This window comes from Flavobacterium sp. (assembly GCF_044360715.1).
Lineage (GTDB): Bacteria > Bacteroidota > Bacteroidia > Flavobacteriales > Flavobacteriaceae > Flavobacterium.
On the sequence record NZ_JBIKJY010000015.1, the window covers coordinates 1 to 57,671 of the forward strand.

Sequence of the window (57,671 nt, forward strand, 5' to 3'; positions counted from 1 at the left end):
CTTTGTTTGCAATATATTTTAAACCTTTTGGTCCGTGATAGACCGCATACATTCCAGCCATAACTGCCAATAAAACTTGAGCGGTACAGATATTTGAAGTTGCTTTTTCTCGTTTAATATGTTGTTCGCGAGTTCCTAACGCCATACGTAAGGCGCGATTTCCGTTTACATCAATTGAAACACCAATAATTCTTCCTGGCATCGAGCGTTTATATTCGTCTTTTGTAGCGAAAAAAGCAGCATGAGGACCGCCGTAACCCATTGGAATTCCAAAACGTTGTGAAGTGCCAACTACAACCGCAGCTCCCATTTCACCTGGAGATTTTAATTTCACTAAAGATAAAATATCGGCCGCAACAGCTACTTTAATTTCATTTTCTGATGCTTTTGCTATAAATGAAGTATAGTCGTTTAATTGACCAAACTTCCCTGGATATTGAAGGATGGCTCCGAAAAAGTCTGATGAAAAATCAAATGTTTCATGATTTCCAACTACTAATTCAATGTCAAGTGGCGTAGAACGGGTTTGAAGAACTGATAATGTTTGTGGTAAAATTTCTTCTGAAACAAAGAATTTACAAACATTATTTTTCTTTTGATCACGGGTTCTAACATCGAACAATAAAGTCATTGCTTCAGCTGCAGCTGTTCCTTCATCTAATAAAGAAGCATTTGCAATTTCCATTCCAGTAAGTTCAATTACGGTAGTTTGGTAATTTAAAATAGCTTCCAAACGTCCTTGAGCAATTTCTGCTTGGTAAGGTGTGTAAGCAGTGTACCAACCCGGGTTTTCAAAAACGTTTCTTTGAATTACCGCAGGAACAATAGCTGGGTTGTAACCTAATCCAATATATGATTTGAATACTTTATTCTTTTTACCTAATTCTTGTATATGATTTAAATACTCATATTCGGTCATAGGTTTTTCCAGATTTAGTTCGTTTTTTAAACGAATATCTGTAGGAATAGTTTCGTAAATTAATTGATCTACTGAATCTACTCCAATAGTTTTTAACATGTGGTTTAGGTCGTTTTCACCTGTTCCAATGTGTCGTAAAGCAAAAGCATCTGTTTTCATTTATATATAAAAATAGGTTGTGTTTAAATTTGAGTACAAAAGTAATTATTAATCTGCTAAAATTAATTGCTTTTTAGTTGAATTTTTGTGATTTTTATCAACTAAAATAGCTTGTTATTAACACTTTGATTATTTTTGTTGAATGTTAGTTTTAAAACAAATTTTCGATTTATACATCAAAAGTAGTTTACATGTTGCTTTTGCCATTTTCTCCTTTGTAAAAGTAGTAGAACTTTCGTTAAACATTTCTTCTAACGTGTTTTTAGAATTAGCTATTTTTTCTGGAAGTGTTTTGGGTTATTCGGTTTTAAAATATTTCGAATTTTGGAAATCCACTAAGTTTTCAATACACAAAAATAAATCTGTTTTAGGAATTACAACAGTTGCATTTTTGACTTTTGTATTTTGTTTTTTTCAATTAAAGTTTAGTTTTCAAATCGCATTTTTACAAATCTTTTTTTTGGTTGTATTGTATCCGTTTTTACGCAAATATTGGTTTTTAAAAATAGCCGTTGTGAGTTTTTGCGTAACGTATGTGGTGAGTTATATTCCAACTTTAGAAACTAAAACGGTGTTTTTTTACGATGCGATTTTGCAAGTCAAATTATTTTTTCTGATATGCGCGTTGTTAATTCCACTTGAAATTTATGATTCGCAGCATGATGCAATAACCTTACAAACGATTCCTCAGAAATTTGGTATAAAAAAAACAAAGTATTTAGGATATGTTTTTTTAGCTGTATTTTGTATTCTGAGTTTAATATTGCGTTTTGAACGTTTCGATATAGTAATAGCAATTATAATCGGACTTTTTATTGAATTTTCTTCGACAAAAAACACAAAATATTACACCAGTTTTTGGGTGGAAAGTATTCCTATTTTGTGGTGGTTGTTAGTTTTGATTTTTAATTAAATCAACCCCGCTCTTTTCAGCAAAGCATCTGCATTTGGCTCTTGTCCTCTAAAGTTTTTATATAGCGTCATTGGATGCTCCGTGCCACCTTTTGACAATACATTATCTTTAAATTTGGTAGCGACTTCTTTATTAAAAATGCCTTTTTCTTTAAAATAAGCAAACGCATCGGCATCTAAAACTTCTGCCCATTTATAACTATAATATCCAGAAGAATAGCCGCCTTGAAATATATGAGAAAATGAAACACTCATGCAATTTTCTGCAACATCTGGAAATAATGACGTGTCGCCCATAGCTTGTTTTTCAAACGCTTTTACATTTTCAATCGGTTGGTTTTTTCCATGATATTCCATGTCTAATAAGCCAAAACTCAATTGGCGTAAGGTGGCCATTCCTTCTAAGAAACTTGCCGATTCTTTAATTTTTTCCACATATGCTTGTGGAATAATTTCGCCCGTTTCATAATGTTTAGCAAACAAAGCCAATGCTTCTGGTTCGTAACACCAATTTTCCATTACTTGAGACGGCAATTCTACAAAATCCCAAAACACTGAAGTTCCCGATAGGCTAGGGTAGGTGGTATTGGCTAACATACCATGTAATCCGTGACCAAATTCGTGAAACAAAGTCGTGACTTCATTAAACGTTAATAAAGAAGGTTTTGTTGCAGTCGGTGGCGTAAAATTACACACATTAGAAACGTGAGGTCTTTCATTATTTCCGTCTTTTATATATTGTGGTTTGAAAGAGGTCATCCAAGCGCCATTTCTTTTGCCTTTTCTTGGAAAGAAATCGGTGTAAAATATCGCAACTAAGTTTTTATTTTCATCTAAAACTTCGAAAGTTTGTACATCAGAATGGTATTTATCAATCTCAAAAACTTCGTTAAATGTTATTCCGAAAAGTTTTTCTGCAATTGTAAATGCGCCGTTTAATACATTTTCTAATTTGAAATAAGGTTTTAATGATTCATCGTCTAAATTGAATAATTTTTGTTTCAATTTTTCTGAATAATAGGCGCTATCCCATTTTTCTAATTGTTCAATTCCGTCTAATTCTTTTGCAAATGCAGCTAATTGTTCAAATTCTCTTTTAGCAGCGGGTTTGGCTTTTTCTAAAATATCATTTAAGAAAGAAAGAACTTTTGTTGGGTTTTGCGCCATTCGTTCTTCTAAAACAAAATGCGCATGCGTTTCGTATCCTAATAAATTAGCACGTTCATGACGAAGGGCTACAATTTTTTTAGTAATTTCTTCATTATTATATTCGTTATTTTGAAAGGCTTTTTTGCCAAACGAAATTGCCATTTCTTTTCTTAATTCTCTTTTTTCAACATAAGTTACAAATGGCATATAACTTGGAAAATCTAAAGTAAATAGCCAACCTGTTTTTTCTTTTGATTTGGCTAAATCAGCTGCGGCTTCTTTAGCTCCTTCAGGTAACCCTTTTAAATCTACTTCATTTGTAATGTGTAATTCAAAATTATTTGTTTCTGCTAAGGTGTTTTCGCCAAAAGTCAATTGTAATTGTGCCAATTCGGTATCAATTTCTCGTAAACGTGTTTTTTTATCTTCGGTAAGTAACGCTCCATTTCGAGTAAAACCTTTGTATTTTTTTTCTAATAATGTAGCTTGTTCTGTTGTTAAATTTTTATCGTTTTTGTTCTCATAAACGGATTTTACTTTTTTAAACAAATCTTCGTTTAAAGCAATATCGTTTCCAAATTCTGTAAGTAATGGCGTAACTTCTTGTGCGATTTTTTGCATTTCATCTGAAGTTTCTGCCGAATTTAAATTAAAAAAAATACTTGACATTCGGTCTAACGCTTCACCAGAATATTCTAATGCTTCGATGGTGTTTTTAAAAGTAGCTGGTTCAGTAGAATGAATAATTTTGTCAATTTCAATTCGTGCTTTTTCTATGTTTTGAACAAAAGCTGGGAAATAATCTTCTAATTTTATTTTAGCAAATGGTGCTGAATTGTATTTAGTGTTGAATTTTTCGGTTAAAATCGACATATATGTAAGTTTTTTGTGGTATTTGATATTTATTATCAGTTTATAAATCAGTGTTTTAGGATTACTTTAAAAATATTTTCAAAAAAATCCGACAAAACACTTTTTTTACCGATAAAATACGTATATTTGTAAAAGAAAAAATGAAGCAAATCATTTTTTTACCCCCAAACAGATTTTTTTTTTATAGTTGTCACTTAATAGTGAATAGTTTTTTGGCCCCGATTTTTATCGGGGTTTTTTATTTTTTTAAGTTTTCAGATGCCTTTAACACGGTATCACGTAAACCTTCTTTGTAGAAAATAATTTTATCTAACACGCATTTATCTGAACTACCTATAATTTGTGCGGCTAAAATCCCAGCATTTTTTGCTCCGTTTAAAGCAACTGTTGCCACAGGAACTCCGCCAGGCATTTGTAATATTGATAAAACAGAATCCCATCCATCAATAGAATTGCTCGATTTTACAGGAACTCCAATTACCGGAAGCGGACTCATAGAAGCCACCATTCCTGGTAAATGTGCCGCTCCGCCAGCTCCAGCAATAATTACTGAAATTCCACGAGTGTGTGCATTTTTACTAAAATCGAATAATTTTTCCGGTGTTCTGTGTGCCGAAACAATATCAACTTCGGTTTCAATATCAAATCCTTTTAAGATATCTATGGCTTCTTGCATCACTGGCATATCCGAAATGCTTCCCATTATAATGGCTACTTTACTCATAAGTTATATTTTTTTGAACACAGATTTCACAGATTTTCACAGATTTAATTTGTGCTAATTTGTAATATCTGTGTTTATTTTACTTCACTAATTACTCTAATTGAATTCTTTACTTCTTCGGCAATTTTTCTGGCTGATGCCATATCCTCATTAACAATCGTAACGTGTCCCATTTTTCTGAATGGTCTTGTTTCTTTTTTACCATAAATATGAGGTGTCACGCCATCAATTGCCATTATTTTTTCGATGTTTTCGTATATTACAGGTCCAGAAAAATCTTCTTCACCCACCAAATTCACCATAATTCCAGCAACTTTACTATCAGTATTTCCTAAAGGTAAATTTAAAACTGAACGTAAATGGTTTTCAAATTGCGAAGTATAACTCGCTTCAATGGTATGATGTCCTGAATTATGTGGCCTTGGTGCTACTTCATTTACTAAAATGTCGTCGTTTTCTGTTTGAAACATTTCTACAGCTAATAATCCTACGTGATCAAATGCTTTCGAAACTTGTAAAGCCGTTTCAATAGCTAATTGCGCCACTTTTTCATCAATTCGGGCTGGACAAATTACATATTCTACCTGATTGGCTTCTGGATGAAATTCCATTTCCACTACAGGATAGGTTTTAATGTCGCCATTTGCATTTCGGGCAACAATCACGGCTAACTCATTTTTAAACGGCACCATTTCTTCTGCAATGCATTCAACTTCAGGTAAATGTAATAAATCCATTGTAGAACGACAAATTTTCACGCCATTTCCATCATATCCAAATTGGGCGCACTTCCAAACAAAAGGAAATTCTAACTCGTCTTTTTCTAATGCTTTTTTTAAATCATTTAAATCTACAAAACGTTGGTGTTTTGATGTTGGAATATTGTTTTCAACATAAAAATCTTTTTGTTTTCCTTTGTTCTGAATTAATCGTAACGTTTTAGGCGATGGATATACAATATGTCCTTCTTCTTCTAACTTTTCTAATGCGTCTAAATTTACATTTTCAATTTCAATGGTAATGGCATTACACATTTTACCAAATTGGTAAACGGTTTCGTAATCTAACAAACTTCCAACAAAAAATTTAGTTGCTCCATACTGGGCTGGCGCTTCGTTACTTGGATCTAAAACGAAAGTAGTGATATCAAATTTTCGGGTTTCTGTCAAAAGCATTTTGCCCAATTGACCGCCACCTAAAATACCTAATTTAAAATCTGAAGAAAAATAATTCATTAGTTGTTGTTGTTGTGTTTGTGCAAAGATACTAATTTGAATTTGTTTCGCAATTAGCTGCTATTTTAGTTTTCTTAAAATATCTTTAGCAGCTGCTTTATATGCGGCGGAATGTTTAAAAAAATCTTGCGAAAGTATGGTTTTTAAGTCTTCATTAATCCAAGGGTATTTTTTCCCGAAATTGTATAAAGTTATCATAGAATAGGCTTTTGTAGCTACTTTTTTATCCTGAATTAGCCAATCTAAACAGGTTTCAATAATTTTTGTTTCTTGGTTTTCGGAAAGTTTTATAGTTTTCGATTTAGATAAAAACATACATATTTTAGAAATAGGTCTAATAGCAGAATCATCTTTAAACTGTCTTATTTTTGTTAAAAAATCATCTAAAAAAGGAAGAATTAGTTCCATTTTGATTTCGAAAATTAATTCTAATGACCAACACGCTTTAATGTGAATTTTATCTTTTTCATTTAGACCAATTTCCATTAAATATTGCAATTTTTCTGGATTTTGAAATACATAATCGCGAATAAATTCTCGACTTATTCGATGTGCAGTACTTTCCGATAGCAGTTTGTAAAATGCTTGATCCATCGATGTAAAAATAATCAATTTTTAAAAAAACACATAATAATGTTTTTATATGTTTAATAGTTTGTAAATTTGTGGTTTATTTTAACTTTAACAACACAATGATTAATATTGTTTTATTCGGAAAACCAGGCGCTGGTAAAGGAACTCAAGCAGAATTTTTAAAAGAAAAATATTCGTTAACGCATTTATCTACTGGCGATATTTTTAGATTTAACATTAAAAACGAAACAGAATTGGGCTTATTGGCCAAAACCTATATGGATAAAGGAGATTTGGTTCCAGATTCTGTAACCATTCAAATGTTACAAAGTGAAGTAGAAAAAAACAGTCAATCAAGAGGTTTTTTGTTTGATGGTTTTCCAAGAACAATTGCTCAAGCAGAAGCTTTAGATGCTTTTTTAACGTCTAAAAACGAAGAAATTACAGCTACAGTTGCTTTAGAAGCAGACGATGAAATTTTAGTAAAACGTTTGTTAGAAAGAGGAAAAACTTCAGGCAGACCAGACGATCAAGACGAAGAAAAAATTAGAAACAGATACCAAGAATATAACGAAAAAACAGCACCTTTAATGTCGTATTACGAGGCACAAGGAAAGTTTTATGCTGTAAACGGAATTGGTTCGATTGAAGAAATTACAGAACGATTAAGTACAATAATCGATAAATTTTAAGTACATTGCATTTAATTCAACTATATAAAAATTGGAAATAGTCATAATATTCTTGTTGATACTGCTCAATGGAATTTTCTCTATGTCAGAGATTGCACTCATATCAGCAAGAAAAAATAGGTTAGAAACCGCCGCCAAAAAAGGCAACACGAGTGCAAAAACAGCTTTAGATTTAGCCAATTCACCTAACAAATTTTTGTCTACGGTACAAATTGGTATTACTTTAATTGGTATTTTAACAGGTATTTATTCTGGCGATAAAATAACAACAGATGTTGAAACTTTTTTCGCAACCTATACATTAACTTTTCCATATGCTCACACTTTAGCAGTTAGTGTTGTTGTTGTGATTTTAACTTTCTTTTCATTAGTATTTGGCGAATTATTACCAAAAAGAATTGGGCTAAATTATCCTGAAACCATTGCTAAGTCTGTAGCCGTTCCTATGAAAGTAATGTCTATTGTTACTGCTCCATTTATTTGGTTATTAACTACTTCTACAGATTTTATTTTAAAAATATTTAAGATTAAACCAACCGCAGATGGCAAGGTTACTGAAGAAGAAATAAAAGCCATTATCAAAGAAGGAACAGAAGTTGGTGAAGTACAAGAAATTGAGCAAGATATTGTGGAACGCGTGTTTCATATTGGTGACAGAAAAGTTAATTCTTTAATGACGCACAGAAAAAGCATTGTTTATCTGGCTTTAGATGAGAGTTATGAAGAACTAAAAGCGAAAATTTTAGATGAATTGCATTCTGTATACCCTGTTTGTAATGAAAATTTGGATGAAGTTATAGGGGTTGTTTTATTAAAAGATTTATTTGCAAATATTGAAAAAGGCGATTTCGATTTACAGAAAATTATGATTGAGCCGGTATATTTTATTGAACATACTTCAGCTTACAAAGCGTTAGAAAACTTTAAAAAGTCTAAAATTCATTATGCATTAGTTACAGATGAATATGGCGTTTTTCAGGGAATTATTACTTTAAATGATATCTTAGAAGCATTAGTAGGTGACGCAGCCGATTTTTCTGATGAAGAATATCAATTACTGGCAAGAGAAGACGGAACTTGGTTAGTGGATGGACAGTATTCGTTACACGATTTTATGACGTATTTCGATTTAGATGATATGCTTAATGATTATGAGGTTACTACTGTTAGTGGATTGATTATTACAGAATTAGGTAGTATTCCAAAACAAGGCGAAAAGCTAATATGGAATAAATTAGAATTTGAAGTGATGGATATGGATGGCGTTAAAATTGATAAGATTTTAATAAAAGTAATTACAGAGTAAGCAGTTGCATTCGCAGTTTTTAGTCTGCATAAAAATTAAAAATTAATATTATAGAATAGTTTCAATTGGTTTTACAACTGAAAGCTAAAAAACAAGAAAATGACTGAAGGAAATTTCGTAGACTACGTAAAAATATATGTTGCATCTGGTAAAGGCGGGAAGGGTTCTTCTCACTTACACAGAGAAAAATTTATTGAAAAAGGTGGTCCAGATGGTGGAGACGGTGGTCGTGGAGGTCATGTGATTATTAGAGGAAGTAAAAATTTATGGACGTTGTTTCATTTGAAATTTTTGCGACATGTGAAATCAGGTCACGGTGGAGATGGAGGAAGCAGTAGAAGTACCGGACATGATGGAGAAGATAAATTTATAGAAGTTCCTTTAGGGACAGTAATAAAAGATAAAGAAACTGGCGAAATTTTATTTGAAATTACAGAAGACGGTGAAACTAAAATTTTAGCTCGTGGTGGAAAAGGTGGTTTAGGTAACTGGAATTTCAGAAGTTCTACTAACCAAACGCCAAGATATGCACAACCTGGAATTCCTGGAGAGGAAGTAGATGTTATTTTAGAATTAAAAGTGCTTGCTGATGTTGGTTTAGTAGGCTTTCCAAATGCTGGAAAATCGACTTTATTATCTGTTTTAACATCTGCAAAACCAAAAATTGCAGATTATGCATTTACTACTTTAAAACCCAATTTAGGAATTGTAGCTTATAGAGATTTTCAATCCTTTGTAATTGCAGATATTCCTGGAATCATTGAAGGAGCAGCTGAAGGTAAAGGTTTAGGGCATTATTTTTTAAGACATATTGAAAGAAATTCTACGTTATTATTTTTGGTTCCAGCTGATGCAGATGATATTAAGAAAGAATACGAAATTCTTCTTGATGAATTAAGACGATATAATCCCGAAATGTTAGATAAAGACCGATTGTTGGTGATTTCTAAATGCGATATGTTAGACGACGAATTACAAAAAGAAATGAAACAACAATTAGATAAAGAACTAAAAGGTCTTGATTATATGTTTATATCTTCTGTTGCGCAACAAGGTTTAACAGAATTGAAAGATAAATTGTGGAAAATGTTGAATATTTAGCATTTATTCAATTTTTTTTATATTTTTGAAACTTAATAATAAAATATTCAAATGAAAACAAAATTACTTTTATTACTTTTTGTTGTTTCCATAAGTTTTGGACAACAAAGAACCTGCGGAACTGACGCATACATGGAAAAAATGTTGTCTAATCCAGAGATGAAACAACAATATTTAGATCTGCAAAAACAATTTGAAAGCGAATTACAGAGACTAACTAATGCGCAGCAACAGAGAAATGGTAACGCTACATTTAGCACCAATGCTACAATTAGAATTCCTGTGGCTATTCACTATCCATCTGTTGCAAATTCAAGTACAGCAACCGTAAAAAATTGCTTGCGATTATTGGCTCAAAAACAGATAGCCATATTAAATGCAGATTATAATGCTACTAATTCCGATATTTCACTTTGGACAGATGCAAGTGCTTATTATCCTGGTGTAAATATAGGAGATATGGATGTTTCATGGGAAATTGCTACTCAAAATCATCCAGCTAGTTCCGGTTTGTCAAATGGAACGTTAGCAATTACTTTTGGTACTAATTTTTTATCAGGGGCAGATAGTGATTCAGAATGGACAGGTTATTGTAATTTAGTTGTTAGAAATATTAGCGGAAGCATTTTAGGATATTCACCTCTAGGAGGTATGCCTAATCAAGGTATGACAGTTGTAATTGATAATGATGCTTTTGGAGCTACAATGACAGGAACACCAACTAGTTGTTCTGGATATGTACCAAGCGCACCATATAATTTGGGCAGAACTTTGACACATGAGTTAGGACACTTCTTTAATTTATATCATACTTTTCAAGGATGTGGAAGTAATTGTGCTACTACAGGTGATAGAGTTTGTGATACTCCTGCTGCAGGATCTCCCTACTATAATTGCGATCCAGACGGATCTGTAACTTCAACTTGTGGTTTTACTCAACTAACAATGAATTATATGGATTACGTTCAGGATTCGTGTATGTACATGTTTACAGCTGGGCAAGTTACAAGAATGATGGCTTGGTACAACTTTATATCTTCTCAGTTACAAACAAACGTTTTAGCAAATAATGATTTTGTAAAAAATAATTTTTCAATTGCTCCGAACCCTAATAAAGGTGTTTTTTCAATTCAATTGACTGAAGTTACAGATAATTATTCGGTTATAATTATTGATGCTTTAGGTAGAGAAATTTTCAATGCAGAATATAATCAAACATCGGATTTAGTTCAAAATATTGAATTAGAAAACGCCTTGAGCGGTATGTATTTTGTAACGATTCAGAGTAAAGGTGCTCAAACCACTAAAAAAATAATTATAGAATAATTCTATAATAAATAATATTTAAAAAAACAGTTGGAAGTTTACTTTTAACTGTTTTTTATTAAATAATAATATGATTAACATAAATATTTTTAAACAAAAAATAGTCTGAAAGCTGTAACATTTATTTAAATTTATCGACTACTTTAATATTAATTAACTTTACCTGAAATTAAAATGAAAAAAATTATTTTATCCTTAGTTGCTGGAATTATGCTGATGCCAATGAGCGTTAAAGCAGATGAAGGTATGTGGTTTTTAATGTTCATTGAACGTTTAAATCACCGTGATATGCAAAAAATGGGATTACAGTTAACCCCTCAAGAAATTTACAGCATTAACAACCATAGTTTAAAAGATGCTATTGTGCAGTTTAATGGAGGTTGTACAGCTGAATTAATCTCAAAAGATGGTTTGGTATTAACCAATCACCACTGTGGTTATGATGCGATAGCGGAATTATCTACTGCAGAAAAAAATTATTTAAAAGAAGGATATTGGGCAGCAAACAGAAAAGAAGAATTAAAACCTTCGAGTTTATTTGTGCGTTTCTTCGTTCGTATGGACGATTGTTCAAAAAGAATTTTATCAGTTGTAACTCCAGGAATGAGTGAAGCTGAAAGAGAAAAAGCAATCAACCAAGAAATTGCTAAAATTGAAAAAGAAAACAATGAAGGCGGAAAATATACCGTTTCAGTTCGTCCGTTTTTTCAAGGAAATGAATATTACTATTTCGTATATCAAGATTATAAAGATGTTCGTTTAGTTGGTACGCCTCCAGAAAGCTTAGGAAAATTTGGTGGAGATACAGACAACTGGGAATGGCCACGTCATACTGCAGATTTTTCTATGTTTAGAATTTATGCAGATGCTAACGGAAATCCTGCAGAATATTCTGTAAACAATGTTCCGTTAAACCCTAAACATCATTTACCAGTTAATTTAAGCGGTGTTAAAGAAAACGATTTTGCTATGATTTTAGGATATCCAGGTCGTACAAACCGTTGGATGCCAGCTGGTGGAATTGAGCAAAACGTAAAATTTGCATACCCTGCTTGGGTAGAAGGCTCTAAAACTGGAATGGACAATATGAAAAAATATATGGTTCAATCTGATGCTTTAAATTTAGTTTACGCTTCTAAATTTGCAGGTGTAGCTAACTATTGGAAAAACCGTCAAGGTATGATTGATGCCTTAACAAAATTTGGAACAGCAAAATCAAAAGCAGCTCAAGAAGCTAAATTTAATACTTGGGCAAATCAACCAGCAAATCAAGCTAAATACGGAAATGTAGTAGCCAATATCAATAAATATTATGATATGACGAATGAAAAATCGCGTCATGATAATTATTTACAACAGTTATTCAGAACGTCTGCTTTTGGAACAATTAGCAGATCTTTAGGTAGACAATTAGAAATGTATACTAAAGCAGATGCAGCTAAACGCGCTGAAATGGCTCCGGCTATTGAAGAAATGGCAAATGAAATGTTTAAGGAATTACATATTCCTGCTGAAAAAGATATATTAGCAGCTCAGTTGGCTTTATACGCTAAAAAAGCAGGTTATGCATTAGCACCAACAGTAGAAAAATTAGCAAAAGAAAACAATGGTGATTTTACAAATTATGTGGCTTCAGCTTTTGATGCAAGTATTTTTACCTCAATTGAAAAAATTAAAGCTTACTTAGCAAATCCAAACGATGCAGCTTTAACAAGTGACCCTTTATATGTTTTATCAAATGATTTAACAGCACATATCGGTAAAAGAAGTGACGAGTTAATGAAAGCACAAAACGATTTTGGTGCGTCTTTCCGATTATTAGTTGAAGGTTTAAGAGAATCCAAAATTGGTACTACTTTATATCCAGATGCAAATTCAACGTTACGTTTAACATACGGAAAAGTTCGTTCTTTACCAGCTGACAAAAGAAATGATGCTAAAGTAAATAATTATACCACTTTAGATGGACAAGTTAAAAAATACAAAAAAGGCGATTTAGAATTCGATTTACCTACAAAAGTAATAGACATGAATGCTAAAAAAGATTTCGGTCGTTATGCAGATAAAGATGGTTCTTTACATGTTAATTTCTTAACTGACAACGATATTACAGGTGGTAACTCAGGTTCTCCAGTATTAAACGGAAAAGGAGAATTAATCGGTTTAGCGTTTGATGGAAATATTGAAGCAATGGCTGGAGATGTTATTTTTGATCAAAAGTTACAAAGAACAATTAACGTAGATATTCGTTATGTACTTTGGGTAATTGAAAATTTCTCTGGTGCTAAACACATTGTAGACGAAATGACTTTAGTGAAATAATTTACTTAAAGTTACAAATAAAAAAAGAGTCTCGAGAAATCGGGACTCTTTTTTGTTTTCTATAGTTATAATTGTCATCCTAAGCTTGTCCAAAGATTGGGCGTTCCCTTTCAGGTCGTGCTGTCCACTATATCTTTTTAATTTTGTTGCCTTTCTTTAGTCGTAAAAGTTGTCTTCGAGAACCTCGGACAACGTTTACTTTCATATATAATAGTTGTTTTGTTGCCTGAGGCACTCGAAGGCAACAAAATAAAAAAGGATGCCGTTCCCATCACTAACGCAAATCCGTTTTCAAAACAAAAGAAAGTCAACACTATCTTGTTATGCTGACAGCATCTTTTATTATCCTTATTCTCAATACAATCACCACAATCTTGTCATTCCGACCTTAGGAGGAATCTCATAATATGCATCAATAATGCTTTAACCGCAAACTTGTTCATGCTGGAAAGGATCTCTTATTGTTTGTGCTTAAGAATTGTGTAAATTGTATTGCATAACATCTTTACGTGCGACCCTTTCAGGGTGACAAACAATCCGTGGTGTTTTTTAAACCAAATTATCAATATCCTCCTGAACCATTTCCCAATCTGAAAGTAGTTTGTCTAATTCCGCTTTTTTCTTGTTGTATGCTGTAAAAAATGAAGCGTTTTCCAAGTGCTTGTCGTAATTAGAAGCCAATTCTTTATCATCGTTTTGAATGTCAATTTCTAATTGTTTAATTTGACTTTCAATTTTTGATAATCTATTTTGTAACGATTTGTTTTTCTTTTGGTCTTCGTAAGAAGCTTTGGAATTTTGGTTTGCAGAATCTTCTTTTTTCTCAATATCCTTTTTTTCAACATCACGCATGTTTTCTAAATTGCGTTGTTCTAAAAAGTAATTGATATCGCCTAAATATTCTTTAATTTTTTGGTCTTTAAATTCGTATACTAAATTCGACATGTCTTGTAAAAAATCCCTATCGTGAGAAACGAGTAGGAGCGTGCCTTCATATTTTTGAAGTGCCGCTTTTAAAACATTTTTCGATTTAATATCTAAGTGATTTGTTGGCTCATCCATTACCAAAACGTTAATGGGTTGCAACAATAATTTACACAAAGCCAAACGGTTTCTTTCGCCTCCAGAAAGTACTTTTACTTTTTTCTCAACATCATCACCACGAAACAAAAACGACCCCAGCATATCTCTAACTTTTGCTCTATTGGTATCCGTTGCGGCATCTTCCATGGTTTGCAATAACGTAATTTCGCCATCTAAATACTCCGCCTGATTTTGTGCAAAATAACCCACTTGAACATTATGGCCTAATTTTATTGAACCTTCGAACTCAAATTCGTTTACTATGGCTTTTATAAAAGTCGATTTCCCTTGGCCATTCTGACCTACAAATGCAATTTTACTGCCACGTTCTACTAAAAGTGAAATATCTTTTAAAATTGTATTGTCTCCGTAGGCTTTTGTTACGTGTTCGGCTTCGATAACTACTCTTCCAGGCACTTTAGAAACAGGAAACGAAATATTCATCACGGAATTGTCGTCTTCATCCACTTCAATTCGTTCTACCTTATCTAATTTTTTAATTAAAGATTGTGCCATTGAGGCTTTAGAAGCTTTGGCACGAAACTTTTCAATTAATTTTTCGGTTTCTTCAATTTTCTTGGCTTGATTTTTTTGAGTTGCCAATTGTTTTTCACGAATTTCATGACGTAATTCTAAATATTGCGAGTACGGTTTATTGAAATCATACGCTTTTCCTAATGAAATTTCAATTGTACGATTGGTAACATTGTCTAAAAACATTTTATCGTGCGATACAATAACTACTACTCCAGGGTAATTTCGTAAAAAACTTTCCAACCAAATGATACTTTCTATATCCAAGTGATTGGTAGGTTCATCTAATAAGAGAATATCGTTGGCTTGAAGCAATAGTTTTGCCAATTCAATACGCATACGCCAACCACCTGAAAATGTTTCCGTTTGGTTGTTAAAAACCTCTCGTTTAAATCCTAAGCCTAATAATATTTTTTCTGTATCACCTACATAGTTGTAACCACCTAAAAGTTCAAATCTATGCGTATAATCTGATAAATCTTCTATAATTTGAGAATAGGCCTCACTTTCGTAGTCGGTTCTAGTTACTAATTGGTGGTTGATTTCTTCTAATTTTTTTTCTACTTCTTTAATATCTGTAAACGCTTGATACGCTTCTTCTAAAACCGTTCTTCCAGCTTCAAAATCGATATCTTGTCGTAAAAATCCAATTCTTACTTCTTTTTCAGTAGCAATTTGCCCAGAATCGGGTTTAAAATCGCCAGCCAAAATTTTCAACATGGTCGATTTTCCTGCTCCGTTTTTACCTACTAAACCGACTCTGTCGCCAGCGCCCATTCTAAAAGTAACTTCTTCAAATAAATACGTTCCACCAAAGGAAACAGAAAGATTATGTATGTTTAGCATGTTTTTTTCTAATAAGGTGCAAAAGTACTATACTTATTTTACCTTTACATCAAAATAGTAAAAATGTTTAGTAAAGGGTCTAAAATTTATGCGATGATAACAGGTTGTTGTCCCAAATGTCATGAAGAAAGCATGTATTTAGACACAAATCCTTTTAATGTGTTTAAGATTTATGCCATGCACGAAACGTGTTCGCATTGTAAACAAGTATATAAAATAGAGCCTTCTTTCTTTTTTGGTGCGATGTTTGTAAGTTATGGACTTGGAGTATTAATTGGAATTATTTCCTTTTTAGTTTCGCATTTTGTATTTCAAGCTAATTTAAAAACGGCTTTTATCTCAATTGTTGTTGCTCTAATTTTGAGCAATACCCTAATCATGCGAATGTCAAGAAATATCTGGATCAATATTTTTGTTCACTTTGATAAAAAATGGAAAGAAAACTTATCTAAATAGTTTTTTATAACACCTTTCTATTGAAATTTCGTTGTCTAATGGGATTCCATTTTCAATATATTGATATAACTTATCTGATAAATACGGTGCAAAAAGTACACCTCGAGTTCCTAATCCGTTTAAAATATATAAGTGGTTGTGAAGATGGTGTTTTCCTAAAAGTGGTCTTCTGTCTTTTACAGTTGGTCGTACTCCTGCTAAATGGTCTATAACTTCAAAATCGCAAGAAATTACTTCTTTTAAATGGGTAAGTAATTCTGTTTTTGCTTTTTCGGTTTTTTGATTGGTTTTGTCTTCCCAATCATACGTGGCGCCTACTTTGTACAAATGATTTCCTAAAGGTAAAATCCAAATGCTTGAATTGATAATTTCTTTTAATTTTAGAGTTTCGGATTTAATAATCAATAGTTCACCTTTAGTTCCATCAAGTGGTAAGTTGTTAAAATAGGGATTGTTATGTAAACCAAAACCTTCTGCGAATACAATTTGTTTGGCTCGTATGTTATTATATTGAATGTAATTGTTTTCAATATGTATTTTTGAATAGTCAAAGGTTTCCTCAATATACATAGAATTAGAAAGTAAATACTGAGTATAGGTTTCTTTCAATTTTTTAGTGTCTAAAAAACCGGTATGATGTACTTTTCCAAATTTAAAATTACTTGATACAGCCTGGTTATTTAATATTTCTAATTCACTACTTAAATAATTGGATAGGGTAGGTTTGTCAGACGCGGTAAACCAATTGTTTTGTTCTTCAATGTTATTTAATTTACGCAATAACGGTATTTCATATAGAAATGTAGTATGTAATTTTTTTTCTAAATTTTTATAAAATGGAATTGTAATAGCCAATTGAGCTTCTGCTTCCCATATTTTTGTAAATCGTTTTAAAACAATTGGATTGTATAATCCTCCAGCAATTGTAGTAGAATTTTGAGAGTTGTCATTTAGTACCATTATTTTTTTATGGTGTAACAAACACGTTTCTGCAAAGCAAATTCCTGCTAAACCTGAACCAATAATTAGGTAATCTACTTCCATTTTGATGTATTATAATAATTTATTCTCATTATTGTCATTTTGACATAAGGAGAAATCAAATAAAGTAATACTAATTATGAGATTTCTCCTTATATCGAAATGACACAAAAAGTAATTTTTATATGGTACAAATTTAAACAAAAAAAAACTCTTACCGAAGTAAGAGTTTTTTGTAATATAATTGGAGAAATATTTTTATTAGTAATTCCACATATCTAATTCGAAATTACGTATTTTTTCTTTTACTCTTTCTGATTCTAATAATTGCATTTGTGCATTTTCCTTCATGTAATCTTTTATCTCTCTATCCCCGTAAACATTTTCTTCTAAGTAAATTACGGCATTAAAACGACGCGAATTTAACAAATGGTCAAATGTAAATGGCATAGCAGAGTTTCTTTCATTGAAAGCTTTAGCAGCATGTAATACATCTCTTGAAGCTGGAAAATAAATCCAAAACAACTCAATAGGAGCGTCATTTTTATTTTCTTCCTTGTTCATAGTGTACACATCAGGTACTAAAGGACAAATACCTTGTAATCTGTATTTTAATTCACCTTGACGTTTATCAAAATACCAGAAACCTTTTATTTTATATCCTTTAACATGAAATGCATCAATAGTTTGCTTAGTAATGAATTCTTCAGATATTGGATCTCCAGCTGCTAATTGTTCAATACCAGCATCTGAGGTATCGATAAAAACTCTTGCTTTTTGAATATCGTTAAAAGTCTTTTTTGTAGTAAAATATCCTGAATCATATACTTCAGTAATTTTTCCATCATCAATTCCTTTCATTATCACTTCAAAAAGTGGTTTTCTTTCTGAACCTAAATCTTTAGAATCATCAACTGGATAATACATTGGGTAATTTACTCTTTGGTCCACATCAATATGTTCCCAAACAGTTTTCCCCATAAAAACATCCCTATCTCCTATGTAGCCATAAGGTAAAGGTTTGTCGTTATCTGCATTTTTTTCTGCTTCGGTTTTTTTACCGATTTCTGCAGGTGTCTTTGCATTTAGTAAATTAGATTGTGCAAACGAAAGTGTACTCAAACAAAATACCGTTACTAATAAAAAATTTCTCCAATTCATTTTTTTATTTTATTTAAATTATTGTACCTCAAATGTACATGGCGAAACATTTTTAGCAGGTTGGTTGATACCAACATACTTAACTTTAATTTCTGATATTGTAACAACATCACCTCTACCTGCTTTTTTGATTGCTGATATAGCTTGTCCATTCATTTTAGCACCCTGAACAACAACAGTTGGCTGTCCTGGCACTTTTACGTTAAATTGAGTAACATTAATTGTTACAGGAAAATCAAAATCTTCTAAAGCTGCAGATATTGTACATACTTCTAGGTTAGATTTTGGTCCTTTTGCAGAAACTTCACCTCTGATTTTACCAGTAGGAGCAGGTATACCTTTAATTCTAAATGTTTGTTTACTTGAAAAGGTTCCACCACCGTTTGGTAATGTAGCAGAAACATTAATAGTTACGTCTTTACCTTGTCCTGGGTTTAAAACATATTGTCCAGGTTTACCTGAAGATCTCATCCCAGGAGCATTTGCTTTTACGTCACTTGAAGGAATACCAGGAACAGATACCGAAATTGGGTTATCTACACCTCTGTAAACTACATTCATTTTATCAGCAGAAACAATAGCTTGATTTGGTTTAGGAACCACTACATAGTTACCTTTAATTGGTAAACTAACCACTTTTCCATTTTCGTCAAAGTTGAAAGATCCTGTAATTTCTTTTTCACCAACACTTCCTGCTCCAAAAGAGAATTTAGCTTGACCCGCTTCCGCTTTCATTGATTGTCCATTTACAATTACAGATTTTGCAACTAAATTTGGATCAAATTTTCCTAATATAATTTTTCCTGTTACAGTTTCTCCTTGAAAGAAAGCTGTTTTGTCTGGAACTACTATTGGTTGGTAAGCTGTTAAAGAGGCTGCTGCAACTAAGTCTGATTGGAACATACCACTAATGATATCACTTTCAGTAGTTTTAATATCTGCTTGAATTTGTGATAATTTAGTAATAGATGCAATTAAAGGAAATCCTTTGTAATTGTAATCTAACCAAGGCACATTTCCATCTTCTGTTTTTACTTTGTTTGTAGCAAATCTTTTTTCAATTTTTTTCATTTCAGCTTCTACAATTGAGCTTCCACCCGTTGCTTTAATTTGAGCTGCAAATGAACTAAATTTATTTAAAAATTCAGTACCTTTAGCTGATGGTCTGTCGCCAGAAAACCAGTATTCATCAATTATATCACCTTTATCCATTGCTTCGAAATTAAGACTTCCATCTTCTTTTCTTTCAACATCTTTAGTGAATTGTGTTTTTAATCCTTCTACATAACTGTAAAATTCTTTACATAATAATCTGATTTTATCAACTTTAGCTTTTTTATCACCATATTGTTTTGGTTGATCTTGCGCTTTTTGAGCTAACTGATCGAAAGCTGATTGATTTCTTGCTTCTGCAATACCATTTGATTCTGTGATTTTGTCATTTAAGATACCAAAAGCCGATAATACTTCTTTTGACATATTCATTGCCAACATTGCCACAAAAACCAAATACATCAGATTAACCATCTTCTGTCTAGGGGTAAGTTTTCCTCCTGCCATTTTTTTCTAATTAGTTTAGTTAATTAATTTGTTTAATTTATTTGATAAAACTAATTATCCTTTGTTTTGCATAGCAGTTAACATTCCACCATATACCGCATTTAATGAAGATATGTTTGATGTCATAGATTGCATTTGCTCTTTTAATTTAGATGCATTTTCTGCAATTTCTGCATTCGCATCTGCATTTTTCTGAGCACCATCAATTTGTGCTTTGTATAAGTTGTTTAACGCTTCTAATGAAGTAGCTGCGCTTACCATTTGTTCTGCATATTTTGTTTGAGAAGCAATAGCATCAACTGTTGGAGCGATACCTTTAGCAGCACCTTCAAAGTTTTTAATACTATTTCCTAAGCTAGTCATTAATTCCCCATCAATTTTGGCTTCTTTTAATAAGTTGTCTAATTTTTGAGATAATAAACCCTGTGCTTCTTCAGGGTTTTCTTTTTTTCCTGATTTTGGTTTAGCTTCTCCACCAGCTAATTCTGGATACACTAATGACCAATCTAATTCATGTTCAGGAGCTTCAAAAGCTGATAATCCGAAAATAAATGCTTCAGTTCCCAATCCAACGATTAGCATAATTCCTGCTCCAGGCCAGTGCATTAATTTGAAAAGTGCCCCAAGGATTACTACTGCCGCTCCCATACCGTAAGCGAAATTCATTGCTTTTTTGCTTAAAATTGCCATAATTTAAAATTTTAGTTTGTTTAGTTATAATTATTTAGTTTAGTTAAATTCTTGTTTATAATTTTATTTATTTCCTGTTTTTTGTGTTCCCATAAAATCTTGTACAGTTCTGAAACCGATATAACTTCTTGCAGAATCTTTATATTCAAAATCACGCGTTGATACTTGTAAGAAGAATCCTACATCTTTCCAAGAACCACCACGAATCACTTTTCTTTGGTTTGCTTTATCTGAAACATTTGGACTCATAGTAGAAATAAATTCATAAGCTCCTGCATCGTAAGAAGAATCAGTCCATTCAGCTACATTTCCAGCCATATTATATAAATTGAAATCATTTGGTTCAAATGATTTTGCTTCCAGAGTATATAAGGCACCATCTGCTGCATAATCTCCTCTCATTGGTTTAAAATTGGCTAAGAAACAACCACGGTCGTTTTTAGCATATGGACCACCCCAAGGATAAGTTCCTGATTCAATTCCACCTCTTGCAGCATATTCCCATTCTGCTTCAGTAGGCAAACGGAACGCATTTACTTGATCTCTTCCTTTTTGTTTTTTAACATACGAGTTTTTATACAATGTTCTCCAAGCACAAAATGCTTTTGCTTGATCCCAAGATACACCTACTACTGGGTAATCTCCATATGCTTGGTGCCAAAAATAACTATTGTGCATTGGTTCGTTGTAAGAATACGCAAAATCTTTAATCCATACTGTTGTATCTGGATATATTTCTATAGGTTTTGCATCTTCATAAAAGTTTTTACGCCCTTTTTTCTTTACTGCTTTGTTTAAGTCAACTTGATTGTATTTGAATTTTAATTTACTGACATCCATCGTTTTTAACCCATTAAACGATTCTGATTCTGGTAAATACATTGAATCCATTACTTCTACATAAGCCGCATCTGGATATTTAGCAGTTTCTTTTATTAATTTTACTTTTTTATTTGTTTTTCTATTAGCGTATGGATCGTCATCTGTTCCTACACTATAATAGTTTTCATACATATATTTGTCGTACGCTGTCATTTTAGCTGGATCAATATCTGCGAATGCAAAATCACCGATACTTCCAGTGTTTTTCCCTCCTGCAGCTGGTTTTGCACCATCTTCATCTGCTTTAACAGCTAATCTTGTTCTGATTGTAGAATCTTTAACCCATTCTACGAATTGGCGGTATTCACTATTTGTAATTTCAGTTTCATCCATATAAAATGAAGGAACCGTAACTGTTTTAGTTGGCGCATCTTGTACATTAGCAATATCATCGTCTGACTTACCCATAATAAATGCACCTCCAGGGATAAGTGTCATGCCAAAAGGTTTTTCTGAAAACCATTTTTTGCCTTTAACTCCTACCACTTCGCCTTTATCGCCTTTTCCACAGCTTGTAAGTAAAGCTAATGCCGCCGATAATACTAAAAACTTTTTCATATTAATTGGGTTATAAAATTTTATTTTATTTTAGGCTTCAAACCTATCTATTTATTTTGACATATACAATAGCAAAAGCAAAATAATCTAAAAAAAAGTGCATTTTATCGATTTTTGCTATGCTTTTAACGATTTTTTTAATAGCTTTTTCTGTGTGCTTTCCACCATCTTTCGGGGATTTCAGCGTTACAAGCAGCTACATAATCATCGTTTGTACAGGGTAATAACGTTTTTTTAACTGTTTTATTATATATTGTATTGTAATTTATTTCCATCCACCATCTTTCAGATCGGTTACTTTTATAAAAAACCAATTCTTCTTCTTCAGCTAAAACTATGTATCTATTATAATTTGTTTTGTCTTCAAAAGGATATTCATAACTTCTTAAGTGAAATCCTTCAATAAAATACCATACAATTTGTGCTATGATTTCATTTTCGTTGGCATTGAAAAATTGATTAAAAATTCCAAAAGCACTTACTTTATCACTTATTCCTGCATATCGTGCTAAAGTGCAGATTTCTCTACCATCAAATCCATTTGGATAAAATTCTGTCGTATTTCCTGAATCGGATGATTTTATAGATTTTAAATCAAGACTAATAATATCCGCATCTCTAAAGATAGGCTCTACAATAGCTGGGTTTTTACTTATTTCGCCTAATCTATAGGTGTCAAAATACAATTTCTCAATTAAATCAATTTCTTCTTGAGAAGTGTAATACGTTTGATATCCTATACTGCAGAAATTATATAAATTAGTTGGCTCTTCAACAATTATTCTTGATAAATACGAATCAGATTCTAATTTTTCATCTTTTGCAAAATCGAATTTATTATCAATTGCGACTAAATTTACCATTTGGTCTAATTGATCAAAAGCACGATACATAGCGTAAGTTAAATCTTGCGAACCACCAACGACCAAAGGTATGATTTTCTGTTTGATTAAACTGGCACAAATGGTTTTTAACACAAAATAAGTATCACTTGTTTCGTTTCCAACTAATACATCTCCTAAATCGGCAATGCCTTTGTTCCAATTTCCTGGAAATAATCTGTAAAATGCTTTACGGAAGTTGGTAAAGTCAAATGACTCGTTGTTTAAATTTGCACCTCTATTTTCGTTTACACAAATAAGTGCGATGGATATGTTTTCTAAATTAGGATAATCGGTAGCTGTATGCATTACAATTTTTTTACCTAATGTTTGATTAGATAATTGAGTTGTAAATTCTTGAATTTCTTCAGATACAGGTTGTAAATATTCGAATATCATAAAATTATTTCTTTTTGGCTACAGTTTTTTTAGCTGGCGCTTTTTTTGTCGCTGTTTTTTTAGGGGGTGTTTTTTTCTCAATCATCTCTTTTACCGTTTCAAGAGTTAATTTTGTAGCATCTATATCTTTACTCAGTTCAATTTTAATTTTTCCTTTTGTAATTACAGATCTTCCCCAACGCGCTTTTTCTACTTTTATACCTTCTTCTTTCCAATAATGAAGTACTTTTTCGATTTCTTTTTGTTGTTTATCTTCAATTAATTCATTGATATCAGCTTGAGATAAATTATCAAAATTGTATTTTTTATTTACATTGATAAAAATACCATTCCATTTTAAGAAAGGTCCAAATCGGCCTACGCCTTTTTGAACAGGTAAATTATCATAGGTAGCAATAGGCGCATCTGCCTTCGTTTTTTCATCAATCAATTCGATGGCTCTTTCCATTGTTACATCTAATGGTTCTTCGCCTTTTGAAAGTGAAATAAATTGTGTTCCAAATTTCACATAAGGTCCAAAACGGCCATTGTTTACTTCAATTTCTTCACCTTCGTACGTTCCTAAAGATTTTGGTAATAAAAATAAATCTAAAACTTCTTCTAATGTTATATTACTTAGGTTTTGCTCGTTTCTTAAACTTGCAAATTGTTTTACTTCGTCATCAATAGCGCCAATTTGAGCCATTGCGCCGTATTTTCCTAATCGAACACTTACAGGTTTTCCTGTTTTTGGATCGGTTCCTAAAATGCGTTCTCCAGATTCACGTTCTGCTGTGGTTTGTACTTTGGTAACAATTGGATGAAAATGATTGTAAAATGTACTCATCATTTTATGCCAATCCTCGTTTCCAGCTGCAATTTCATCAAAATCTTGTTCTACTTTAGCAGTAAAATTATAATCTAAAATGCTTTCAAAGTTTTTTACTAAAAAGTCAGTCACAATTCCTCCAATATCAGTTGGAACTAATTTTCCTTTATCGGAACCTGAGTTTTCTTTTAACGTTTGCGATTTTATTTCTTTACCAATTAAAGTTAATTGCTCGTATTTTCTTTCTGTACCTTCAAAACTTCCTTTTTCAACATAATTTCTGTTGATAATGGTGGAAATAGTTGGCGCATAAGTCGAAGGACGACCAATGCCTAATTCTTCTAATTTTTTTACTAAAGAAGCTTCTGTATATCTACTTGCAGGTCTACTAAAACGTTCTGTTGCTGCAATGAATTTATGGTTTAGTTTTTCGTTTACTTTTAAAGCGGGTAACATACCTTCTTGTTCTTCATCATCTTCATCATTACCTTCTAAATATACTTTTAAAAAACCATCAAATTTGATTACTTCACCAGTTGCAGAAAAATATTCGTTGTGTGTATTCGCAGCAATTTTCACATTGGTTCGTTCCAGTTGCGCATCACTCATTTGCGAGGCTAAAGTACGTTTCCAAATTAAATCGTATAAACGGGCTTGGTCTCTATCGATATCAACCGTATGACGACTCATATCTGTAGGACGAATTGCTTCGTGCGCTTCTTGCGCTCCTTTTGATTTTGTATTGTAATTTCTTGGTTTACTATATGCTGCTCCGTAATACGAAGTAATTTCAGCTTGTGCAGCAGCCATAGCATCCTGAGAAAGGTTTACACTATCCGTTCTCATATAGGTGATTAAACCGGCTTCGTACAAACGTTGTGCAATTTGCATCGTAATTCCAACAGGTAAATACAATTTACGAGCGGCTTCTTGTTGTAAAGTAGACGTCGTAAACGGTGCTGTTGGCGATTTTTTCGTTGGCTTGGTTTCTAAATCCGCTACATTAAAATTCGCATTTACATTCTTTTCTAAAAATGCTTGAGCTTCTTCTTTTGTATTGAAATTTTTATTTAGTTTGGCTTTTACAGTTTTTCCAGCTTCATTCGTAAATTCAGCGCTAATTGAATAACTTCCAACAGCTTTAAAATTCTGAATTTCACGTTCGCGCTCTACTATTAAACGCACAGATACCGATTGTACACGTCCGGCAGATAATCCGCCTTTTACTTTTTTCCAAAGAACAGGAGACAGTTCGTAACCCACTAAACGGTCTAAAACTCTACGAGCTTGTTGTGCGTTTACTAAATTATAATTGATATCTCTCGGATTTTCAATCGCTTTTAAAATGGCTGTTTTTGTAATTTCGTGAAATACGATACGTTTTGTTTTTGCAGGATCTAATTTTAATTCTTCGGCTAAATGCCAAGAAATAGCTTCTCCTTCTCGGTCCTCATCGGAAGCTAACCAAACCATATCTGCTTTTTTAGATAAGTCTTTTAGTTTTTTTACTAATGCTTTTTTATCTGGAGAAACTTCATATTTAGGTTTAAAGTTATCGTTCACATCTACACCAATTTCCTTTGAAGGTAAATCTGCAATATGTCCGTAACTCGATTCTACTTGGAAATCTGTTCCTAAAAATTTTTCAATGGTTTTTGCCTTTGCAGGTGACTCCACGATAACTAAATTCTTCGCCATTTTCAATAATTTGATTTTGCAAAAGTATATTATTTTTTTGATTAATATATATAGGTGTGGTTTTTTTGATTTTTTGAATTGTTGCACCTCAATTTTTTTAATTTTTTGTTAAACTGATGCTGACAATTTGGCAGATAGTGAAATTTAGTACTATCTTTGTACAGAATTTTTTTCGAAATGAATTTTCGAATACATTATTATGAAGTTTTTATGGAAGAAAAGGTTATAGAAGAAAGCAAACAAGGCACTTCAATGGTTTTAGAAAACAAACAAGGAAACCAAAAGAAGTTATTTATAGAAAGTTATGGTTGTCAAATGAACTTTGCCGATAGCGAAGTGGTGGCGTCCATTTTAGCAAATCAAGGTTATAATACGACTCAAGTTTTAGAAGAAGCCGATTTGGTTTTGGTAAATACTTGTTCTATTAGAGATAAAGCAGAAGTAACCGTTAGAAAGCGTTTACAAGTTTATAATGCCATAAAACGAGACATTAATCCGAAAATGAAAGTTGGGGTTTTGGGTTGTATGGCAGAACGCTTGAAAGAAAAATTTTTAGACGAGGAAAAAATTGTAGACATGGTTGTAGGACCTGATGCTTACAAAGACATTCCGAATTTATTAAAAGAAGTAGAAGACGGTCGAGATGCCATAAACGTGATACTTTCTCGTGAAGAAACATACGCCGATATTTCACCTGTTCGTTTAAGTAGCAATGGAATTACAGCATTTGTATCGATAACTCGTGGTTGTGACAATATGTGTACGTTTTGCGTAGTGCCTTTTACAAGAGGTAGAGAACGTAGTAGAGAACCAGAAAGTATTGTTGAAGAAATTGCCGATTTGTGTGCAAAAGGTTATAAAGAAGTGACATTATTAGGTCAAAATGTAGACAGTTACCTTTGGTATGGAGGAGGGTTGAAAAAAGATTTCGAAAAAGCAAGCGCAATGCAAAAAGCCACTTCGGTAGATTTCGCACAATTATTAGACAGATGTGCTACGCAATTTCCAAAAATGCGTTTTCGTTTTTCTACTTCAAATCCACAAGATATGCATATTAAAGTAATTGAAATTATGGCAAAACACCATAATATTTGCAAGTACATTCACTTACCCGTTCAGAGCGGAAGTACCAGAATACTAAAAGAAATGAACCGTCAACATACTCGTGAAGAATATATTGCATTAGTAGATAACATCTATAAACGTATTCCAGACATCTCACTTTCACAAGATATTATAACTGGTTTTCCAACAGAAACAGAAGCAGATCATCAAGATACTTTGAGTTTGTTAGAATATGTAAAATACGATTTCGGATTTATGTTTGCTTATTCTGAAAGACCAGGAACCTTAGCGGCCAGAAAAATGGAAGATGATGTACCTGAAGAAGTAAAAAAACGCAGGTTAAATGAAATTATCGATTTGCAGCAACGTATCGCTTTAGAACGTACGCAACGATTTGTTGGACAAACTGTTGAAGTATTAGTTGAAAAAAATTCAAAACGTTCTGATAAACAATGGAGCGGCAGAAATTCTCAAAATACTGTAGTGGTTTTTCCAAAAGAAAATTATAAACCTGGTGATTTTGTATTAGTAAAAATATCAGATTGTACCAGTGGAACGTTGATAGGTAATGCGGTAGGGTATTCAGAAATTATGAATTAAATTTTTTGTTTCAGGTTTCAAGTTGTAAAAGTTTCAAGTTAACTTTTTAAACTTGAAACCTGAAACCTGAAACAATATATATGGAATCAGTTCAAAACATAAAACAACGCTTTGAGATTATTGGTAACGATCCAAAACTCAATCGTGCGATAGAAAAAGCCATCCAGGTTGCTCCTACGGATATTTCGGTATTAGTAACTGGAGAAAGTGGCGTGGGTAAAGAAAGTATTCCTAAAATCATTCATTCTTTATCGCACAGAAAGCACGGAAAATACATTGCAGTAAATTGTGGTGCCATTCCAGAAGGAACAATAGATTCAGAACTTTTCGGTCACGAAAAAGGATCGTTTACTGGCGCAACAGGAACTCGCGAAGGGTATTTTGAAGTAGCCAACGGCGGAACTATTTTTTTAGACGAAGTTGGAGAACTACCCTTAACCACACAAGTACGTTTATTACGTGTGTTGGAAAATGGCGAGTTTATTAAAGTAGGATCGTCTCAAGTACAAAAAACCAATGTTCGTATTGTTGCGGCTACTAACGTGAATATGTTGGAAGCAATTGAAAAAGGAAAATTTAGAGAGGATTTATATTATCGTTTAAGTACTGTTGAAATTAATTTACCCGCTTTACGCGAAAGAAAAGAAGATATTCATTTGTTGTTTCGCAAGTTTGCTGCCGATTTTGCGCACAAATATAAAATGCCTCCAATAAAATTATCCGAAGATGCTGTAAATTATTTAATGCATTATCGTTGGAGCGGAAATATCAGACAATTACGAAATTCAGCGGAGCAAATTTCTGTATTAGAAACCAATAGAGACATATCCTTAACGGCATTAAAATCATATTTGCCTAATATGGAAAGTAATTCGCTTCAAGTTGTTGGAGAGAAAAAAAGCACTTCCGATTTTAGTAATGAGCGCGAAATTTTGTATAAAGTACTTTTCGATATGAAAAGCGATTTAAATGATTTAAAAAAACTTACGCTTGAGCTTATGCAAAATGGAAATGCTAAAGTGCAAGAAAACAACAAATCGCTTATTCAAAAAATTTATGGAAATGCTGAAGAAAAAAACACTATTTTTGAACAAGAAATAAAAAGAAACGTTTTACCTGTTGAAGAAGAAGTAGAACAAGAAGAATTTGATGACGAAGACGATTTTAACAACAATTATCTGTATGCAGAAGCGATAGACGAAGTAGAAACCCTTAGTTTAGAAGCGAAAGAAATAGAATTAATAAAAAAATCGTTAGAAAAAAATAAAGGAAAAAGAAAAGCAGCTGCAGATGAATTAGGCATTTCTGAAAGAACTTTATACAGAAAAATAAAGCAATTTGATTTGTAGTTTTAGAACTTAAATTATGAAATTAAAAATTAAAATAATTACAATTTTGACCTTGTTTTTGCTTGTAAGTTGTAACGTGAAATACAACTTTACAGGAACAGGAAAAATAAATGCCAAAACGTTTCAGGTAAATTATTTTCAAAATAATGCTGAAATTGTTGAGGTAGGTATCGAACGAACCTTCACGCAAAAATTGCAAAATACCATTCAAAATCAAACTAATTTAGATTTGGTGCCATCTGGCGGCGATTTGTTATATGAAGGAGAAATTGTAGAATATCGCATCACGCCAATGGCGTCTAATGCAAATCAACAATCCTCACAAAACAGAATGACAATTACCATAAATGTGAGGTATTCAAGTAAAAATTCAGAAGATGATAATTTTGAAAAGCGTTTTTCGTTTTTTCACGATTATGACGCTAATTTATTGCCTTCTGCCGTATTAAATGAAGCATTGGAAATCATTTATGAAAGAATTACACTAGATATTTTTAATGAATCTTTAGCCAAATGGTAGTTTAAGTATTGTTTTTCGAGAATCCGAAGCATTGTTGGCTGAGGCACTCGAAGTCAACTTTAAATTTTATTAAAATAAAAAATGAATACAAACGATTATATAAATCTACTCAATAATTCTAAAGCAATTAACGACAAACAAACGTTAATACTTGAAACTATTGTAAATGAATTTCCATTTTACCAAAGTGCTCGTGCTTTATATTTAAAAGGATTATATAATCAAGAAAGTTTTAGATATAATTACGAATTAAAGAAAACGGCTGCTCACACAACAGATAGAAGTGTGTTATTCGATTTTATTACTTCTGATGATTTTAAAATTTTTCAACAAGAAGTGTATGACAAGTACCAGGCAGAAATTCAAAATATAATAGTCGCTGATTTTGAATATGTTGAAGAAGAAAACCGACCAGTTGCAATAAATAGTATTTCAAAAACTACTACTTCAACTGAGACATATTTTGTTTCAGAACAACAAGAAACCAATAAAGAAGTAGAAGCAGCATTAGAAATTGGCAAACCATTTCAATTTGATAAAAACGAAACGCATTCTTTTTCAGAATGGCTTCAATTAGCTAAAATCGCACCAATTGTTCGTGAAGAAACCGAAAAACAGATGAATGTTTCTTCGGAATTAGAAAAAAAATTCGATTTAATTGAAAAATTTATTGAATTAAATCCTAAAATTCCACAGGCAAAAGATACCACTGCAGTGCCAATAAATATTGCTAAAAGCAACGAAACACCGTCTTCAATTATGACCGAAACGTTGGCGCAAATTTATCTTGAACAAAAAAAATATAGCAAAGCCATACAAGCTTATGAAATATTAATTTTGAAATATCCAGAAAAAAGTAGTTTCTTTGCAGACCGAATTAAAAATATAAAAATTTTACAACAAAATAATTAATACAGAAGTTATGTCATTTACAATTTTTTTAGCATTAATCATCATCGTTTGTTTTTTATTAATCTTAACTATTATGGTTCAGAATCCTAAAAGTGGAGGTTTATCTTCGTCTTTTGGCGGTGGAGGTCAAATGGGTGGTGTTAAAAACACAACCGACTTTTTAGAAAAAACAACTTGGGTGTTAGGTGGAACGTTAATTGCCTTAATTTTATTTTCAACGTTAAGTTTTAATAACGGTACAGGTGGTTCTAAATTAGTAGACGAAAATGCTGCTCCAGCTATTGTTAAAGATGCACCAGCTAAGCAAGCAACTACCCCAGCTACAAAACCAGCAGATTCAGCAAAATAATTTTTGCTACATATATAATATAATGCCAGCCTGTCAGTGCTGGCATTTTTATTTTAAGTAAATTTGTCAGAAATTGTGTTTGGCATAATTTCTGAAATCAAGTTAATAAGTACAATAACAATAATATTCAATATAATTATGGCATTAAACATTAAACCAATTGCAGACAGAGTAGTAATTGAACCATCTGCTGCAGAAACGACAACTGCTTCAGGAATTATTATTCCAGATACAGCAAAAGAAAAACCTCAAAAAGGAACTGTTGTTGCCGTTGGAACAGGTAAAACTGATTATACAATGACTGTAAAAATTGGTGATACTGTTTTGTATGGTAAATATGCAGGAACAGAATTTAAGTACGAAAGTAAGGATTACCTTATTATGCGTGAAGATGAAATTTATGCGATATTATAAAATCCTTAGTTTCAGGTTTAAAGTTTCAAGTTGAAAACTTTAATTTCTGAAAATATTATTTATTGGTTGTTCAACGTGAAACAAAAAACAACCTTAAACTTTAAACAAAAATAAAATGGCAAAAGATATAAAATTTGATATTGAAGCACGCGACGGTTTAAAACGTGGTGTGGATGCATTAGCAAATGCAGTAAAAGTTACTTTAGGTCCTAAAGGAAGAAATGTAATTATTTCTAAATCATTTGGAGGACCAACGGTTACTAAAGATGGAGTTTCGGTTGCAAAAGAAATTGAATTAGCTGACCCGTTAGAAAATATGGGAGCCCAAATGGTAAAAGAAGTAGCTTCAAAAACCAACGATTTAGCTGGAGACGGAACTACAACGGCAACTGTTTTGGCTCAAGCCATCGTAAAAGAAGGTTTGAAAAACGTAGCTGCTGGAGCAAATCCAATGGATTTAAAAAGAGGTATTGATAAAGCAGTAGAAGCCATCGTTGCCGATTTAGCAAAACAAACACAATCTGTAGGCGATTCTTCAGAAAAAATAAAACAAGTAGCATCTATTTCAGCAAATAATGATGAAACTATTGGCGATTTGATTGCAAAAGCTTTTACTAAAGTAGGAAAAGAAGGGGTAATTACAGTTGAAGAAGCAAAAGGAACTGACACTTATGTAGATGTTGTGGAAGGAATGCAATTTGATAGAGGTTATTTATCACCTTATTTTGTTACTGATGCAGATAAAATGGTAGCAGAATTAAGCAATCCGTATGTGTTATTGTACGACAAAAAAATCTCTAACTTACAAGAGTTATTACCAATTTTAGAACCTGTTGCACAATCAAGCCGTCCGTTATTAATTATTGCGGAAGACGTTGATGGTCAGGCATTAGCTACTTTAGTTGTGAATAAATTACGTGGCGGATTAAAAATTGCTGCAGTGAAAGCTCCAGGTTTTGGAGATAGAAGAAAAGCGATGTTAGAAGACATTGCTATTTTAACTGGCGGAACTGTAATTGCTGAAGAAAGTGGCTATTCATTAGAAAATACTACTTTAGAAATGTTAGGTACAGCTGAAACAATTTCTATTGATAAAGACAATACTACCATTGTAAATGGAGCAGGTGAAGCGGAATTGATAAAAGGTCGTGTAAACCAAATTAAAGCACAGATGGAAACTTCGACTTCGGATTACGATAAAGAAAAGTTACAAGAACGTTTGGCTAAATTAGCTGGTGGAGTAGCGGTTCTTTATGTTGGAGCAGCTTCTGAAGTTGAAATGAAAGAGAAGAAAGACAGAGTTGATGATGCATTACACGCCACTCGTGCTGCTGTAGAAGAAGGAATTGTTGCAGGTGGAGGTGTTGCTTTAGTGCGCGCTAAAACAGTTTTAGCAACTTTAAAATCGGAAAATGCAGATGAAGCAACAGGAATACAAATTATTTCTCGTGCCGTTGAAGCACCTTTACGTACTATTGTTGAAAACGCTGGAGGAGAAGGTTCTGTAGTAATTGCAAAAGTAACGGAAGGTTCAGGTGATTTTGGATTTAATGCAAAGACAGGAGAATACGTTCAAATGTTAGCTGCAGGAATTATCGATCCGAAAAAAGTAACTCGTGTGGCTTTAGAAAATGCAGCTTCTGTAGCGGGTATGATTTTAACTACAGAATGTGCCTTAATCGAAATTAAAGAAGATTCAAATCCAGCTCATATGGGAGGCGGAATGCCAGGAATGATGTAAGTCGAGAGCCTCGGTACCCAATTATTCCATCTTTGAGAATAAATTAATATAAAAATCCGTCTTGAAAATTTTCTTGACGGATTTTTTCATTGTAAATGAAACAGTTACAATAAAATCGATAAAATATACTTGTTTCTTTGGTAGTTTAGATTAAATACGTATATTTGCAGTCGAATTAAGTAATACATATTCTTACTTCTAAAGTATAGAAGTAGAATTAAACATATATCGCGGGATAGAGCAGTAGGCAGCTCGTCGGGCTCATAACCCGAAGGTCACAGGTTCGAGTCCTGTTCCCGCTACTAAAGAGGACCCATCCCATTTTTGAGGATGGGTTTTTTGTTTTTCGGAATCATAACTCTCTGAAATACATTTAGTTAACTCGAATAAAGCATTGGTTTTTGATGTTCGATATTTTCTATTTTTGATCGAATAATGAAACCCTTCTGGAAACACCAAATATTGGAACTTTCTTTTTTTGTTGTAATCCAAAGAGTCATAGAATTTACTGGGGTTTTTGACGATTTTTAGAAAATATTTCGTAGCGTTTTCATTGTTCGATATTTTTGTTGGTAAAAAATCAAGTTCTTCATCAAAAAAAATATAATTTGTTAGTCCTTTCTCTTTTGCAAATAAATGATATGCATTAATTAAATTATCTGATGTATTTACAGATTTTTTCTAATTTCATGTAAATAAAAAAGTACGCTTTCAGAATTTAAATCATTGTAATTAAATTTTTGCTTTTTTTGGCCATCAATAAAAATTTCTAACTGATGAAATTGATTTATATCTAATCCAAAATATGTTACTCCATTTAAATCTTCGTATGTCTGGTATTTATCCAATTTTAATTTAAAATAAAAATAAGGGTCAAGTAGGGCTTCATTTAAATCCATACCAATTCTATTAGCTATTGATAAAAAGTAATCAAGTATTTAAGTAATTTTTATTAATTAATTTTGAGATTTTATATTTAATAAATTAGACTCGATGTATTAATAATAGCTTCTTGATTTAACTTTCAATTGAAACAAATTAACGTTATGAATGACACTTTTTCACCAATACTAATCTTGAGATTTCATTTAATTTTACTAATATTATAACTTAAAAATATAAAAATATGAAAACAAAAATTACTTATCTATTATTAATCCTTCCTTTATTGATATTTGCTCAAGGTCCATTCAATTTTGACACCTCAACAGAGGGGTTTACTTGCAATTCTTCTGGGGGAGCTTTAGGAGCACATACAGTGACACAGTCAGTTGGGGATTTAAGGGTTGATTTTGTTACAGGTACGGGCAATAATCCAATAATAAAAAAGGCAGATGCAGCTATTAATGCGGATTCTAATATCAACTTTATTGAGATACGATTGAAAAACTTAAGTTCCATTAGCTATTTAAGATTCGCTCCAGCAGGAACTACGGCTAATTATGGAAATGTTTTAATTTCCACCGCTGATACGCAGTACCAAACCTACACTATTGATGTAACCGCATGGACAGGTGCTGCTGTTGGTATTGATATATTATGTAAAAAAAACACTGTAGCTTCAGGTAGTGGAAATTCCTATACACCTGTAACAGGAGAGTATATTCTAATTGATTATATCAAGCCTTTGGCTTACCTTGTAACACCAGAAGTTAATGTTTTTAATTTTGATTCAACAACCGAAGGATTTTCTATTCTCACAAGATCAACGGCTGTTCATGAAACTGAATCTTCAAACGGAACTTTAAAGGTCAACTGTAATACTGCAAATGCTAATAATGGTAAAGTAGCTTTATCATCATTACTTGCCCATGTTGAAGGAACAAATAAGTATGCACATATTAGATTAAAAAATACCTCTACCAATACATTGTTTCAATTAAATGGAAAAGTAGCCGGTGTAGCAACCCCTTTTAATCCAATTCAAACCTATACTACTTCTGATATTGATTATAAAACCTATGATTTTGATTTAACTACTTGGGATAATGGTTATCAATTTCCAGAATTAAACTTCGGGGTTAAGACTACTTGGTTGGCAACAGCGACTTATGCAATAGGTGACATTGTAATTTCAGGAAATACCTTCTGTAAAAATATAACTGGTGCAAACAGTGTTTCGCCTGCAGTACCTCATACAGATACTACAAATTGGGTAATAGTGAATGCTTCAGGAACGATAGCTGACGCATCTCCTGCAACTAATGGTGCAATTCTTGGAGGTGCACTGAATATTAATCCTTTAACTAATTCTGTATATATTGATTCAATTGTTTTTGATAATGTTGTTCCGTTAGCCTTAAGTACTGCTGATTTTGGAAATACTAAAAATACAATTTCATTATATCCAAATCCTGCCAAAGATGTTTTGAATATAAGCTCATCTTATAGCATTACTAAAATTGAAGTATATGATATTCAAGGTAGAAACGTAGCATCTAATAACAATGCTTCGAATGTGAATGTTTTATCTTTAGGTAAAGGAGTTTATATTATTAAAGTAGTGCAAGAAAATGGTAGTGTTATTACAAAACAATTTATTAAAGAATAATTTTGTATTTATTAAACAACTATGTTTGAAGACTTTTAAAATATTGATTTTTACACTATTTCTAAATAAATTTAAAAAATGATTATGAAGGCTTTATATAAATACTCCGCCTTAATTGGCTTTGTTCTATTTTTTATTACAAAATCACAAGCACAAAAAATAGCTGTACCCATTAGTTCTTATGGTGTTTGGGATCGTGGAGGAGGAGTTGATGACTATTCCGATCCAAAGGCCGACTTTGTTTTGGGCATAGAAGTGTCAGCTACATGGGCAGAAGTACAATCCATGGGGCCAGGCAAATATGATTTCTCGCAATTTCAAGAAGTATTAAATACAGCAGCCAAATATCATAAAATAGTAAAAATTAGCATAAATGTAGGGCCAAATTCTCCTTTATGGCTCTATGATAATGGTGTGCCATTGGTCAAAGTAATTAGCAAAAAACCTGAAAAACATGCTATAAAATTTGCCAATTACCCCTTTTATTTAAATGAAAATCATAAGAAATATTATTTTGAATTGATAAAACAATTCTCACTTTTTTTGAGAAATCAGCCTAAAGAAAAATTTGATTGTATTGCTTTTGTACAAGTAAAAACAGGCGCTACTGGTGACGAAGAACCCTACAAAGGAGAACCTGAAGATGAAAAATTTGCTATTGACAAAAAAAAGGTATGGGAAGAATATCGGATAGAAGCATTCGAGCAATTTAAGAAGTATTTTAATGATGTATCTGACCGTCAAATTGTGTTAACATTTAATAATGTTGATCCTATAAAAAGTCCCGTTGCTAACAATTGGGTGATGAATACGATCGACCCGAAAATTGGGTTTGGTATAAAAGGAGGGGCTTATAATAGAGGACATCATTTAACAGGAGAACAATCATTCAAAGAACAATGGACGCCTTATCTTATTAATCCGAAAGGGATGAAACTTTTCTCAGCTTCTGAAATGGATGAATCTTGGAGAAAAGAAATATTTAACATCAATACAGAATTGGCTTTTTATTGGTCAGCCCTTAGTGGAATTAATACAGGATTATCGTCTTATAATTGCTCTAAAAGAGCAATCCAATATGCAATGGAGCATCAAGAAATTAGAGACATTTTTAAAATGTACAACAAATATGCACAACAAGTTTATCCAGCTTCTGCCACTACTGCCTTTTCTGTTTTTCACGAAGGTCTAAATGCTGCCGACACCATTAAATTTCCGGTGAAAACATTTGGAACTGCAAAATCGAAAAATCTGGAACGCTATACAAATATTTGTAATGCCTACGCCTCAAGAGGTGCAAAAATGGATGATTTAGAATCAGTCGATATAGGTCAAGTAAACCAACGGGAGAGACAAAAGGGATACAATGATGCCGGATGGGATATTGCCGAAGGAAATTATGAACGTTTCTTGTATCAAATTAAACCTGACGAAACTTCTATTGGTCTTTTCAGGGTTAGAGGTGAGATAGATAAAAACTCTTCTAAATATGACCGTTTTGCTCGTTCTTTTGAAAATGCAACAGGAAAAAACACCATGTATTTTAAATTTGATGATGAGATGTTTATCGCTTCAAAACCTAAAAATTTAAAATTCACCATCACTTGGTTGGATAAAAACCCGGGTTCAACTTGGGCATTGCAATACAATAAAGGAAAAGAAATGAAAACGGCTCTTGAGATAAAAGGGAAGGGCGATAACCAATGGAAAACTGTAACAGTTGAGGTTTCGGATATGCAGTTAAACCATAGTGGAAAAATGGAGTCTGACTTTGCATTGGTAAATACAGATTCAATCGATGATGTTTTTAACGGTATTGAAGTAAATATTCAACGAAAATAAATTAATACACCACCATGGATCTAAAAAAAATGAAAAATAGTTTTTATTTATTGAACTCTTCCTTGCTTTTAATATTAAGTTTTTTCCATTCGATTGGAGGAGTTGCTCAAAATAAGAGACCCAATATACTTGTTATTATGGGTGACGACATCTCAAGAAATAGTATGGGGGTGTATGGTTCTAAATATATTAAAACACCCAATTTTGATCGAATTGCAAATGAGGGCGTTCTTTTTACCAATGCCTATGTTTGTAATCCAAAATGTTCCCCATCTAGGGCTTGTTTCTTAACAGGAAGGTATTCTTGGCAATTGGAAGAAGCGGCTAATCACATTCCCGTTATACCGCCCAAATGGAAATTTTACCCTAAATTATTAGAAGAAAGCGGATACACAATAGGTTACACCGGTAAAGGTTGGGGACCCGGAGTATACTACGGAGAACACAATCCAGCAGGTTGGGAATATAATGAGATATCACTTGTTCCGCCATATAAAGGTATGAGTAAAAAAGATTATGCATCTAACTTCGAGGCGTTTTTAACCAAAAGAGACTCGGAAAAGCCATTCTGTTTTTGGTTTGGAACCCATGAAGCGCACCGTAAATATGAAAAAGATTCTTATAAAAAGGAAAATAAAGATTTGAATAAAGTTACGGTTCAAGCCTTTTTTCCTGATAATGAATTAGTTCGTGGTGATTTGGCTGATTATGGAGTAGAAGTGGAGTACCATGATCTTCAAATTGGTTTAGCATTGGCTTCTCTAGAAAAGCGAGGTTTACTTGACAATACCATAATTATTGCTACCTCAGATCAAGGAATGCCTTTCCCATACGTAAAAGGACAAATTTACGATGAAGATTTCCATGAAGCTTTTGTAGTAAGATGGGGAGATAAAATAATTCCAGGTAGAGTAGTGACCGATTTTATTAACTTTCCCGATGTTGCTCCAACGCTTATGGAAGCTGCTGGGTTAAAACCAGACAATCAAATGACCGGAAAGAGTTTTCTGGACGCATTAGTTTCTGAAAAATCAGGGCGAATCGATGCCAAGAGATCATATTCATTAATTGGAAAAGAACGTCATGATAATGGTACTACGGATGGGGATCTAATTGCTGTTAGTTATCCCGTTAGAGCCATTAGAACGGATAAATATCTATACTCTCACAATTATAAACCGAACAGATGGCCTGTTGGAGATCCAGAATTTAACTATAACAATTGCGACGATTCGCCAACAAAAAATTATCTGACGGCATTAAAAGAAGGAGATAAAGATTATAATTTTTTTAAGTTATCTTTTGGCAAACGCCCTGCCGATGAACTCTTTGATCTAGAAAAAGATCCGGATTGCGTCAAAAATATTGCTTCCGACCCTCAATATGCGTCCTTAATTAAGGAGTTAAAGACTAAAATGGAAAAGGATTTAAGAAAACAAAAAGACCCAAGAGTACTTGGTAAAGGAGACGTTTTTGATTACTATCCACAGATTCGAGAGGAAAAAATCAAAAAATTGTATAAAGACAAGTATTATAGTATGTTTGACAAGTTTTTCGAAAAATTTGGGAAAAAAACAGTTCCAATCCCTTCAGGTTTTGTTGAAAAAGACGGGGAGAATTAATTTAAATATAAAACAACAACAATGAATACGAAAAACATACTAACTTTTGCTATCCTATTTGCAGCATTTGGGATACAAGCCCAAGAAACAAAAAATACTAAAAAACCCAATATAGTTTTCATTTTAGCCGATGATATGGGATACAATGAGTTGGGGAGTTATGGCGGTAAAATAATCGAAACTCCAAACATTGATCAGCTAGCTAAAGAGGGAATGAAATTTTCTAATCATTATTGTGGATCTAATATTTGCGCTCCTTCGCGAGGGACTTTAATGACGGGAAAACATACAGGACATGCTTATATTAGAGACAATAAACCACTTCCTTATGAAGGTAATGAGCCTATTCCTGCAAGTGAAATCACGGTTGCTGAAATCTTGAAAACTGCAGGATATACAACTGGAGCTTTTGGTAAATGGGGACTGGGTTATCCAGCTTCAGAGGGATCGCCAAACAATCAAGGTTTTGACCAGTTTTATGGTTATAATGGGCAAATTCATGCCCACAATTATTTCACTTCCTATTTGCGTAAAAATGACCTAGTGGAATTAAATGCAAACATAGACACTCCTTATTCTGTGTATAGCGCTGATATTATTAAAGATAGAGCATTAGAGTTTGTTGAAGCCAATAAAAACAACCCTTTCTTCCTGTATTTTTGCCCTACTTTACCGCATAATCCGTATCACCAACCCGATGATAAAACATTAGAGTATTATGCTAAAAAAACAGGATTTCCTATAGGAGATGCTCATTCTGAAGAATTCAGTGTTCCTAAATATGCAGCATTAACGTCGAGATTAGATCAAGAAGTTGGCGAAATTGTAGCGAAATTAAAAGAACTGAATTTATTGGATAATACCTTAATCATTTTCGCAAGCGATAATGGATCGGCACTTACTAAGGAAGAAGATAGTTACCTACGTACTGGTGGAGATTTAAGAGGAAGAAAATCCGAAGTTTATGAAGGTGGAATTAAAAGCCCTTTAATTGCTTTTTGGAAAGGTAAAATTATTCCTGGAAGCAGTAGTAATCATATCTCCGCTTTTTGGGATTTTTTGCCTACTTGTGCAGAAATTGTAAAGGCAAAAACACCTGATAATATTGACGGAATTTCTTATTTACCTACACTATTAGGAAAAACGGACAATCAAAAACAACACGATTATCTGTATTGGGAACGCAGCCAAAGTCAAGCTATTAGAAAAGGGGATATGAAGGCAAATTTTGTGTATGATAAGACAAGTCAAAAACAAAATATTGAAATTTACAATCTTGCCCAAGATCCTTTTGAAAAAAATAATTTAGCCGAAACGATGCCAGAACTTAAAGCAGAGTTTATAAAAATAGCGCAAACCGCCAGAGTAGAATCTGAAATTTTTCCATTGGTGAAAAAAGCAAAAAAAGCAAAGATAAAAACACATTAACCAATGGAAATCAAATATATTGTTTTAAGCTTTTTAGCTTTAACCATAAGTTTAAAAAGCAGCAGTCAAACAAATAATAAATCAGTAAAACCGAATATTGTTTTCATCTATTTAGACGATTTAGGATATGGAGATTTAAGTTGTTATGGAGCAACCGAAATAAAAACGCCCAATATTGATGCTTTAGCTAATGGAGGAGTTCGATTTACTAATGGATATGCCACATCGGCAACTTGTACCCCAAGTCGGTATGGTCTGCTCACCGGAGTTTATCCATGGAGAAATAAAGACGCCAAAATACTTCCAGGATCTGCTCCTTTATTGATAGGTAAAGAGCAACTAACCATTCCTAAAATGTTAAAAGAAAAAGGATACCAAACTGCCGTTGTGGGCAAGTGGCATTTGGGTTTAGGAACAGGAATTGTAGATTGGAATCAACAATTAGATGCAGGTCCTAATGATGTAGGTTTTGATTATTCTTATATTATGGCCGCCACACAAGATAGAGTTCCTACAATTTACATCGATAATGGTAAAGTAGTAAATCTAGACAGCAAGGATCCCATTTCGGTAAATTATGATAAAAATTTCCCCGGTCAACCCACAGGGAAAGAAAATCCTGAATTGCTCTCCATGAAATGGCATCATGGTCACAACAGTTCGATTGTAAACGGTATTCCTAGAATTGGTTATGTTTCTGGTGGAGCCAGTGCTAACTGGAGTGATGTTGATTTAGCAGATCATTTCTTGGCCAAAGCACAAGACTATGTAAAAAGCCATAAAGACAATCCGTTTTTTTTATATTATGCTTTAAATCAGCCACACGTACCTCGTACTCCTAACCCTAGATTTGTTGGAAAATCAGGCATGGGACCTCGTGGAGATGTTATTTTGGAAGCAGATTATTGCGTGGGCGAAATCATAAAAACTTTAAAAGAAGAAGGGGTTTTAGACAATACTTTAATTATGTTTTCAAGCGATAATGGTCCCGTATTGAATGATGGCTATTATGATGATGCTGTGGAGAAACTCGGCAATCATAAACCAAACGGTCCATTGCGTGGCGGAAAATACAGTTTATTGGAAGCAGGTACACGAGTGCCATTTTTTACCTATTGGAAAGGGCAGATTAAGCCTTTAGTTTCAGATGCATTGGTGTGCCAAATCGATTTATTGGAATCCATAGCCAAGTTGGTCAATGTTGATGTAAAAAGCACAGACAGTCGGGAACTTTTAGATGTTTTTACGGGTAAAAGCAACAAAGGAAGAACGAACTTGGTTATTGAAGCCAACACTAAAACGGCTTTTCGTCAAGGCGATTGGATGATGATTCCACCTTATTCTGGCGATCCAATTCTGGAAGAAGTTAATATTGAAATGGGAAATGACAAAGAGTTTCAATTGTATAATCTAAAAAAGGATATTGGTCAAAAAAATAATCTTGCCAAAACCCAACCCAAAAAGTTGAAAGAATTGATAAAAAATTTCGAATTGATTCGAGGCAACAGCTACAATAACGTAGAAAAAATTGAATTGAAATAACAATGAAAAAACAAGCTGTTTTTTTAGTACTAATTACGCTACTTATTTTTACGAAAGCTTTTAGTCAAAGTAACTTAAACAATAGCGAATGCGCTATCCTTAATCCAGAAAATTTCAATAAGGTGATTGATGGAAAACAAGTGGGTTTGTTTTTTCTAAAAAATGGAAATCTTACGGCAGCCATAACCAATTATGGCGGCCGTATTGTTAGTTTATGCGCTCCAGACAAAAACGGTCAAAAGGCCGATGTTGTTCTTGGGTTTAAAAGTATTGACGATTACTTAAAGGCAACTGGCGTATATCATGGCGCTATCGTTGGAAGGGTAATCGGAAGGATTGCTAAAGGAACTTTTGAACTAGACGGAAAAATACATTCTCTTCCTATAAATAATGGTGTCAATCACCAACACGGAGGATTAAAAGGGTTTCACAATCAAGTTTGGGATGTGAAAACGGTTACAGATAGTACCCTTGTATTGTCTTATATTTCTGTTGATGGAGAAATGGGATATCCTGGGACTCTAAAAGTAGAAGCAACATATCAGTTGACTTCAAATAATGAATTGAGCTTGAAATTATTAGCTACAACAGATAAAACAACTATTGTAAATTTGACTAATCATGCTTTTTTTAACCTAGCAGGCGAGGGGAATGGATCTATTTTAGACCATATTCTAACGATTCCATCCAATTATTTTTGCGCCGTGAATCCCGACAAAATTAAAACAGGAGAGATTCTAAAAGTTGCTGGAACCCCATTTGATTTTAGTAAAGGGAAATCCATTGGTGCCGATATTGGTTTAGAAAAATCGAATGAACAATTACATTTTGGCGGAGGATATGATCAAAGTTATGTTTTAAAGAAAAAAAAGTCCAATAAAATTGTATTAGCTGCAACGGTTGTAGATCCTAAAAGTGGTCGCAAATTAGAAGTGTTGACCAATAATTTAGGGGTACATTTTTTTAGCGCCAATTTCTTTAAAGGTAACGATATTGGAAAAATGGGGAAACCATTTCACTACAGAGAATCGTTTGCTCTAGAAACTCAAGATTATAATTCTCCAAATCAAATATCATTTCCAACAATTATTCTTAAGCCTGGTGAAAAATATGAGAGCTATACTATTTATCGTTTTTCCTGCCTAAAGTAATAAAATGGGGCTAATTTTAATTTTTTCGGCTACAATCAATTAAAATAATCTTCCTTTAGTTTTTAGCTTACAGAATTTTATTAGTAATGTTTTTCATTCCAGCATTTCAAACACTGAAAGTTTAAGAAATAAAAAATTTCATCATAAAGGTCTTTGAGGCAAATAGCAAAAAAACTGCTGTATCAATTTTAAAGTCCATTAACTTAAATTCAAATAAATAATATTAAAAACAAATCAAAAAAACATTTATCTTTGAATTATTAACTAATTGGCCTAATTTAAAGAATTATTTTTAGTTTGAAAAAATAGTATATAAAAAATATAAACAATCAATGCAAAGGATTTTAACATCACTAATTACATTATTTTTTTATGTATATTCATATGGTATACAGAGTGACACTATTTATTTTAAAAATATTGATAATAAACAAGGTTTATCACAAAATGGTATAACAGCAATATTTCAAGATAGAGATGGATATATGTGGTTTGGTACCCACTATGGATTAAACCGCTATGATGGCATAAATATTAGATCGTTTTATGCGTCAAATTCTTTCAACGATCTTTCAGACAATACTATAAATTCAATTGCACAAGATCTTGCCGGTAATATTTGGATTGCTACGGAGCAAGGCCTTACTGTTTATAATCCCATTACACATAAATTATATAATCTAAAGAAATACAATCCAAAAAATAATCTTTTTGGCCAAAATATACAATCCATTAAATTGATTGATGGTAAAATTATGTTCACTACTCAAAATGGACTTTGGAGTATTAATTCGGGAAAAGAACTTTTTACGGAGGAAAACACAAAATCAATTTGCCAAAAGAGTATTCGATATAAAACACCTTCCAGTTTAGACCTTGAATCTTTAAAAATTCATGAAAAAGATAAAAATGGAAACTGTTGGTTGACTAATAAAAACCAAGTTATTTTAATCAAAATCAGTAGTAATCAAATTATCATTTTAGAAAAAATTCGAATAGGACAATCTACGGATGTTACTATATCTGCTTTTTTTCAAGATAACTTTTCAAATATCTGGATAGGTACTCAAAACAATGGTTTATTTCATTTAAAAGAAGATAAAGGAAACTATTTTACGACTAAAATTTATCCAAAAAAGGATTCTGCCATCAATTTTTCTAGAATAGCAAATATCATTCAAGATCATCAAAACAATCTTATTGTGACTTCCCGAGCTAACGGGGCTATCAAAATAAATAAAGATGCCTTAAAGAATAATGATTTTTCCTCTTCAACTATTACCTCAATTGATTTACCTACTAGAAAAATTAAAAGTATTTTTATTTCTCGAGATAAAACACTTTGGATTGGATCTTTAGGCAACGGCGTCTTTTTTCAAAATAATTCTGGACTAAAATTTAAAAATTATCATATTAAAGATAATAAAAGCAACTCAATAATTAGTAATACAAGATCAATTATTAAAGATGAATTTAATAATTTGTGGGTAGGTACTTTATTTGAAGGCCTTTTTATTTATGACACGACCAATCAAAAAATTGTGAAGTCAATACTGAATGGAAAATCAATCTTTGCATTATCCAAAATCGACAACCAACACATTCTAGTAGGAACCTCAGACGGATTATATCTAGTTACATTTACCAAAAATAATTATAGCACTAAAAAGCTTATTACGAAAAATAAAACTAATCCAATTGTTTTTTCAATTGCGAATGTCAAGAATCATTATTGGCTAGGAACTGACAATAATCTTATTAGTTTTTCACTAACAAATGATTTTAATATAGTGAACGAAGTTAGCTATAAAAATTTGATTCCATCCTCTCTAAATTCTATAAATTTCGTACGAATTGTTAAATATGATCCCATTCACAATTTTTTGTGGATTGGAACACAAACTAAAGGACTCGTTGTAGCTAAATTAAATAATGATTTCACTATAAACAACTTTTCTCAATATAATCAAAACCCAAATAGTCTGGATAATAATGACTATATATGTGATATACTTTTGGATAACAATAACAATAGTTGGGTGGGTACAAAAAATGGGCTGTTTCAAATTAAATTAAATAAAGATGGAGCAGCCTCAAAAATAAAAAAAATCACAATCCGGGACGGACTTCCTAGTAATTTAATTCAATCCATAGAAACCGATAAGCAAGGAAATATATGGGTTGGAACAAATAGGGGATTGGCTAAATTAAATCAATCGTTTAAGACAACAATTTATGATGTAAACGACGGTATTCAAAACTATGAATTTACAGAACACGCTTCTTATTTCGACTCAAGTGGATTATTATATTTTGGGGGTATTGATGGTATTTCAACTTTTTTTCCTAATAAATCAAAACATGACAATTACAACGAACCTGTAAATATTAGTGAAATAAAAATTAATGGTATAAATATAAATGATAGAATACTTAAAAATGATTTTAACAATCTGACACTTACTCATTTTGAAAATAATATAAAAATTAACTTCCTATCTCCAAATTACTACAATCAAAAAAATTGTAAATACGCCTATGTTCTGGAAGGATTTGATGAAACTTGGTTGACAGCTTCAGCTAATACTCATGAAGTGAATTATAAAAATTTACCGCCAGGAAGTTATACATTTAAAATTAAAGTATTTAACGAAGATGGGAGATGGGAATCTAAATATACCTCTTTATCTATAGTAATAAAACCATTATTTTGGCTAACATTTCCGGCATTTTGTATCTATTTAATAGTGCTTTATTTTTTAATTAAATTAATATCATCAATTACAAAAAAACGACTTGAGAAAAAAAATATAGAGCAATTAGAAAAACAATATCATGAGCAGATGGAGAAAATCAATCAATCAAAATTGGAATTCTTTATTAACATTTCTCATGAAATCAGAACGCCACTAACCCTAATTTTATGTTCAATTGAAAAACTGATTTCTAATTTTAAGCTTAATCCGAAACAAGAAAAAGAAGCATTAACTATTGATAAAAATGTAAATAATCTTTTGGAATTGACCAATGAGTTATTGGCGATTCACAAAATGGAGACTGGTAATTACCAATTAAAAGTTCAGAAAAACGATATGATTACGTTTTTAAAAAATATCAAAACTATTTTCAAGTCTTTGGCAAAATCAAAAGAAATTAAAATCTCAATTGACACATTTGAACCTGAATTATTTGTTTGGTTTGATAAAAATGCTCTCGGTAAAATAATGTATAATTTAGTTTCCAATGCCATTAAACATACTAATAATGGGGGTAGAATTATTATTAGAGCATTCCCTTCTTCGGATGAAGGATTTTTAATAATTGACATCATCGATAATGGCTCAGGAATTGATCCTAATTATATTTCTAAAATATTCAATAGATTTTACCATCACGGAGGTAATATGGACCGATATGTTAATGGATTTGGAATAGGTTTGTCTTTGACAAAATCAATGATTGAACTTCATAAAGGAACTATTTCAGTCAGAAGTGAAATAAATATTGGAACTACTTTTACTTTGAATTTACCTTTGGATGAAAACGCTTACTCTGATGAAGAAAAATCAGATAGATTCCTTTGGGATAATGATATACCAAGAGCTCTAAGTATTGCTGATTATGATCAAGACAATGAAGTTGTCAATAATGAATTAGTTATTAAAAATACAGATTTTAATGAAGAAAAACCTACTATTTTATTTGTAGATGATAATAAAGATTTAATTGAAAATATGGCTGATTACTTCATGGGTAATTACAACATATATACAGCTTATAATGGGCAAATAGGTGTTGAAATGGCAAATAAATTTCAACCGGATATAATTATAAGTGACTTGGTAATGCCTATAATGAATGGTATTGAACTATGTGAGGCCCTAAAAAGCGATATAAAAACTTCGCATATCCCGATAATTCTTTTAACGGCTCAAGGAGATATGAATTCTCAATTTGAGGGTGTAAAATCTGGTGCGGATTACTTTGTCCCTAAACCTTTTAATATTAAAATATTAAATCTTACTATTAAAAATATAATAGATTCTAGAAACAAATTTAAAAATCTATTTTTGACTAATAAATACGAGGACGCAGGTGACTTAACTACAAATAGTAAGGACAAAGAATTTATTGAAAAACTACTCAAATATGTTAATGATAACATCGAAGAGGATAATTTAAATATTATTAATATAGCAGATGAATTTTCCATGAGCCGTTCGACTTTTTTTAGAAAAGTTAAGATAATTACTGGTACTACTGGTAAAGAATTTATTGATTCGGTCCGTTTAAAAAGAGCCACCAAACTTTTACTAGAATCTGATTTGAATATATCTGAGATTGCATATGCTATAGGTCATTCAAATCCACAGTATTTTTCTAAGTGGTTCAAATCTCATTACAAAATGTCGCCTTCAGAATATATATTAAAACACAAAATATAGAAGATAACTAGTTAGGGTTTTAAGGTCTATAGTAGTGAAAAAGCACTCTACTTTTAATATTAGTGAAAACCCAACATAATCTCTAATAACTTAGACTTCCTTTATTGCTTGTCTGAGATTTTTAGTGTATCAATTATAAAGAATATTCTTTCATAATAATTATATTTTATAAAAAAAAACCTGTCATTGACAGGTTTTTTTAAAATTATCTTAGCATTAAATTTATTGAACTACAATAGTTACTGTAGCTGTATTTCTTCCAAAATTATATTCACTAGCTGATGCAGTGCTATTATAAATATAACCAGAACCTGAATAAATTTTATCGCTTAATCTGGTTCCTAATAATGTTACTACATAGGTTCCAGGACTAGTAAATTTATAGGAATACGTCAAATTATATCTATTTATAGCTACACCAGTAGAAAATCCACCCGGTGGAGTTAATAATACACTTAAATTTGTAAAATAAGTAACTACTAGGTTTTGGCAATCATTAAAAGTTTTGAGTGTTGGCATTAACTCTCTAATTTTAATTGCTGCTGTATCTTTATAATACGATTTGTTCACTAAACTCCCTAAGCCAGCAATTATAGTATTGGGATTAAGTGGTGTATTGGGATTTAAAACATTATAAGCTGCAATTTCAGCAGTCAAAATAGGAATCCAAATATCTAACTTGACTTGAGTTAGCACATAATCTTCTTGATCAACTTTTTTTCCTCCAGTAATTACTAAATAACTTTTTGTAAAATCGTGTCCAGTGTCTCCGGTATAAACCACATATGTTTCGGCATTACCAGACATTTTAAATGTTACAGTTTCATTAATAGCTACTGTTGTTTTATCAGCTTCTATACTTACCCAGGTATCTATTTCATCTTTCTCACATGAAGCGAATAAAAACAAAATTGTTAAAAGCTTTAAAGTACTTATTGAATATTTGTTTTTCATATCAATTTATTTAAATTAATTATATCCAGGATTATTTGGACCTATGGATGAATTTGCCATTCTCTCACTAGTTGGTATTGGAAGTAACATGTGAAAATCTTGAAGCGAACCTGTAATTAAATTCCATTCATCAATTGCTCCATTCCAATATTTAGTCCATTTATTAAGTGTTATTACAGGTACTTCAATTGGACGCGTTTCTGATATTTTAGCCGTATATTTTGCATTTAGCCCATGCAAAGTTAACTTTAGAGTTCCCCAACGAACCAAATCAAACCATCTTTTACCTTCTTGACTTAATTCTCTACTTCGTTCTAAGAAAATATAATTTCTAAAAGCAGCTGTAGTTGAAACTAAAGGATTTGAAAGAGTTAAATTAACTAAACCAGTGGAACTTTGGAGGTTCAATTCACGTGGCAATATATCTCTGTGAATACCTCCTATATTAGTATTTCTAGCTCTACTTCTAAGCATATTTAAAACATTTATAGCCTCTTGTGTTGGTCCATTTATTTCGTTTGATGCCTCAGCATAAATTAATAATACTTCTGCATATCTAAATATTGGCCAGTTCACATCGTAATCATTTGTTTGAAGTGCGAAAGCAGGACTACGAACAGGATATCTCCTAAACTTAGCTGCCGATACCGGAGGATTATTGCTTATAGCACTAACTATAGAGTACCCTCCAGTAGCAGCATTTATTAGAATTCTAGCATTAGTCCATTTCATGCGAATACTATCAGCAACTTCATAGTAAAATTGATGATAAGGATTAGCCCGTATAGCTCCTTGCGAACCACCTGAGGATAAATTATCTACGCCAGAAGCAGTTGAAGGGATCCCCATATTTATACCAATTGTATTACCAACCCCTAATCCAGGTGATTTAAATTGTACATCGAAAACAATTTCATCATTATTTTTATTTTGTACTATAAACGCATCTGGAAAATAAGGACACAATCTATATCTATTTGCATCTATTACTTCTTTAGAATATTGTTTTGCAAAAGTAAAATCTGCTATTCCATTACCGGTATTATTCCTTCTGGCCATACTACCTCTTGTAAGATAGACGCTTGCTAATAAAGTTTTAGCTGCATCTTGCGTAGCATGTCCTGCTAAAAAAGCTGTTTTTGTTTTTAAATGTACCACGCCATATTCAAGATCTTCAATTATATTTTCATATATAGTAGCAACAGGAGTTCTAGGAATATTTAGATTAGTAAATGAAGTTGTTTCTAACTCTTTATAAGGCACATCACCAAAGTAACGTATTAAATTAAAGTACAATAACGCCCTGATGAATTTTGCTTCGGCTACTAGATTATTTCTTTTAACAACATCCATATTAATACTTGGAATTCTCGATATCGACATATTAGCACGATTTATTCCCTTATAATGATCTCTCCAAATAGGTAAAATTACTTCAACATTGTCTGCAGTGAAATTGTATAAGTTTAGCCCTGAAAGCGGCACTTTTGATCCAGCATTATGCTCATCTGTAGAAAAAAGAGTTTGGCTTTTTCCATAAACACCTTCTAACTGCAATGAACTATATACACCTACAATTGCAGCAATGGCATCGGCTTCTGTTTTAAATGAATTTTCAGCTGATAGTTGAGAAACTGGAACTTCATCTAATATGTCGCTACATCCTACAAAACCTGAAGCCAATAGAACAAGATATAAATATTTGATTTTATTTTTCATTTTTTTTATTTTTTTTAAATTAAAAATTAAGTGAAAGGCCCAATGTTATGGTAGTGCTTCTTGGATAACTACCAAGATCTACACCTCCAGCAACTCTACCAGCTGTACCTCCAATTGCATTTACTTCTGGATCAAACCAAGAATATCTTGTAATCATAAATGGATTATTTACCCTGGCAAAAAGTCTAAATTTATTCAGATTTAAATTATCTACGATTGATTTAGGCATTGCATATCCTAATGTTATAAAGTCACATTTTAAAAAAGAGCCATCTTCCACATAAGCACTTCTAAATAATGAGGAATAAGCACCATTACCATTTTCACCATGAAAAGTACCGGTAGGATTATAGGCAGCGTTATATGAATAATCAGACATAGATTTTAATGTGTTCCATTCATTAATATTTCCCTTATCTAAATTTCCAATATTCCCATTTATTACGTCGTTACCATAAGAAAAGCGTAAAAAGAAACTAAAATCAAAATTTTTATAGGTAAACTCATTATTCAATCCTCCAATAAAATCTGGATTTGTATTCGCTATTGGCACTTTGTCATAACTATTAATTATTCCATCTCCATTGACATCATGAATTTTGACTTGTCCATTATTGTTTATATCTGGAATTCCAACACCAAATTGTAAGGGGCTATTTGCAGCTTCAGTTTGATTGTTAATAATTTGATCTTCAATGTATCCATAATATATACCCGTTGTCTGTCCTACACGAATTAATATTTCATTCATAAATTTACTTGGAAAAATATTAGCATTAAAATAAAATTCATCCTTATCTCCCAAATCTAGCACCTTATTTCTATTTAATGAAAAAGTAAAATCAGTTCTCCATTTAAAATTGTTATTATCAATATTGATTGAATTAACAGTTAATTCAAACCCTTTATTACTAAAAGACCCAATATTTTTTAAAGCAGTTTCATATCCAGAGGACAAAGGCAATTGAACGTCTAACAATAAATCGGTTGTTTTTTTAGAATAAACTTCAGCAGTAATAGTTAAACGATTTTTAAAAAAACCTAAATCAATACCTAAATTGGATTGCGCAGTAGTTTCCCACTTCAAATCTGGATTAGCTATATGTAGCGGGACTACTCCGGTGTAAAACACATCATTAAAAACATAATTTCCAGACTCTAATAAATATAACGAGCTGTATGCTGGTATCTGGTTATTACCAGTTACTCCATAAGATGCTCTTAGCTTGAAATTATCAAAAACATTCATTTTTTTGATAAATGACTCCTCCGATACTGTCCATCCTAAAGCAACAGAAGGAAAATAACCCCATTTATTCTCTTTCCCAAATTTTGATGAACCGTCGGCTCTAATGGAAGTAGTTAATAGGTATTTATTATTATAACCATAAGACACTCTACCTAAATAAGATAATAAGTTTTCTTTGGCTATATTATTTGCAGGAAAAGTTGGCAAAACCGCACTTGACAAATCGTTAAAACCATTTGTTTGATTGCTAAAACCTGTTGCTCCACCAGTGAATATGCTTTTAAGATTATCTGAAAATTCTCCAACAGCTGTGGCATTAATATTGTGTTTATCAATTACTTTATTATAATTTAATCTAGTTTCAAATACTTGATTTAAGGTTTCAATTTTTTCAAATTCGGCTATTCCATTTTGCTTGAATCCTTTTAATACAGTAGAGGGTAAAAATATTTGGTTATTAACATACCCGCGATTAAAACCATAACTAGTATAAAAAGTCAAATTACTAAATAATTTTGTTTCATAAAATAGATTCCCTATAATTCTTGTACTTTGAGTTTCATTTTTCACATCTTTTAAATAAGTAATAACATTTTCATTGTCTCCAGTATTAGTTTCTTGATCTATATCAATAGCTCCGAGTTGAAAATCAATAGGCTGAAAAGGATTTGTGGAAAAAACCTTTTTAAAAACGCCATCAGCATCTTTATCAAGACTTCTTCCAATATTTTTAGAAAACGCCAATTTAATATTTGTTCCAATTCTAGTGTTTTTACCAATAGATTGAACTAAATTCGAATTTAAATTATATCTTTTAAAATTAGTATAAATAACTACACCTTCTTGATCTAAAAAATTACCTGAAATTTGATAATTTAATCCTTCTTTAGTTCCCCCACCAATACTAAGATCCATCCTCTGAGTTGAAGCTATTTGTGTGGCTTCTTTAGCCCAATCTACTCCGCGTGCGTTAGTATCTTTTAAATTTTGCCAATAGGTGCTTAAATTATCAGTGGAACCATTTAAATAATTTATATTATCTTGAATTATTTGTGTATCGAGGAACTCTAAATCAGTAAGTACCCTAGGAAATTTTGATACAAAAGAGATACCCGAACTTAATGTTGTAGTAATTACAGGCTTTCCTACCTTTCCTAATTTTGTTGTGATTATAATTACTCCATTAGACCCTCTTGCACCATAAATAGCTGTAGCAGACGCATCTTTTAAAACTTCGATTGACTTGATCTGACCTGGATCTAAATCCGATAATGGATTAGATGATACATTATCATCTGGAATAATTGGAAAACCATCAATAACATATAACGGCTGATTACCACTAGTAAGTGAACTCCCACCTCGGATAATTGCCCTTACACCTGATCCTAAACCATTATCATTTTGTGTTATTTGAAGACCAGCAACTCGTCCTGAAAAAGCTGTTTGAAGATCTATTGGATCTCCTTTTTCTATACTCGTTGCTCTTACAGATGAAATAGCTCCAGTTAAATCCTTTTTCTTGACAGTACCATACCCGATTACTATAACTTCATTCAAAACTTCATTTAACTCTCCAAGAACTATTTTTATAGAATTTCCCTTTATTTTGACTTCTTTTTTTTCAAAGCCTAAAATTGAAACAATTAATACGTCACCTAATTTTGCCTTAATTTTAAAAACGCCATCAAAATCAGTAAAAACCTCGTTTTTAGTTCCTTTAATAGCTACATTAGCACCGATCAAGGGTAACCCTTTAGAATCATTAACAACTCCTTCAATCGTAGTTTGAGCAAACGAGGTAAAGAAAGATGTTAAAAATATAATTGTTAATAATTTAAATTTCATTTTTTGGTTTATTAATAAGTTGTTTTTATGATAATTTCGAATAATTAAAAATTTAAATACAATAAGAAAATAAATCTTCACAAAAGTTAAATTAAAATTTTATTTTTTATTAAATAATTTATTCGCAAACTCAAAAATAAACTTTAAAGACGAATTATGCTAGTATAAAAAGTCTCTATTATAGTGTGAATTTGTCTCAATTTATTCTGTCCTTGATTTATTTGAATTTTACAAATACTACATATTATCAAAATACAATTGTGTCCATAGGTAATTAGCTATTGAGTAATTGACTATACTCCAAAAAAAAAACTTCCAGTTTTCCGGAAGTTTATATGTGTTTGGAAAATTTGAACTTTATTCTTTAGTTTCTTTTTTCCCTTCAGCTTTAGCTTTCTCCATATTGGCTTTTTGAATTTCTAACTGTGCAGGTGTTAATACTTCTTTAACTTTTTTATTGAGTTCTTTGATTTTTAGTTTATTTGCATCAGCATGATCTGGATTTTCCTTGCTGTCTTTTCTCAATACCGACTGTTCTTCAAGAATTGGTTTTAAAAGTGCTTGTTGATCTGTTGTTAAAGATAATTCTGTTGTCATTTTTTGCAACATTTTATCTGAACCACCTTTTTTATCTGCTTCTTGAGAAAAGCCATTTAAACCTGCAGCTAATAAAGCTCCTAAAATTAATTTTTTCATATTTATATTTGTTTTAAAGTTAAATTTTTAGACTTTCAATAAATAAAAAGGTTTAATCCTTTCATAAATTAAAAAAAGCTATTGAATTGTTTTTATTATAACTGCTATTATTCTTTAATTATTTTTTTGGTTAATACCCTTTGTTTCTCTTTAAGAAATACAACAAAATATATCCCTTTCTCTAAATTTAGTAAGCTAAATGAATTGTTTTCAGGTTTGTTGACGTTTAAAACTACTCGCCCTTTTGAATTATAAACAATAATTTCATCTGGTGTAATATTTTTATTCCAATAAAGAAGAGACGATGTCGGGTTTGGATAAAGTAATGTTTCAGAATCATCAGAATTATAATCTGTTGAATTTAATGCATTTGCTCGGGTAATATCTATCTCAATGCCATGAAAAATATCATCAATACTATCTGTGTTTACCAACATAAAATCAGAACCAAAAACTCCATTTTGGGAAATAATTGGATTTTGTATGGTTATGTTAGTTGTTTTCCATTGATTATCTCCAATACTTGTTATATTTAAGGCAGTCTGTAAGCCAGATGAATTATAATATTTTAGTGCCCAAGTAGAATTTTGATTTTTGTCGAGCCACGTAATTTTAAATGTTAAACTGGCTGGAGTTGAAAGGCTAAATACATCGGAATGGAATTTAAAATACATGGTGTTTTTGCCACTACTATTTTGAAAAGATCTTGCAAAACGGTCGTATTTAGATGAACTTGAATTAATAACGCCTCTTACTCTGAAAAGACCAATTGAAGTTAAATCTGGATTTATTTGAGTAATCCATCTCTCGTAATTCCCCTCTTCAATATTCCATCCAGCATCGTTATACCCTGTTTGCAGATCACGTTGCCAAACCTGACCTTTAGTGGCTGCAAATACATGATCCATTTGTGCACCTCTGGCTGCATAAGCATTACATATTGCAATATAACGAGCCTGGTTTGATTGGTTGGCTTGACCATAAATATTTTCGGGAAATTTAACGGTGTTTTGAGAATTTAAACCTTCATGGAAAATGGAATAGGCTGCAGCAGCAGTACTAGGATATACTTGTTTTGAATATTTATTAAACATCTTAAAAACGTCATGTAACTCAGGTTTTGTTTGTGCTTCTTGCAAAGCGCTTTGAGTAACGAGCCAAACGGAAAGACCAGTATTAAGCCCGCTTAATGCACCCCAATAAAATCCTAACGGGACATTAATTTGGTACAAAGGTTTAGTCCAAGTTTGATCCATTTCTGCTGCAGAAAATAAATGTAATCCTTGTGGATTAACCAGATATGGTGTCCAAGTAGTTTTGAAATCTAATTCGTCTGAAAGATGATGCCCCCTTGCATAAGCTCCACCCTTTGTTCCAAATCCATAGGTAATGTTATTAGTTACCCATTGCCATTCTGAGGGTTCGTCAACAGGATCAATATTGTTAAAAAGAAGCCCAATCCGGGTGCTGGTATTCCCAGTATTAAATGCTAATCTAAATTTTTCAAATACTTCTAAACGGAATGCACGCCATTGATTATCGGAAATAGTATAAGAGGAATTAAGAGGTGTTCCCTTATAAGCAACTTCATCACCTGTGCATCCCGTTTTTACCTGAACATAGGCAATTTTACTAAATAAATTTGAAGGAAGTGTTCGTAAGAAATTTCCAAAATTGACTATCATATTGAAATAATACGTTTTATAATCGATATCTAAATAATAAGGATATTGTGTCCAATTTGGATGTTGTGTGTCATTAGTAATCACACTAGGTACACCATTAGTATATATCCAAGCTGGGGCATCAGGGCCAACTCCTACGCTTATGTTAACCATCTGATTGTTGTTGTAGGCTGTTTGCAATATAGTTTGAATTTCAGACCAATTGTATTGAATGGAGTTATTTGCTTGCACATCTTCCCAGTTGACATCGGCACTTATTCCTTTCAAATAGTTGTAATCAGTATTAACTGAAATGTCATAGGCATTTGATCTGTCCCAAACGCCATAGGAATTAACTGGTAAAATGGTCGTTTGAGCATGTAAAGAAAGCGTACAGATTATAAACGTAATTAAAATTATTAAATAGTTTTTAACTTGTTTTTTCATTTAGATATAATTTTTAGCCAACTTATTAAGAAAGATGTAGACGCATAGACTTATTTATTATCTTATAACGATTTCATGTTCTCGCATAGTTCATCAAATGATTTTTCTCCTTCGTATTTTATGATTTGAGAATGACGACCTTCTAAAAGCAAAGGACTTGTTTTTCCAAAAGCTTTCAATTCATATTCTTTAGGTTTATCACCCCAATTGAAAACCCCAAGATAAATATCCTTATCCTTTCGGGCAATTATCAACTCGAACCCATCCTGTTTATTAGTTCCATGTTCCCAAAAATCCAACGGCACGGTTTCTTCCATTGCTGGAAATTCAAAAACTTCTTTCACTAATGCTTTACGTTCAGGACGAAGTGTCATCAAATTATCACTTTGCAATCGGGCAGTGCCATATAGTTTATTAAAATCGGCCCACATTTGAGCTTCATTCATTGTCATACTGTGTCCGTGTTTTGTGTCTTCTTGAGACACTGTTGCGTCTTCGTCTATGGCTTCGCGAAAAACAAGGTAATCAGCATCGCCATTGAAAACTTTACCACTCAGATAAAAGTTACTTAAATTACCTAAACAACGCTCAGGAAAAGCTTGGAAGATAGGATTGATGTCGCCACCAGTTCGCATACCGTCCACAAACCCAATAGTTGGTCCAAAAACAGCAGAACAGCCTAAGAAATAGATATCATCTCCCATGGCTTCCCGCATGGTTTTCATTCCCAAACGAAAACGTTCTACCCCTGTGATTGTTGGGTCGTAGGCTTTGAAACTTTTAACATGTTTGTTCCTAAGTTTGGTGTCATTCTCGAGGCCGTAACGCATAAAATCCACCTTGAAATAACGAATTCCCCAATTATCCTTCATGTTTTTTATGCAATCTGCGATATGTGCTCTTGCTCCTGGATGGGAGTAATCGAAGTAAATATAACGCATGACTTTGTCTGCTTTTTTATTCTCTTCGACCACCAACTTTCCATCTTGATCATGAAGGAAGTACTCAGGATGTGCTTTATATATTTCAGATGCTTCATCACCTCTAAATCCATCAAAATGTATTCCAGGAGTTTTTCCTTCGGCCTTAATTCGGCTAACAATATCCTTGATTCCGCCAGGTAAAAGACCCGAGTTTATAGATTTATAATCTCCTCGTTCGGTCCACCATCCACCATCAATTTGAATCATATTTGCCTCTGGAGCCAATTTATTCAATTGGTCCATATTACCATAAATATCTTTTGGAGTGAATACTCTGCCATAATAATCCCAAGTTGCCCAACCTTTAAAATCGGCGGGCTTGAGTTTGGTAATTTTATTTTCAGCAGCAATCGCTGTTCCAAATTGATCAAGTAATTCAAGCCAGTTGGTAGCGCGTCTAAGTACGATTTGTTCGTATTGTATTGTCTGGCCTGGTTTTAATTGCTTACCTTCTCCATCAGACCATACTTCGAAAGCTCCTTGTTTTAATGTGAAATTCGGCATAAATATTCTCCAAGAAGTTGCACCTGCAAATAAATATTGACCGTCAGATAATCGTAACATTTCATACATATTACTCGAACTACGATTAGTTTGACTGCCTATCTTCTGGTTAAGTAAAGGTGTGCGACCCATACAACTTGCTCCAAAAACTACATCCAAGTTGTCGGATAACTGCGCTTCAATCGGAATGCTTACAGTAATTTTTTGTATTGTAATTGGTTTATCGCTGTTATTAGATAGCGATATAG

41 protein-coding genes and 1 tRNA gene (1 of these 42 running past the window's edge) are annotated in these 57,671 nt (G+C 32.3%); 22 read left to right on the plus strand and 20 right to left on the minus strand.

Translation table 11 applies throughout. The features are described from left to right. Nucleotides 1-1,078: glycine dehydrogenase (locus ACIQ16_RS06460; RefSeq protein WP_396149792.1), on the minus strand; the 1,078-nt coding region annotated here is incomplete at its 3' end. 142 nt (nt 1,079-1,220) lie between these two features. Here ACIQ16_RS06460 and ACIQ16_RS06465 point away from each other — a divergent pair. After that, on the plus strand, nt 1,221-1,991 hold the full coding sequence (locus tag ACIQ16_RS06465) for a hypothetical protein (protein WP_396149794.1): 771 nt from the start codon (nt 1,221-1,223) through the stop codon (nt 1,989-1,991). On the opposite strand, the gene ACIQ16_RS06470 is transcribed toward ACIQ16_RS06465, so the two are convergent. From ACIQ16_RS06470 to ACIQ16_RS06485, 4 genes are all read right to left on the minus strand, one after another. Next, the gene (locus ACIQ16_RS06470; protein WP_396149796.1) at nt 1,988-4,012 is read right to left on the minus strand and encodes a M3 family metallopeptidase; all 2,025 of its coding nucleotides are present in this window, start codon (nt 4,010-4,012) and stop codon (nt 1,988-1,990) included. The two genes, ACIQ16_RS06465 and ACIQ16_RS06470, sit on opposite strands and share 4 nt — an antisense overlap. A 238-nt stretch (nt 4,013-4,250) precedes the next feature. Next, complete coding sequence (purE, locus tag ACIQ16_RS06475) at nt 4,251-4,736, minus strand: 5-(carboxyamino)imidazole ribonucleotide mutase (protein ID WP_396149798.1); 486 nt, start codon at nt 4,734-4,736, stop codon at nt 4,251-4,253. Nucleotides 4,737-4,810: 74 nt separating this feature from the next. After that, nucleotides 4,811-5,971 (minus strand): 5-(carboxyamino)imidazole ribonucleotide synthase, encoded by a 1,161-nt coding sequence (locus tag ACIQ16_RS06480; RefSeq protein ID WP_396149800.1) that lies wholly within the window; start codon nt 5,969-5,971, stop codon nt 4,811-4,813. Nucleotides 5,972-6,031: 60 nt separating this feature from the next. Further along, complete coding sequence (locus tag ACIQ16_RS06485; protein ID WP_396149802.1) at nt 6,032-6,583, minus strand: hypothetical protein; 552 nt, start codon at nt 6,581-6,583, stop codon at nt 6,032-6,034. An 80-nt stretch (nt 6,584-6,663) separates the two neighbouring features. Here ACIQ16_RS06485 and ACIQ16_RS06490 point away from each other — a divergent pair, with 80 nt between their 5' ends. From ACIQ16_RS06490 to ACIQ16_RS06510, 5 genes are all read left to right on the plus strand, one after another. Beyond that, nucleotides 6,664-7,236: an adenylate kinase gene (locus ACIQ16_RS06490; protein WP_291240969.1), complete on the plus strand. Its 573-nt coding sequence runs from the start codon at nt 6,664-6,666 to the stop codon at nt 7,234-7,236. Between the two features lie 31 nt (nt 7,237-7,267). Then, the gene (locus tag ACIQ16_RS06495) at nt 7,268-8,542 is read left to right on the plus strand and encodes a hemolysin family protein (protein WP_396149804.1); all 1,275 of its coding nucleotides are present in this window, start codon (nt 7,268-7,270) and stop codon (nt 8,540-8,542) included. Nucleotides 8,543-8,641: 99 nt separating this feature from the next. Beyond that, a complete protein-coding gene (gene obgE / locus ACIQ16_RS06500) occupies nt 8,642-9,643 on the plus strand; it encodes a GTPase ObgE (protein WP_396149806.1) in 1,002 nt (333 codons plus the stop codon). 51 nt (nt 9,644-9,694) lie between these two features. Beyond that, nucleotides 9,695-10,969: a zinc-dependent metalloprotease gene (locus tag ACIQ16_RS06505; RefSeq protein ID WP_396149808.1), complete on the plus strand. Its 1,275-nt coding sequence runs from the start codon at nt 9,695-9,697 to the stop codon at nt 10,967-10,969. Between the two features lie 174 nt (nt 10,970-11,143). After that, nucleotides 11,144-13,291, plus strand: a complete 2,148-nt coding sequence (locus tag ACIQ16_RS06510; RefSeq protein ID WP_396149810.1) for a S46 family peptidase — start codon at nt 11,144-11,146, stop codon at nt 13,289-13,291. 549 nt (nt 13,292-13,840) lie between these two features. Here ACIQ16_RS06510 and ACIQ16_RS06515 read toward each other — a convergent pair. Continuing rightward, nucleotides 13,841-15,754 carry an ABC-F family ATP-binding cassette domain-containing protein gene (locus ACIQ16_RS06515; protein ID WP_396149812.1) on the minus strand — a complete coding sequence of 638 codons (1,914 nt, stop codon included), beginning with the start codon at nt 15,752-15,754 and terminating at the stop codon, nt 13,841-13,843. Nucleotides 15,755-15,817: 63 nt separating this feature from the next. Between ACIQ16_RS06515 and ACIQ16_RS06520 the strand changes: the two genes are divergently transcribed. Further along, nucleotides 15,818-16,210 (plus strand): DUF983 domain-containing protein, encoded by a 393-nt coding sequence (locus ACIQ16_RS06520; protein WP_396149814.1) that lies wholly within the window; start codon nt 15,818-15,820, stop codon nt 16,208-16,210. Here the strand turns inward: ACIQ16_RS06520 and ACIQ16_RS06525 are convergent. The 7 genes from ACIQ16_RS06525 to topA form a co-directional block, all read right to left on the minus strand. Then, nucleotides 16,199-17,254 (minus strand): NAD(P)/FAD-dependent oxidoreductase, encoded by a 1,056-nt coding sequence (locus ACIQ16_RS06525; RefSeq protein ID WP_396149816.1) that lies wholly within the window; start codon nt 17,252-17,254, stop codon nt 16,199-16,201. The two genes, ACIQ16_RS06520 and ACIQ16_RS06525, sit on opposite strands and share 12 nt — an antisense overlap. Nucleotides 17,255-17,452: 198 nt before the next feature. Then, the gene (gldN, locus tag ACIQ16_RS06530) at nt 17,453-18,352 is read right to left on the minus strand and encodes a gliding motility protein GldN (RefSeq protein WP_396149818.1); all 900 of its coding nucleotides are present in this window, start codon (nt 18,350-18,352) and stop codon (nt 17,453-17,455) included. 18 nt (nt 18,353-18,370) lie between these two features. Next, the gene (gene gldM, locus ACIQ16_RS06535) at nt 18,371-19,912 is read right to left on the minus strand and encodes a gliding motility protein GldM (RefSeq protein ID WP_396149820.1); all 1,542 of its coding nucleotides are present in this window, start codon (nt 19,910-19,912) and stop codon (nt 18,371-18,373) included. Nucleotides 19,913-19,966: 54 nt separating this feature from the next. Continuing rightward, the gene (gldL, locus tag ACIQ16_RS06540; RefSeq protein WP_396149822.1) at nt 19,967-20,602 is read right to left on the minus strand and encodes a gliding motility protein GldL; all 636 of its coding nucleotides are present in this window, start codon (nt 20,600-20,602) and stop codon (nt 19,967-19,969) included. A gap of 63 nt (nt 20,603-20,665) precedes the next feature. Further along, complete coding sequence (gldK, locus tag ACIQ16_RS06545; RefSeq protein WP_396149824.1) at nt 20,666-22,042, minus strand: gliding motility lipoprotein GldK; 1,377 nt, start codon at nt 22,040-22,042, stop codon at nt 20,666-20,668. Nucleotides 22,043-22,179: 137 nt separating this feature from the next. Beyond that, nucleotides 22,180-23,322, minus strand: coding sequence for a formimidoylglutamase (locus tag ACIQ16_RS06550; RefSeq protein ID WP_396149826.1), 1,143 nt, complete (start codon nt 23,320-23,322; stop codon nt 22,180-22,182). 4 nt (nt 23,323-23,326) lie between these two features. Next, a complete protein-coding gene (gene topA / locus ACIQ16_RS06555; RefSeq protein ID WP_396149828.1) occupies nt 23,327-25,828 on the minus strand; it encodes a type I DNA topoisomerase in 2,502 nt (833 codons plus the stop codon). 177 nt (nt 25,829-26,005) lie between these two features. Here topA and miaB point away from each other — a divergent pair, with 177 nt between their 5' ends. The 8 genes from miaB to ACIQ16_RS06595 all read left to right on the plus strand — a co-directional run bounded on the left by miaB (nt 26,006) and on the right by ACIQ16_RS06595 (nt 33,080). After that, the gene (miaB, locus tag ACIQ16_RS06560) at nt 26,006-27,493 is read left to right on the plus strand and encodes a tRNA (N6-isopentenyl adenosine(37)-C2)-methylthiotransferase MiaB (protein WP_396149830.1); all 1,488 of its coding nucleotides are present in this window, start codon (nt 26,006-26,008) and stop codon (nt 27,491-27,493) included. 80 nt (nt 27,494-27,573) lie between these two features. Continuing rightward, nucleotides 27,574-28,842: a sigma-54 interaction domain-containing protein gene (locus ACIQ16_RS06565; RefSeq protein WP_396149832.1), complete on the plus strand. Its 1,269-nt coding sequence runs from the start codon at nt 27,574-27,576 to the stop codon at nt 28,840-28,842. A gap of 16 nt (nt 28,843-28,858) precedes the next feature. Continuing rightward, nucleotides 28,859-29,362: an LptE family protein gene (locus ACIQ16_RS06570; protein ID WP_396149834.1), complete on the plus strand. Its 504-nt coding sequence runs from the start codon at nt 28,859-28,861 to the stop codon at nt 29,360-29,362. An 81-nt stretch (nt 29,363-29,443) separates the two neighbouring features. After that, entirely contained in the window at nt 29,444-30,274 is an 831-nt protein-coding gene (locus ACIQ16_RS06575; RefSeq protein ID WP_396149836.1) for a tetratricopeptide repeat protein, read from the plus strand. Nucleotides 30,275-30,284: 10 nt separating this feature from the next. Beyond that, on the plus strand, nt 30,285-30,623 hold the full coding sequence (gene secG / locus ACIQ16_RS06580) for a preprotein translocase subunit SecG (RefSeq protein ID WP_353079906.1): 339 nt from the start codon (nt 30,285-30,287) through the stop codon (nt 30,621-30,623). 138 nt (nt 30,624-30,761) lie between these two features. Then, nucleotides 30,762-31,037, plus strand: coding sequence for a co-chaperone GroES (groES, locus tag ACIQ16_RS06585; RefSeq protein ID WP_353079907.1), 276 nt, complete (start codon nt 30,762-30,764; stop codon nt 31,035-31,037). 115 nt (nt 31,038-31,152) lie between these two features. Beyond that, on the plus strand, nt 31,153-32,778 hold the full coding sequence (gene groL, locus ACIQ16_RS06590) for a chaperonin GroEL (protein ID WP_396149838.1): 1,626 nt from the start codon (nt 31,153-31,155) through the stop codon (nt 32,776-32,778). A 229-nt stretch (nt 32,779-33,007) separates the two neighbouring features. Further along, nucleotides 33,008-33,080: transfer RNA gene (locus tag ACIQ16_RS06595), tRNA-Met, on the plus strand. A gap of 366 nt (nt 33,081-33,446) precedes the next feature. Here ACIQ16_RS06595 and ACIQ16_RS06600 read toward each other — a convergent pair. Then, on the minus strand, nt 33,447-33,677 hold the full coding sequence (locus tag ACIQ16_RS06600; RefSeq protein ID WP_396149840.1) for a hypothetical protein: 231 nt from the start codon (nt 33,675-33,677) through the stop codon (nt 33,447-33,449). A 227-nt stretch (nt 33,678-33,904) separates the two neighbouring features. On the opposite strand from ACIQ16_RS06600, the gene ACIQ16_RS06605 reads away from it, so the two are divergent. The 7 genes from ACIQ16_RS06605 (at nt 33,905) to ACIQ16_RS06635 (ending at nt 47,359) form a co-directional block, all read left to right on the plus strand. Beyond that, on the plus strand, nt 33,905-35,329 hold the full coding sequence (locus ACIQ16_RS06605) for a T9SS type A sorting domain-containing protein (RefSeq protein WP_396149842.1): 1,425 nt from the start codon (nt 33,905-33,907) through the stop codon (nt 35,327-35,329). 84 nt (nt 35,330-35,413) lie between these two features. Further along, on the plus strand, nt 35,414-37,171 hold the full coding sequence (locus tag ACIQ16_RS06610) for a T9SS C-terminal target domain-containing protein (RefSeq protein WP_396149844.1): 1,758 nt from the start codon (nt 35,414-35,416) through the stop codon (nt 37,169-37,171). A 29-nt stretch (nt 37,172-37,200) separates the two neighbouring features. Further along, entirely contained in the window at nt 37,201-38,793 is a 1,593-nt protein-coding gene (locus ACIQ16_RS06615; protein ID WP_396149846.1) for a sulfatase, read from the plus strand. A gap of 21 nt (nt 38,794-38,814) precedes the next feature. Beyond that, complete coding sequence (locus ACIQ16_RS06620; protein ID WP_396149847.1) at nt 38,815-40,221, plus strand: arylsulfatase; 1,407 nt, start codon at nt 38,815-38,817, stop codon at nt 40,219-40,221. A 3-nt stretch (nt 40,222-40,224) separates the two neighbouring features. After that, entirely contained in the window at nt 40,225-41,763 is a 1,539-nt protein-coding gene (locus ACIQ16_RS06625) for an arylsulfatase (RefSeq protein WP_396149849.1), read from the plus strand. 2 nt (nt 41,764-41,765) lie between these two features. After that, nucleotides 41,766-42,914: an aldose epimerase family protein gene (locus ACIQ16_RS06630; protein WP_396149851.1), complete on the plus strand. Its 1,149-nt coding sequence runs from the start codon at nt 41,766-41,768 to the stop codon at nt 42,912-42,914. Nucleotides 42,915-43,246: 332 nt separating this feature from the next. Continuing rightward, nucleotides 43,247-47,359, plus strand: a complete 4,113-nt coding sequence (locus tag ACIQ16_RS06635; protein WP_396149853.1) for a two-component regulator propeller domain-containing protein — start codon at nt 43,247-43,249, stop codon at nt 47,357-47,359. A 222-nt stretch (nt 47,360-47,581) separates the two neighbouring features. Here the strand turns inward: ACIQ16_RS06635 and ACIQ16_RS06640 are convergent, their stop codons facing one another. From ACIQ16_RS06640 to ACIQ16_RS06665, 6 genes are all read right to left on the minus strand, one after another. Beyond that, complete coding sequence (locus tag ACIQ16_RS06640) at nt 47,582-48,313, minus strand: DUF5017 domain-containing protein (protein ID WP_396149855.1); 732 nt, start codon at nt 48,311-48,313, stop codon at nt 47,582-47,584. A 15-nt stretch (nt 48,314-48,328) separates the two neighbouring features. Further along, entirely contained in the window at nt 48,329-50,032 is a 1,704-nt protein-coding gene (locus ACIQ16_RS06645) for a RagB/SusD family nutrient uptake outer membrane protein (protein ID WP_396149857.1), read from the minus strand. Between the two features lie 19 nt (nt 50,033-50,051). Beyond that, nucleotides 50,052-53,129, minus strand: coding sequence for a SusC/RagA family TonB-linked outer membrane protein (locus tag ACIQ16_RS06650; protein ID WP_396149859.1), 3,078 nt, complete (start codon nt 53,127-53,129; stop codon nt 50,052-50,054). Between the two features lie 357 nt (nt 53,130-53,486). Further along, nucleotides 53,487-53,825, minus strand: coding sequence for a hypothetical protein (locus ACIQ16_RS06655; RefSeq protein ID WP_396149861.1), 339 nt, complete (start codon nt 53,823-53,825; stop codon nt 53,487-53,489). Between the two features lie 107 nt (nt 53,826-53,932). After that, a complete protein-coding gene (locus ACIQ16_RS06660; RefSeq protein WP_396149863.1) occupies nt 53,933-55,936 on the minus strand; it encodes a T9SS type A sorting domain-containing protein in 2,004 nt (667 codons plus the stop codon). A gap of 62 nt (nt 55,937-55,998) precedes the next feature. Beyond that, a protein-coding gene (locus ACIQ16_RS06665) for a glycoside hydrolase family 36 protein (RefSeq protein ID WP_396149865.1) crosses the window boundary here: on the minus strand, nt 55,999-57,671 show its 3' portion. Its footprint extends 178 nt past the window's final position; the window shows 1,673 of its 1,851 coding nt (coding positions 179-1,851); the start codon falls outside the window, past its right edge; the stop codon is at nt 55,999-56,001.

Coding starts and splice junctions, on each gene's coding strand:
- ACIQ16_RS06465 (WP_396149794.1), top strand. CDS start 1,221: ATGTTAGTTTTAAAACAAATTTTCGATTTATACATCAAAAGTAGTTTA.
- ACIQ16_RS06470 (WP_396149796.1), bottom strand. CDS start 4,012: ATGTCGATTTTAACCGAAAAATTCAACACTAAATACAATTCAGCACCA.
- purE (WP_396149798.1), bottom strand. CDS start 4,736: ATGAGTAAAGTAGCCATTATAATGGGAAGCATTTCGGATATGCCAGTG.
- ACIQ16_RS06480 (WP_396149800.1), bottom strand. CDS start 5,971: ATGAATTATTTTTCTTCAGATTTTAAATTAGGTATTTTAGGTGGCGGT.
- ACIQ16_RS06490 (WP_291240969.1), top strand. CDS start 6,664: ATGATTAATATTGTTTTATTCGGAAAACCAGGCGCTGGTAAAGGAACT.
- obgE (WP_396149806.1), top strand. CDS start 8,642: ATGACTGAAGGAAATTTCGTAGACTACGTAAAAATATATGTTGCATCT.
- ACIQ16_RS06505 (WP_396149808.1), top strand. CDS start 9,695: ATGAAAACAAAATTACTTTTATTACTTTTTGTTGTTTCCATAAGTTTT.
- ACIQ16_RS06510 (WP_396149810.1), top strand. CDS start 11,144: ATGAAAAAAATTATTTTATCCTTAGTTGCTGGAATTATGCTGATGCCA.
- ACIQ16_RS06515 (WP_396149812.1), bottom strand. CDS start 15,754: ATGCTAAACATACATAATCTTTCTGTTTCCTTTGGTGGAACGTATTTA.
- ACIQ16_RS06520 (WP_396149814.1), top strand. CDS start 15,818: ATGTTTAGTAAAGGGTCTAAAATTTATGCGATGATAACAGGTTGTTGT.
- ACIQ16_RS06525 (WP_396149816.1), bottom strand. CDS start 17,254: ATGGAAGTAGATTACCTAATTATTGGTTCAGGTTTAGCAGGAATTTGC.
- gldN (WP_396149818.1), bottom strand. CDS start 18,352: ATGAATTGGAGAAATTTTTTATTAGTAACGGTATTTTGTTTGAGTACA.
- gldM (WP_396149820.1), bottom strand. CDS start 19,912: ATGGCAGGAGGAAAACTTACCCCTAGACAGAAGATGGTTAATCTGATG.
- gldL (WP_396149822.1), bottom strand. CDS start 20,602: ATGGCAATTTTAAGCAAAAAAGCAATGAATTTCGCTTACGGTATGGGA.
- gldK (WP_396149824.1), bottom strand. CDS start 22,042: ATGAAAAAGTTTTTAGTATTATCGGCGGCATTAGCTTTACTTACAAGC.
- ACIQ16_RS06550 (WP_396149826.1), bottom strand. CDS start 23,322: ATGATATTCGAATATTTACAACCTGTATCTGAAGAAATTCAAGAATTT.
- topA (WP_396149828.1), bottom strand. CDS start 25,828: ATGGCGAAGAATTTAGTTATCGTGGAGTCACCTGCAAAGGCAAAAACC.
- miaB (WP_396149830.1), top strand. CDS start 26,006: ATGAATTTTCGAATACATTATTATGAAGTTTTTATGGAAGAAAAGGTT.
- ACIQ16_RS06565 (WP_396149832.1), top strand. CDS start 27,574: ATGGAATCAGTTCAAAACATAAAACAACGCTTTGAGATTATTGGTAAC.
- ACIQ16_RS06570 (WP_396149834.1), top strand. CDS start 28,859: ATGAAATTAAAAATTAAAATAATTACAATTTTGACCTTGTTTTTGCTT.
- ACIQ16_RS06575 (WP_396149836.1), top strand. CDS start 29,444: ATGAATACAAACGATTATATAAATCTACTCAATAATTCTAAAGCAATT.
- secG (WP_353079906.1), top strand. CDS start 30,285: ATGTCATTTACAATTTTTTTAGCATTAATCATCATCGTTTGTTTTTTA.
- groES (WP_353079907.1), top strand. CDS start 30,762: ATGGCATTAAACATTAAACCAATTGCAGACAGAGTAGTAATTGAACCA.
- groL (WP_396149838.1), top strand. CDS start 31,153: ATGGCAAAAGATATAAAATTTGATATTGAAGCACGCGACGGTTTAAAA.
- ACIQ16_RS06600 (WP_396149840.1), bottom strand. CDS start 33,677: ATGGATTTAAATGAAGCCCTACTTGACCCTTATTTTTATTTTAAATTA.
- ACIQ16_RS06605 (WP_396149842.1), top strand. CDS start 33,905: ATGAAAACAAAAATTACTTATCTATTATTAATCCTTCCTTTATTGATA.
- ACIQ16_RS06610 (WP_396149844.1), top strand. CDS start 35,414: ATGAAGGCTTTATATAAATACTCCGCCTTAATTGGCTTTGTTCTATTT.
- ACIQ16_RS06615 (WP_396149846.1), top strand. CDS start 37,201: ATGAAAAATAGTTTTTATTTATTGAACTCTTCCTTGCTTTTAATATTA.
- ACIQ16_RS06620 (WP_396149847.1), top strand. CDS start 38,815: ATGAATACGAAAAACATACTAACTTTTGCTATCCTATTTGCAGCATTT.
- ACIQ16_RS06625 (WP_396149849.1), top strand. CDS start 40,225: ATGGAAATCAAATATATTGTTTTAAGCTTTTTAGCTTTAACCATAAGT.
- ACIQ16_RS06630 (WP_396149851.1), top strand. CDS start 41,766: ATGAAAAAACAAGCTGTTTTTTTAGTACTAATTACGCTACTTATTTTT.
- ACIQ16_RS06635 (WP_396149853.1), top strand. CDS start 43,247: ATGCAAAGGATTTTAACATCACTAATTACATTATTTTTTTATGTATAT.
- ACIQ16_RS06640 (WP_396149855.1), bottom strand. CDS start 48,313: ATGAAAAACAAATATTCAATAAGTACTTTAAAGCTTTTAACAATTTTG.
- ACIQ16_RS06645 (WP_396149857.1), bottom strand. CDS start 50,032: ATGAAAAATAAAATCAAATATTTATATCTTGTTCTATTGGCTTCAGGT.
- ACIQ16_RS06650 (WP_396149859.1), bottom strand. CDS start 53,129: ATGAAATTTAAATTATTAACAATTATATTTTTAACATCTTTCTTTACC.
- ACIQ16_RS06655 (WP_396149861.1), bottom strand. CDS start 53,825: ATGAAAAAATTAATTTTAGGAGCTTTATTAGCTGCAGGTTTAAATGGC.
- ACIQ16_RS06660 (WP_396149863.1), bottom strand. CDS start 55,936: ATGAAAAAACAAGTTAAAAACTATTTAATAATTTTAATTACGTTTATA.